Annotated in this window: 38 protein-coding genes, 1 other RNA gene and 1 pseudogene (1 of these 40 running past the window's edge); 20 read left to right on the forward strand and 20 right to left on the reverse strand. The window is 35.6% G+C overall.

The window, feature by feature from the left end:
- A partial coding sequence (locus tag ACHRV3_RS17460; protein WP_395442783.1) for a choice-of-anchor L domain-containing protein occupies positions 1–12,488 on the reverse strand: 12,488 nt, incomplete at its 3' end.
- A gap of 624 nt (positions 12,489–13,112) precedes the next feature.
- Here ACHRV3_RS17460 and ACHRV3_RS17465 point away from each other — a divergent pair.
- The 7 genes from ACHRV3_RS17465 (at position 13,113) to ACHRV3_RS17495 (ending at position 19,979) form a co-directional block, all read left to right on the forward strand.
- On the forward strand, positions 13,113–13,604 hold the full coding sequence (locus ACHRV3_RS17465) for a histidine phosphatase family protein (RefSeq protein ID WP_047779003.1): 492 nt from the start codon (positions 13,113–13,115) through the stop codon (positions 13,602–13,604).
- Entirely contained in the window at positions 13,604–15,685 is a 2,082-nt protein-coding gene (gene ppk1, locus ACHRV3_RS17470) for a polyphosphate kinase 1 (RefSeq protein WP_395436004.1), read from the forward strand. Before ACHRV3_RS17465 ends, ppk1 begins: the two co-directional genes overlap by 1 nt.
- Positions 15,686–15,723: 38 nt before the next feature.
- Positions 15,724–16,614: a Ppx/GppA phosphatase family protein gene (locus ACHRV3_RS17475; protein WP_047779005.1), complete on the forward strand. Its 891-nt coding sequence runs from the start codon at positions 15,724–15,726 to the stop codon at positions 16,612–16,614.
- A 184-nt stretch (positions 16,615–16,798) separates the two neighbouring features.
- On the forward strand, positions 16,799–17,395 hold the full coding sequence (locus tag ACHRV3_RS17480; RefSeq protein WP_395436005.1) for a TMEM175 family protein: 597 nt from the start codon (positions 16,799–16,801) through the stop codon (positions 17,393–17,395).
- A 347-nt stretch (positions 17,396–17,742) separates the two neighbouring features.
- Complete coding sequence (locus ACHRV3_RS17485; RefSeq protein WP_395436006.1) at positions 17,743–18,303, forward strand: Crp/Fnr family transcriptional regulator; 561 nt, start codon at positions 17,743–17,745, stop codon at positions 18,301–18,303.
- Between the two features lie 59 nt (positions 18,304–18,362).
- A complete protein-coding gene (locus ACHRV3_RS17490) occupies positions 18,363–19,394 on the forward strand; it encodes a saccharopine dehydrogenase (protein ID WP_395436007.1) in 1,032 nt (343 codons plus the stop codon).
- Between the two features lie 6 nt (positions 19,395–19,400).
- Positions 19,401–19,979, forward strand: a complete 579-nt coding sequence (locus ACHRV3_RS17495; RefSeq protein ID WP_395436008.1) for an NAD(P)H-dependent oxidoreductase — start codon at positions 19,401–19,403, stop codon at positions 19,977–19,979.
- A 415-nt stretch (positions 19,980–20,394) separates the two neighbouring features.
- On the opposite strand, the gene ACHRV3_RS17500 is transcribed toward ACHRV3_RS17495, so the two are convergent.
- Positions 20,395–20,811, reverse strand: coding sequence for a hypothetical protein (locus tag ACHRV3_RS17500; RefSeq protein WP_047779010.1), 417 nt, complete (start codon positions 20,809–20,811; stop codon positions 20,395–20,397).
- Between the two features lie 10 nt (positions 20,812–20,821).
- On the opposite strand from ACHRV3_RS17500, the gene ACHRV3_RS17505 reads away from it, so the two are divergent.
- On the forward strand, positions 20,822–21,034 hold the full coding sequence (locus ACHRV3_RS17505) for a hypothetical protein (RefSeq protein ID WP_047779011.1): 213 nt from the start codon (positions 20,822–20,824) through the stop codon (positions 21,032–21,034).
- Positions 21,035–21,062: 28 nt separating this feature from the next.
- Here ACHRV3_RS17505 and dnaX read toward each other — a convergent pair whose 3' ends face one another.
- Positions 21,063–22,148 (reverse strand): DNA polymerase III subunit gamma/tau, encoded by a 1,086-nt coding sequence (dnaX, locus tag ACHRV3_RS17510; protein ID WP_395436009.1) that lies wholly within the window; start codon positions 22,146–22,148, stop codon positions 21,063–21,065.
- A 411-nt stretch (positions 22,149–22,559) separates the two neighbouring features.
- Between dnaX and ACHRV3_RS17515 the strand changes: the two genes are divergently transcribed.
- The 4 genes from ACHRV3_RS17515 (at position 22,560) to ACHRV3_RS17530 (ending at position 24,760) form a co-directional block, all read left to right on the forward strand.
- Positions 22,560–22,955, forward strand: a complete 396-nt coding sequence (locus tag ACHRV3_RS17515; RefSeq protein WP_395436010.1) for an NIPSNAP family protein — start codon at positions 22,560–22,562, stop codon at positions 22,953–22,955.
- A gap of 9 nt (positions 22,956–22,964) precedes the next feature.
- Entirely contained in the window at positions 22,965–23,408 is a 444-nt protein-coding gene (locus ACHRV3_RS17520; protein ID WP_395436011.1) for a GNAT family N-acetyltransferase, read from the forward strand.
- A 13-nt stretch (positions 23,409–23,421) separates the two neighbouring features.
- Positions 23,422–24,135 carry an endonuclease/exonuclease/phosphatase family protein gene (locus tag ACHRV3_RS17525; protein ID WP_395436012.1) on the forward strand — a complete coding sequence of 238 codons (714 nt, stop codon included), beginning with the start codon at positions 23,422–23,424 and terminating at the stop codon, positions 24,133–24,135.
- A 115-nt stretch (positions 24,136–24,250) separates the two neighbouring features.
- A complete protein-coding gene (locus ACHRV3_RS17530; protein WP_395436013.1) occupies positions 24,251–24,760 on the forward strand; it encodes a hypothetical protein in 510 nt (169 codons plus the stop codon).
- Between the two features lie 558 nt (positions 24,761–25,318).
- Here ACHRV3_RS17530 and ACHRV3_RS17535 read toward each other — a convergent pair.
- Positions 25,319–25,612, reverse strand: coding sequence for a hypothetical protein (locus ACHRV3_RS17535; RefSeq protein ID WP_047779017.1), 294 nt, complete (start codon positions 25,610–25,612; stop codon positions 25,319–25,321).
- A gap of 124 nt (positions 25,613–25,736) precedes the next feature.
- Here ACHRV3_RS17535 and rnpB point away from each other — a divergent pair.
- The 3 genes from rnpB (at position 25,737) to ACHRV3_RS17550 (ending at position 28,432) form a co-directional block, all read left to right on the forward strand.
- An RNA gene (rnpB, locus tag ACHRV3_RS17540) (RNase P RNA component class A) lies at positions 25,737–26,052 on the forward strand.
- Positions 26,053–26,083: 31 nt separating this feature from the next.
- Positions 26,084–27,334, forward strand: a complete 1,251-nt coding sequence (locus ACHRV3_RS17545; RefSeq protein ID WP_395436014.1) for a cation:dicarboxylate symporter family transporter — start codon at positions 26,084–26,086, stop codon at positions 27,332–27,334.
- A 168-nt stretch (positions 27,335–27,502) separates the two neighbouring features.
- Positions 27,503–28,432 (forward strand): ketopantoate reductase family protein, encoded by a 930-nt coding sequence (locus ACHRV3_RS17550; RefSeq protein WP_047779019.1) that lies wholly within the window; start codon positions 27,503–27,505, stop codon positions 28,430–28,432.
- A gap of 57 nt (positions 28,433–28,489) precedes the next feature.
- Here the strand turns inward: ACHRV3_RS17550 and ACHRV3_RS17555 are convergent, their stop codons facing one another.
- Together ACHRV3_RS17555 and ACHRV3_RS17560 are read right to left on the reverse strand one after the other, a co-directional pair.
- A complete protein-coding gene (locus tag ACHRV3_RS17555; RefSeq protein ID WP_230002404.1) occupies positions 28,490–29,179 on the reverse strand; it encodes a response regulator transcription factor in 690 nt (229 codons plus the stop codon).
- A gap of 10 nt (positions 29,180–29,189) precedes the next feature.
- Positions 29,190–30,548, reverse strand: coding sequence for a sensor histidine kinase (locus ACHRV3_RS17560; protein ID WP_395427644.1), 1,359 nt, complete (start codon positions 30,546–30,548; stop codon positions 29,190–29,192).
- Between the two features lie 137 nt (positions 30,549–30,685).
- Between ACHRV3_RS17560 and ACHRV3_RS17565 the strand changes: the two genes are divergently transcribed.
- Positions 30,686–32,800: a TonB-dependent receptor domain-containing protein gene (locus ACHRV3_RS17565; RefSeq protein WP_395436015.1), complete on the forward strand. Its 2,115-nt coding sequence runs from the start codon at positions 30,686–30,688 to the stop codon at positions 32,798–32,800.
- 234 nt (positions 32,801–33,034) lie between these two features.
- Here ACHRV3_RS17565 and ACHRV3_RS17570 read toward each other — a convergent pair whose 3' ends face one another.
- Both ACHRV3_RS17570 and ACHRV3_RS17575 read right to left on the reverse strand, forming a co-directional pair.
- Complete coding sequence (locus ACHRV3_RS17570) at positions 33,035–33,640, reverse strand: RsmD family RNA methyltransferase (protein WP_230002401.1); 606 nt, start codon at positions 33,638–33,640, stop codon at positions 33,035–33,037.
- Positions 33,637–34,458, reverse strand: coding sequence for a DUF3822 family protein (locus ACHRV3_RS17575; protein ID WP_047779024.1), 822 nt, complete (start codon positions 34,456–34,458; stop codon positions 33,637–33,639). Before ACHRV3_RS17575 ends, ACHRV3_RS17570 begins: the two co-directional genes overlap by 4 nt.
- Before the next feature lie 253 nt (positions 34,459–34,711).
- Between ACHRV3_RS17575 and ACHRV3_RS17580 the strand changes: the two genes are divergently transcribed.
- A complete protein-coding gene (locus tag ACHRV3_RS17580; protein WP_230002400.1) occupies positions 34,712–36,136 on the forward strand; it encodes an ATP-dependent RecD-like DNA helicase in 1,425 nt (474 codons plus the stop codon).
- Positions 36,137–36,211: 75 nt separating this feature from the next.
- On the opposite strand, the gene ACHRV3_RS17585 is transcribed toward ACHRV3_RS17580, so the two are convergent.
- Entirely contained in the window at positions 36,212–37,564 is a 1,353-nt protein-coding gene (locus tag ACHRV3_RS17585; protein WP_395442784.1) for a PQQ-binding-like beta-propeller repeat protein, read from the reverse strand.
- Between the two features lie 172 nt (positions 37,565–37,736).
- Between ACHRV3_RS17585 and kdsB the strand changes: the two genes are divergently transcribed.
- Both kdsB and ACHRV3_RS17595 read left to right on the forward strand, forming a co-directional pair.
- Positions 37,737–38,471, forward strand: a complete 735-nt coding sequence (kdsB, locus tag ACHRV3_RS17590) for a 3-deoxy-manno-octulosonate cytidylyltransferase (RefSeq protein ID WP_047779026.1) — start codon at positions 37,737–37,739, stop codon at positions 38,469–38,471.
- Between the two features lie 347 nt (positions 38,472–38,818).
- Positions 38,819–39,592: a carbonic anhydrase family protein gene (locus ACHRV3_RS17595; RefSeq protein ID WP_395436017.1), complete on the forward strand. Its 774-nt coding sequence runs from the start codon at positions 38,819–38,821 to the stop codon at positions 39,590–39,592.
- Between the two features lie 186 nt (positions 39,593–39,778).
- Here the strand turns inward: ACHRV3_RS17595 and ACHRV3_RS17600 are convergent, their stop codons facing one another.
- The 8 genes from ACHRV3_RS17600 to ACHRV3_RS17635 all read right to left on the reverse strand — a co-directional run bounded on the left by ACHRV3_RS17600 (position 39,779) and on the right by ACHRV3_RS17635 (position 54,584).
- A complete protein-coding gene (locus tag ACHRV3_RS17600) occupies positions 39,779–42,190 on the reverse strand; it encodes a thiamine pyrophosphate-dependent enzyme (protein WP_047779029.1) in 2,412 nt (803 codons plus the stop codon).
- A gap of 188 nt (positions 42,191–42,378) precedes the next feature.
- Entirely contained in the window at positions 42,379–45,129 is a 2,751-nt protein-coding gene (locus ACHRV3_RS17605) for an aminopeptidase (protein ID WP_395427659.1), read from the reverse strand.
- 306 nt (positions 45,130–45,435) lie between these two features.
- Complete coding sequence (locus ACHRV3_RS17610; RefSeq protein WP_047779031.1) at positions 45,436–46,164, reverse strand: TIGR00730 family Rossman fold protein; 729 nt, start codon at positions 46,162–46,164, stop codon at positions 45,436–45,438.
- Between the two features lie 346 nt (positions 46,165–46,510).
- Positions 46,511–49,342 carry an excinuclease ABC subunit UvrA gene (gene uvrA, locus ACHRV3_RS17615; protein ID WP_230002396.1) on the reverse strand — a complete coding sequence of 944 codons (2,832 nt, stop codon included), beginning with the start codon at positions 49,340–49,342 and terminating at the stop codon, positions 46,511–46,513.
- Between the two features lie 101 nt (positions 49,343–49,443).
- Positions 49,444–50,397: a Fic family protein gene (locus ACHRV3_RS17620; RefSeq protein ID WP_395436018.1), complete on the reverse strand. Its 954-nt coding sequence runs from the start codon at positions 50,395–50,397 to the stop codon at positions 49,444–49,446.
- A 61-nt stretch (positions 50,398–50,458) separates the two neighbouring features.
- Entirely contained in the window at positions 50,459–52,243 is a 1,785-nt protein-coding gene (locus ACHRV3_RS17625) for a chloride channel protein (RefSeq protein WP_230002394.1), read from the reverse strand.
- Positions 52,244–52,317: 74 nt separating this feature from the next.
- Positions 52,318–54,003 (reverse strand): gamma-glutamyltransferase, encoded by a 1,686-nt coding sequence (gene ggt / locus ACHRV3_RS17630; protein WP_395436019.1) that lies wholly within the window; start codon positions 54,001–54,003, stop codon positions 52,318–52,320.
- A complete protein-coding gene (locus ACHRV3_RS17635) occupies positions 54,000–54,584 on the reverse strand; it encodes an ACP phosphodiesterase (RefSeq protein ID WP_230002392.1) in 585 nt (194 codons plus the stop codon). The genes ggt and ACHRV3_RS17635 overlap by 4 nt, the downstream gene beginning before the upstream one ends.
- 207 nt (positions 54,585–54,791) lie before the next feature.
- Between ACHRV3_RS17635 and glmM the strand changes: the two genes are divergently transcribed.
- Positions 54,792–56,180 carry a phosphoglucosamine mutase gene (gene glmM, locus ACHRV3_RS17640; RefSeq protein ID WP_395436020.1) on the forward strand — a complete coding sequence of 463 codons (1,389 nt, stop codon included), beginning with the start codon at positions 54,792–54,794 and terminating at the stop codon, positions 56,178–56,180.
- A gap of 172 nt (positions 56,181–56,352) precedes the next feature.
- Here the strand turns inward: glmM and ACHRV3_RS17645 are convergent.
- From ACHRV3_RS17645 to ACHRV3_RS17655, 3 genes and pseudogenes are all read right to left on the reverse strand, one after another.
- Positions 56,353–56,448 (reverse strand): annotated as a pseudogene (locus tag ACHRV3_RS17645) (transcriptional regulator); the annotation flags it as partial.
- A gap of 95 nt (positions 56,449–56,543) precedes the next feature.
- Positions 56,544–57,281, reverse strand: a complete 738-nt coding sequence (locus tag ACHRV3_RS17650; protein WP_395436021.1) for a hypothetical protein — start codon at positions 57,279–57,281, stop codon at positions 56,544–56,546.
- A gap of 298 nt (positions 57,282–57,579) precedes the next feature.
- Positions 57,580–57,671, reverse strand: the end of a protein-coding gene (locus tag ACHRV3_RS17655) for a lysophospholipid acyltransferase family protein (protein WP_395427635.1). The gene runs 784 nt beyond the window's last position; 92 of the gene's 876 nt are visible here — the last part of the coding sequence; the start codon falls outside the window, past its right edge — the gene reads right to left on this strand; the stop codon is at positions 57,580–57,582.

Consider the following 57,671-nt stretch of genomic DNA (forward strand, 5'->3'; position numbering starts at 1 on the left):
GTTCTGGTTAAGATATAAGCATTTCCATCACAACCACTTCCTCCGTTATTGGTATCAGTTACGGTGATTGTTACATTTGAATCACAATTATCAGAAACATTCGTTACATCTTGTGGTGTACCGGCAGGAATAACAGCTATGCTCTCTAAACCGGTAACATCTGTAGGAACAGTTCCCGTTGGAGCTGTTGTATCTCTCACGGTTATAATTTGAACATAAGATGTAGTGTTACCAGAGCAATCCGTTGCTGTCCAGGTACGTGTTAAGGTATAATTAGAATCACATTGATTTTGAATATCACTTTTTGTTTCAGTGAAAACAATTGGTAAATCTGATGTGCAACTGTCTGAAACTACTAGTTGAGCAGGGGCAGGAACAGCGTCACAAGAAACAGTACTATCTTTTGGAAGATCTCCGGTAAATATTGGTTTACTGGTATCTTCAATTGTAATCACTTGCGTGAAAGTATCAGAAGTATTACCACAATCGTCTTTAACAGTCCAAGTGTTAGTGTAAGTTCCGGCATTAGCACAACCTTCAGAAGCTACAAAAGCACCACTTGTTTTCACGATATTAGAAACATCACCATCACAAGAATCAGTAGCAACCGGGAATTGTGTTTGAGCAGTTGTCAAAGCTGTTGCATCGCTACATTGAACAGTTACGTTTAATGTTCCGGCCTCAGTTGTCCAAGTTGGAGCAGTGGTATCTTCAATAGTAATCACTTGAGTGTAAACATCAGAAGTGTTACCACAATCATCTTTTACAGTCCAGGTATTGGTATAAGTTCCGGCATTAGTACAACCTTCAGAGGCTACAAAAGCACCGCTTGTTTTTACGATATTTGAAACATCACCATCACAAGAATCAGTAGCAACCGGGAATTGTGTTTGAGCAGTTGTCAAAGCTGTTGCATCACTACATTGAACAGTAACGTTTAATGTTCCGGCCTCAGTTGTCCATGTTGGAGCAGTGGTATCTTCAATAGTAATCACTTGAGTGTAAACATCTGAAGTGTTACCACAATCATCTTTAACAGTCCAGGTATTGGTATAAGTTCCAGCGTTAGCGCAACCTTCAGAGGCTACAAAAGCACCGCTGGTTTTTACGATATTCGAAACATCACCATCACAAGAATCAGTCGCAACCGGGAATTGTGTTTGAGCGGTAGTCAAAGCTGTTGCATCACTACACTGAACAGTTACGTTTAATGTTCCAGGCTGAGTTGTCCAAGTTGGAGCAGTGGTATCTTCGATTGTAATCACTTGCGTGAAAGTATCAGAAGTATTACCACAATCATCTTTTACAGTCCAAGTGTTAGTATAAGTTCCTGCATTAGTACAACCTTCAGAAGCTACAAAAGCACCGCTTGTTTTCACAATATTAGAAACATCACCATCGCAAGAATCAGTCGCAACCGGGAATTGTGTCTGAGCAGTAGTCAAAGCTGTTGCATCACTACATTGAACAGTTACGTTTAATGTTCCCCCTTGAGTTGACCAAGTTGGAGCAGTGGTATCTTCAATAGTAATCACTTGAGTATAAACATCTGAAGTATTACCACAATCATCTTTAACAGTCCAAGTGTTAGTATAAGTTCCAGCGTTAGTACAACCTTGAGAAGCTACAAAAGCACCGCTGGTTTTTACGATATTCGAAACATCACCATCACAAGAATCAGTAGCAACCGGGAATTGTGTTTGAGCAGTAGTCAAAGCTGCCATATCACTACATTGAACAGTTACGTTTAATGTTCCAGGCTGAGTTGTCCAAGTTGGAGCAGTGGTATCTTCGATTGTAATTACTTGAGTGAAAGCATCTGTAACGTTTCCACAATCATCTTTTGCAATCCAAGAGTTGGTATACGTTCCAGCGTTAGCACAACCTTCAGAGGCAACAAAAGTGCCACTTGTTTTGGTGTAAGTTACAACTGAACAATTGGCTGTAGCTGCGGGAGCTTGATTTTGAGCAGCAGTTAATCCGGTTGCATCACTACATTGCAAAGTAACGTTTAATGTTCCTGCTTGTGTAATCCAAGTTGGTACTGCGGTATCCTGAACGGTAATTACCTGAGTAAAGACAGTTGAGGTATTATTGCAAGTATCGGTTGCAGTCCAGGTGTTGGTGTAAGTACCAGTACTTCCACAACTTCCTTTTTGTAATTGACCGGTTACTTTAGTATAAGTTATAGTTCCATCGCAATTATCTGTTGCAATTGGAGCTTGGTTTTGAGCGGTTGTCAATCCGTCATTATCGCTACATTGTAAAGTAACATCTAGTGTTCCGGCTTGAGTTGTCCATGTTGGAGCAGAAGTATCTTCGATTGTAATTACTTGAGTGAAAGTATCAGAAGTATTTCCACAATCATCTTTTACAGTCCAAGTATTAGTATATGTTCCTGCATTTGCACAAGTTTCAGAGGCTACAAAAGCACCACTTGTTTTCACGATATTAGAAACATCACCATCACAAGAGTCAGTAGCAACCGGGAATTGTGTTTGAGCAGTAGTCAAAGCTGTTGCATCACTACATTGAACAGTTACGTTTAATGTTCCGGCCTCAGTTGTCCAAGTTGGAGCAGTGGTATCTTCGATTGTAATCACTTGAGTGTAAATATCAGAAGTATTTCCACAATCATCTTTAACGGTCCAAGTGTTAGTATAAGTTCCAGCGTTAGCGCAACCTTCAGAAGCTACAAAAGCACCACTTGTTTTCACGATATTAGAAACATCACCATCACAAGAGTCAGTAGCAACTGGGAATTGTGTTTGAGCAGTAGTTAAAGCCGTTGCATCGCTACATTGAACAGTAACGTTTAATGTTCCAGGTTGAGTTGTCCATGTTGGAGCAGTGGTATCTTCAATAGTAATCACTTGAGTGTAAACATCTGAAGTATTACCACAATCGTCTTTAACAGTCCAAGTGTTAGTATAAGTTCCAGCGTTAGCGCAACCTTCAGAGGCTACAAAAGCACCGCTTGTTTTTACGATATTAGAAACATCACCATCACAAGAGTCAGTAGCAACTGGGAATTGTGTTTGAGCAGTAGTCAAAGCTGTTGCATCACTACATTGAACAGTTACGTTTAATGTTCCAGGCTGAGTTGTCCAAGTTGGAGCAGTGGTATCTTCGATAGTAATAATTTGTGTGAAAACATCAGAAGTATTTCCACAATCATCTTTAACAGTCCAAGTGTTAGTATAAGTTCCAGCGTTAGCGCAACCTTCAGAGGCTACAAAAGCACCGCTTGTTTTTACGATATTTGAAACATCAGTATCACAAGCATCAGCTGCAATAGGGAACTGCGCTTGAGCAGCATTTAAAGCTGTTGCATCACTACATTGAACAGTAGCGTTTAATGTTCCGGCTTGAGTTGACCAAGTTGGAGCAGTGGAATCTTCGATAGTAATTACTTGAGTGAAAGCGTCAGTGACATTTCCGCAGTCATCTTTTGCAATCCAAGAGTTGGTATAAGTTCCAGCATTTGCACAACCTTCAGAGGCAATAAAAGAACCACTTGTTTTGGTGTAAGTTACAATTGAACAATTGGCTGTAGCTGCAGGAGCTTGATTTTGAGCAGCAGTTAATGCTGCAGCATCACTGCATTGAACAGTTACGTTTAATGTCCCAGCCTGAGTAATCCAAGTTGGAATTGCAGTATCCTGAACGGTAATTACCTGAGTAAAGACAGTTGAGGTATTATTGCAAGTATCAGTTGCAGTCCAAGTGTTAGTGTAGGTACCAGTACTTCCACAGCTACCTTTTTGTAATACACCGGTTACTTTAGTATAAGTTATAGTTCCATCACAATTATCTGTTGCAATTGGAGCTTGGTTTTGAGCGGTTGTCAATCCGTCATTATCACTACATTGTAAAGTAACATCTAATGTTCCGGCTTGAGTTGACCAAGTAGGAGCAGTAGTATCTTCGATGGTAATGATTTGCGTGAAAACATCAGAAGTATTTCCACAATCATCATTAACAGTCCAAGTGTTAGTGTATGTTCCGGCGTTAGCGCAACCTTGAGAAGCTACAAAAGCACCGCTTACTTTTACAATGTTTGTCACATCCGTATCACAAGCGTCAGTAGCTACTGGGAATTGTGCTTGAGCATTAGCTAAAGCTGCTGCATCACTACATTGAACCGTTGTATTTAATGTTCCGGCTTGAGTTGACCAAGTTGGAGCAGTAGTATCTTCGATGGTAATGATTTGCGTGAAAATAGCAGAAGTATTTCCGCAATCATCATTAACAGTCCAAGTATTAGTATATGTTCCGGCGTTAGCGCAACCTTGAGAAGCTACAAAAGCACCGCTTACTTTTACAATGTTGGTCACATCCGTATCACAAGCATCAGTTGCAACTGGGAATTGAGCTTGAGCATTAGCCAAAGCTGTTGCATCACTACATTGAACAGTAGTATTTAATGTTCCGGCTTGAGTAGACCAAGTAGGAGCAGTAGTATCTTCGATTGTAATGATTTGCGTGAAAACATCAGAAGTATTTCCACAATCATCATTAACAGTCCAGGTATTAGTATATGTTCCGGCGTTAGCACAACCTTGAGAAGCTACAAAAGCACCACTTACTTTTATAATGTTTGTCACATCAGTATCACAAGCATCAGTAGCTACTGGGAATTGAGCTTGAGCATTAGCCAAAGCTGTTGCATCGCTACATTGAACCGTAGTATTTAATGTTCCGGCTTGAGTTGACCAAGTTGGAGCAGTAGTATCTTCGATAGTAATGATTTGCGTGAAAATAGCAGAAGTATTTCCACAATCGTCATTAACCGTCCAAGTATTAGTGTAAGTTCCGGCATTAGCACAACCTTGAGAAGCTACAAAAGCACCGCTTACTTTTACAATGTTTGTCACATCCGTATCACAAGCGTCAGTAGCTACTGGGAATTGAGCTTGAGCATTAACTAAAGCTGTTGCATCACTACATTGAACAGTAGTATTTAATGTTCCGGCTTGAGTTGACCAAGTTGGAGCAGTAGTGTCTTCGATAGTAATGATTTGTGTGAAAATAGCAGAAGTATTTCCGCAATCATCATTAACCGTCCAAGTATTAGTGTAAGTTCCGGCGTTAGCACAACCTTGAGAAGCTACAAAAGCACCACTTACTTTTACAATGTTTGTCACATCAGTATCACAAGCGTCAGTAGCTACTGGGAATTGAGCTTGAGCATTAGCCAAAGCTGCTGCATCGCTACATTGAACAGTAGTATTTAATGTTCCGGCTTGAGTAGACCAAGTTGGAGCAGTAGTATCTTCGATAGTAATGATTTGAGTGAAAATAGCAGAAGTATTTCCGCAATCATCATTAACCGTCCAAGTATTAGTATATGTTCCAGCGTTAGCACAACCTTGAGAAGCTACAAAAGCACCGCTTACTTTTACAATGTTTGTCACATCCGTATCACAAGCGTCAGTTGCAATCGGGAATTGAGCTTGAGCATTAGCTAAAGCTGCTGCATCGCTACATTGAACAGTAGTATTTAATGTTCCCCCTTGAGTTGACCAAGTTGGAGCAGTAGTATCTTCGATGGTAATGATTTGAGTGAAAACAGCAGAAGTATTTCCGCAATCATCATTAACCGTCCAAGTATTAGTATATGTTCCGGCGTTAGCACAACCTTGAGAAGCTACAAAAGCACCGCTTACTTTTACAATGTTTGTCACATCCGTATCACAAGCGTCAGTAGCTACAGGGAATTGAGCTTGAGCATTAGCCAAAGCTGCCATATCGCTACATTGAATCGTAGTATTTAATGTTCCCCCTTGAGTTGACCAAGTTGGAGCAGTAGTATCTTCGATAGTAATTACTTGCGTGAAAATAGCAGAAGTATTTCCGCAATCATCATTAACAGTCCAAGTATTAGTATATGTTCCAGCGTTAGCACAACCTTGAGAAGCTACAAAAGCACCACTTACTTTTACAATGTTGGTCACATCAGTATCACAGCTATCCGTTGCAACCGGGAATTGCGCTTGAGCATTAGCCAAAGCTGTTGCATCGCTACATTGAACAGTAGTATTTAATGTTCCCTCTTGAGTTGACCAAGTTGGCGCAGTAGTATCTTCGATAGTAATTACTTGCGTGAAAATAGCAGAAGTATTTCCACAGTCATCATTAACAGTCCAAGTATTAGTATATGTTCCGGCGTTAGCACAACCTTGAGAAGCTACAAAAGCACCGCTTACTTTTACAATGTTTGTCACATCCGTATCACAAGCGTCAGTAGCTACTGGGAATTGAGCTTGAGCATTAGCCAAAGCTGTTGCATCGCTACATTGAACCGTAGTATTTAATGTTCCGGCTTGAGTTGACCAAGTAGGAGCAGTAGTATCTTCGATGGTAATGATCTGGGTGAAAATAGCAGAAGTATTTCCGCAATCATCATTAACCGTCCAAGTATTAGTATATGTTCCGGCATTAGCGCAACCTTGAGAAGCTACAAAAGCACCGCTTACTTTTACAATGTTGGTCACATCTGTATCACAAGCGTCAGTAGCTACTGGGAATTGCGCTTGAGCATTAGCCAAAGCTGTTGCGTCGCTACATTGAACAGTAGTATTTAATGTTCCGGCTTGAGTGGACCAAGTAGGAGCAGTGTTATCCTGAACAATAATTGTTTGACTAACAGGAAGAGAAGTATTTCCACAAGCATCTATAGCGGTCCAAGTTCTGGTTTTTGTATAGGAACCGGTACAATTGCCTGGTACTGTTGTGTCCTGGAAGGTTAAAGAAGAAACAGTTCCACTATCATCTGTTGCGGTAGCTTGTGCAAAGACAGGCACTTCCGGACAGTTGATTGTTGTAGTTGAAGGTAAAGGATCAATTACCGGTTTTACAGAATCTCCATCAAGAATTACAAAAGATTCGCTGATTGTACAACCTTTAGCATCTGTGATTGTTACGCTATAATTTCCTGCTAAAAGAGCAGTAGCAGTATCCGAAGTTTGTGCTGGAGTTGTATTCCATAAGTAAGTATAAGGTGTTGTTCCTCCTGATACCGTTACAGTCGCAGAACCAGTTGCATCACCTCCACAAACAACATCAATTTGTGTTTTTGTAGCGCTTAGCGCTTTTTGTGGTTGTCCGATTGTTACGGAGCAAGTAGTAGTGTAACCTAATTTGTCGGTTACGGTTACAGTATGTTGACCTGCAGTTAAAGAAACTGCTTGTGAAGTTGTTTCATTATTATCCCATAAATAAGTATAATCACCATTTCCTCCTATAGCAGTTACAGTCGCTTTTCCATTACTGTCACCAAAACATTTGGCAGGATCATCTTGAGAAATACTACAAGACAATACATTTGGTTCAGAGATGGTGATGGTACAAGTTGTAGTACAACCTTTTGCGTCTGTTACGGTTACAGAGTGTAAACCTGCATTTAGTAATACCGCTTTTTGTGTTGTTTCATTATTATCCCATAAGTAGGTATAACTTCCGTTTCCACCAAGTGGAGTTACAGTAGCTTCACCATTACTTAAACCATTAGCAGTAACTGCTTTGTTTTGTATTATTGAACAGCTTAAAGCCGCGCTAGGTTGACCAATTGTAACCGAATTAGATTGAGATGAACAAGAATCCGTAACGGTTAAAGTATAAGTTCCCGCAGGAAGATTGGATACTGTTGCTGTAGTTCCAACTACGGTGTTAGAGCTGTTTTTCCAAGAGTATGTTACCGTTCCAATAGCGTTTGTAACTGTACCAGCGATAACTGTTCCGTTACTATTTCCAAAACAAGCTGCATCCGTTTCAGAAGAAGCTGCTAAAGCTAGTGCTGCACTCGGTTGTCCGATAGTAACAGAATTAGTTTGAGAAGAACAAGAATCTGTAACAGTTAAAGTATATGTTCCGGCAGGCAGGTTTGCTACTGTTGCTGTGGTTCCTACTACAGCATTAGAGCTGTTTTCCCAAGAGTATGTTACCGTTCCAACAGCGTTTGTAACAGTACCCGCAGTTACTGTTCCGGTGCTGGCGCCAAAACAAGCCGCATCGGTTTTTGATGAAGCTGCTAAAGCTAGTGCTGCACTCGGTTGTCCGATTGTAACAGAATTAGTTTGAGAAGAGCAAGAATCTGTAACGGTTAAGGTATAAGTTCCGGCAGGAAGATTTGACACTGTGGCCGTAGTTCCTACTACTGTATTAGAACTGTTTTTCCAAGAGAAGGTTACTGTTCCAATAGCGTTTGTAACAGTACCCGCAGTTACTGTTCCGGTGCTGGCGCCAAAACAAGCCGCATCTGTTTTTGATGAAGCCGCTAAAGCTAGTGCTGCACTCGGTTGTCCGATAGTAACAGAATTAGTTTGAGAAGAACAAGAATCTGTAACAGTTAAGGTATAAGTTCCGGCAGGAAGATTCGAAACCGTTGCTGTGGTTCCTACTACTGTATTAGAACTGTTTTTCCAAGAGAAAGTTATTGTTCCAACTGAGTTTGTCACGGCACCTGCAGTTACTGTTCCGGTGCTGGCACCAAAACAAACCACATCTGTTTTAGAGGAAGCCGCTAATGCCAAAGCTGCACTTGGTTGCCCGATGGTAACAGAATTAGTTTGAGAAGAACAAGAATCTGTAACAGTTAAGGTATAAGTTCCGGCAGGAAGATTCGAAACTGTTGCTGTTGTTCCTACTACTGTATTTGAGCTGTTTTTCCAAGAAAAAGTTACTGTTCCAACTGCGTTTGTTACTGTACCTGCGGTTATAGTTCCAGTACTTGCACCAAAACAAACCACATCTGTTTTAGATGAAGCTGCTAATGCTAAAGCCGCACTAGGTTGTCCGATAGTAACAGAATTAGTTTGAGAAGAACAAGAATCTGTAACAGTTAAGGTATAAGTTCCGGCAGGAAGATTTGAAACTGTTACTGTTGTTCCTACTACTGTATTAGAACTGTTTTTCCAAGAAAAAGTCACAGTTCCAACTGCGTTTGTCACGGCACCTGCGGTTATAGTTCCAGTGCTGGCACCAAAACAAACCACGTCTGTTTTAGATGAAGCCGCTAATGCTAAAGCTGCACTCGGTTGCCCGATAGTAACAGAATTAGTTTGAGAAGAGCAAGAATCTGTAACAGTTAAGGTATAAGTTCCCGCAGGAAGATTTGAAACCGTTGCTGTCGTTCCTACTACTGTATTAGAACTGTTTTTCCAAGAGAAAGTTACTGTTCCGACCGCGTTTGTCACGGCACCTGCAGTTATTGTTCCGGTGCTGGCACCAAAACAAACCACATCTGTTTTAGATGAAGCCGCTAATGCCAAAGCTGCACTCGGTTGCCCGATTGTAACAGAATTAGTTTGAGAAGAGCAAGAATCTGTAACAGTTAAGGTATAAGTTCCGGCAGGCAAATTTGATACTGTTGCTGTTGTTCCTACTACTGTATTTGAGCTATTTTTCCAAGAGAAAGTTACTGTCCCGACCGCATTTGTCACTGCACCTGCAGTTACTGTTCCGGTGCTGGCACCAAAACAAGCCGCATCTGTTTTAGAAGAAGCTGCTAAAGCTAGTGCTGCACTTGGTTGCCCGATGGTAACAGAATTAGTTTTAGAAGAACAAGAATCTGTAACAGTTAAGGTATAAGTTCCGGCAGGAAGATTTGAAACTGTTGCTGTCGTTCCTACTACTGTATTAGAGCTGTTTTTCCAAGAGAATGTTACAGTTCCAACGGAGTTTGTCACGGCACCAGCAGTTACTGTTCCGGTGTTGCCACCAAAACAAGCTGCATCAGTTTTAGAAGAAGCTGCTAATGCCAAAGCTGCACTCGGTTGTCCGATAGTAACAGAATTAGTTTGAGAAGAACAAGAATCTGTAACGGTTAAAGTATAAGTTCCAGCAGGAAGATTTGATACTGTTGCTGTTGTTCCTACTACTGTATTAGAGCTGTTTTTCCAAGAGAAAGTTACTGTTCCAACGGAGTTTGTCACCGCACCCGCAGTTATTGTTCCCGTACTCGCTCCGAAACAAACGACATCAGTTTTGGAGGAAGCTGCTAATGCCAAAGCTGCACTCGGTTGTCCGATAGTAACAGAATTAGTTTTAGAAGAGCAAGAATCTGTAACAGTTAAGGTATAAGTTCCAGCAGGAAGATTCGAAACTGTTACTGTCGTTCCTACTACTGTATTAGAGCTGTTTTTCCAAGAGAAAGTTACCGTTCCAACGGAATTTGTAACCGCACCCGCAGTTATAGTTCCGGTACTGGCACCAAAACAAGTAACATCTGTTTTAGAAGAAGCTGCTAAAGCCAAAGCCGCACTCGGTTGTCCGATGGTAACGGAATTGGTTTGAGAAGAACAAGAATCTGTAACAGTTAAAGTATAAGTTCCCGCAGGAAGATTGGATATCGTTGCTGTTGTTCCTACTACCGTATTAGAGCTGTTTTTCCAAGAGAAAGTTACAGTTCCAACGGAGTTTGTCACGGCACCCGCAGTAACTGTTCCGGTGCTTGCGCCAAAACATGCTGCATCCGTTTTAGATGAAGCTGCTAAAGCCAAAGCTGCACTCGGTTGTCCGATGGTAACTGTATTGGTTTTAGAAGAACAAGAATCCGTTACGGTTAAAGTGTAAGTTCCGGCAGGAAGATTGGACACTGTCGCTGTTGTTCCTACTACTGTATTAGAACTGTTTTTCCACGAGTACGTTACAGTTCCAACGGAGTTTGTAACCGCACCTGCAGTTATAGTTCCGGTGCTGGCACCAAAACAAGCTGCATCCGTTTTAGATGAAGCTGCCAAAGTCAGAGCGGCGGTCGGTTGCCCGATTGTAACGGAATTGGATTGAGACGAACAAGTATCTGTAACGGTTAAAGTATAAGTTCCCGCAGGAAGATTTGAAACTGTTGCTGTTGTTCCTACTACCGTATTAGAGCTGTTTTTCCAAGAGTACGTAACAGTTCCAACTGCGTTTGTCACGGCGCCTGCAGTTACGGTTCCGGTGCTTGCACCAAAACAAGTAACATCTGTTTTAGAAGAAACTCCCAAAGCCAGAGCGGCATTTGGCTGCGTTATAACTACAGAAATAACACCTTTACATCCGCTTGCATCTGTTACAGTTGCTTCGTATGTTCCAACTCCTAAGTTGGTTATGGTTTGAGTTGTTCCTGCAAACGCAGCTCCATTTTTTTTCCATGAATAAGTATAAGGAGCAACACCACCGGTAGGATTGTTAAGTGTAATAGCCCCCGTACTTTGCCCAAAACATTTTACATCAACATGTGAAGCAACGTTTTCTGTTACAACAATATTACTAACAGTTACCACTACAGGTTTAATGTCTGAACAACCTGATATAAGGTTTTGTCCTTTAATATAATAAGTTCCTGCAGTTGCTGCAGTAGGAGTAGTGTAAGGAATTGTTGCAGCTGCATCTCTCCAATACGTATAGGTTAGTCCGGCAGTGCTTCCTGCAGTTACTGCCGCAGCAGTAATATTTACGGTGTTTGGAGAACATACACCTGCAGGATTTGTAATTACTAAAGTATTTGTGGCAAAACTTCTTGCTTTTAGAAATACACCTGCATCATATAATTGATCTGATGCATCGGCGATAGCCATTTTAATTTTATAAGTTTGACCAGGTGTAACCGGATATGTTGCGGTAAGAACAGTTGTAGATCCATCATACTCCATTACTAGTGAAGCAGGTGGATTGTTTAGGTAATAAGCGACATTTTTATCAGGGAAAGCAACACCGTTCACATTAACTCCGGAAGAGTGAATGTTGTTGATCGTAACGGTATCACCATTTGGTAATTGAGAAAGGTTTACAGCATTATTGGTGTAAGTTCCGGCTATTCCGGGTCCGCTTAAGAAAAAACCAAAAGCATCGTTAAATTGCGTATTAACATATTCCAGATATTCCTCTGAGGCAAAAACAAATTTGAACTCAACCAAATTTCCATCAGGAACAAAATTAAATTCCAATATAGCAGCATCACGCATGGTCTGACCTGATATATTAGTTAAATCAGGATCGCTGGCCTCGCTAACCATTGAATCTGATTTATTTGTAAACGTATTAGGCCCCATAGCGGAGCTTATTTTTCCTGTTGCAATTAAAAGACCTTCATCAATAGGAAATGTCGAAGTAGATTTATTAAAGTATCCCAATTGTCGGTCACCGGCGGTTGAAGACCACGTATGATTAGTCCAATCCCAATTGTTTCCATTTTTTTTATAATAACCGAATCGGACATTGCTAATGCTTAAACAGCCAGACGTTAGTATGTTACGCACTAATCCGTCTGCAGTATAACCATTATTTCCGGCAGCGGGATTTGCTACATCTATAGATCCGACTGCAGCCAGTGCCGCCAACGCATTAGCAGTCGCACTACTTTTTGCAGTTACATTACTCTTAGCAGCAGATTTATTTTTGGTAATAGTATTTCCGATTCTGATAGGAACATTTATTTCTTGGGCAGATAGCTCTGTAAAGAAAAATAGTAATCCCAAAATAGTGGTTAAAGTAATTTTTTTCATAGTCTTTAATCTTTAATTTCAAAAATTGTTTGTTCCTCTACAGTACTATTTTTAGTAAAATTTTATTTCGGCTCTTTTATAAGTATAATTTGCTATCTCTATTACCTACGATTTTTGAGCCTCCATAGATTTGACTTCGTATTTTGTGAAATTTTTATAGTTTTAACAGAATCAAAGTTATATAGTCTCTTTTTAATAGATTTTTTTTCTCTGTAACTAACCTAAAAACTCGTTGAAATGTCTTTTTTTGGTCAGAATTTGTGAAAATAGGGGGTGTTTTTTGTAGTTTTTGGCAAAAATTAATGTACGATTTATTTGCTTTTTTGGTTAAAAACATAAAAAAATAACCTTTAAAAATATTCAATAATCAATTAATTGGCTGATTTTATGTGATATGTATAATATCGACTAAGTGACAGTTTTGACGGATGAAGTGCACTTTTTGTTAAAGGGAAAAAGAAGCATGTTTTTTCTATGATGGATTTAACTGATTTTTTTTCGTGTTAAAATTTTCTTCAAATGTTAACAGAATTAAAAAAAAGTTAGTGTTTAGAATTTCTTTTGTAAATTAGAACTTCAATAAAAATGAATCTCTTTTTATGATGTTTGTAAATCCTTCCGCTTATGAAAAATTTAATTTTGATACGACATGCAAAATCCAGTTGGGAAGCTCCTTTAAAAGATTTTGACAGACCTTTAATGAAAAGAGGAATTTTAGATGCTCATGAAGTATCTGGAATTATTTCAAATTTTTTGCCCAAGACTTATATTATTTGGAGTAGTACAGCCGCTCGTGCTTCTGAAACAGCGCTCATTTTTGCTCAAAACATCTCCTATCCCATAGAAAGTATCGTGTACAAGGACGATCTTTATACTTTTGATGATAAACAACTTGAAAAAGTGATCAAATTGTGCGATAATAGTTTCGAAAGTGTTATTCTTTTCGGACATAACGAGGCTATTACAAATTTTGTTAATAAATTTGGGGATGTTTTTATAGAAAATGTTCCCACCTCAGGATTTGTATCGCTAAAGTTTGATTCAGAAAGCTGGGATACGATCAATAAAGGCAGAACACATAAAACAATTTTCCCCAAAGATTTAAAAAAAATATAGTGTACGAACAGAAATATATCGATAGAGAAAAAAGTTGGTTAGCGTTTAATGCAAGAGTACTTCAGGAAGCAGGAGATAATACCGTTCCACTTTTAGACAGGTTGCGTTTTGTTGGAATTTTTTCGAACAATTTAGATGAATTTTTTCGAGTTCGTTATGCCGCAATCAGAAGACTAAGTCTTTCGGGTATTTCTGGTGAAAAATATCTAGGCGGAGTCTCTGCCCATCAGTTAATTAAGGATATCACTGAAATTGTAATTCAACAACAATCAGAAAGTTTACGCATTTTAGGAAATATTGAAGCCGAACTGGAAGCCGAAAATATCTTTATTATCAACGAAAATCAGATTACAGAAGCACAGGAGCATTTTCTGCGAGACTTTTTTACTCAAAAATTAAGCCCCGAATTAGTTACTATTATCCTGAATGACTTAGCGGAGTTTCCGGTTTTGAAAGATACTTTAGGATATTTGGCCATTCGTTTAGAGATGAACACCAATGATGAAGTTCGATATGCGGTTGTTGAAATTCCTAAAACGATAAACAGATTTGTGGTATTACCTTCCAATGACGATAAACAATATGTGATCTTAATCGATGATGTAATCCGTCATAACCTGAGTAATATTTTCAATATTTTCGATTATAAAAGTGTCTCTGCCCACATGATCAAAATTACGCGTGACGCGCAATTGGACATCGATAGTGATTTGAGCAAAAGTATGCTCGAAAAAATTGCTACATCGGTAAAAGACAGAAGAATAGGAGAGCCGGTTCGTTTTATTTACGATAGTTTAATCGAAGACGATACCTTGCGTTTCTTCTTAGATAAAATGAAAATTGTAGAAACGGACAGTATAATTCCCGGTGGAAGATATCATAATCGCCGTGATTATATGAGTTTTCCAAATCTCGGAAGATATGATTTGTTGTATAAAACCAATGATCCTTTACCTATTCCGGGATTGAGTCTTGAAGGAAGTATACTGCAGAAGATCGGTAAAAAAGACTATCTGTTGCATGCGCCTTATCAATCCTTTTCGTATCTGACTAAATTTTTGCGTGAAGCGGCATTAGATCCAAAAGTAACAAGTATAAAAATTACGTTATATCGTCTGGCTAAGAATTCGCAGATTATTAGTTCCTTGATCAATGCGGCAAAAAACGGTAAGAGAGTAGTCGTACAGATTGAACTTCAGGCTCGTTTTGATGAGGCAAGTAATATTTCTTATGCCGAACAAATGCAGACAGAAGGCATCGAACTTATTTTCGGTATCAAAAGCCTTAAAGTGCACAGTAAAATATGCGTGATCGAAAGAGTTGAAGAAGGTAAAACCCGTCGTTACGGATTTATTTCTACCGGAAATTTCAACGAATCGACGGCAAAAATTTATACCGATGTAACGTTGTTTACCTGTCATCCCGGTATTTTGAAAGACATTTCAAAAATATTCGAATTTTTTGATATCAATTACAGAGTGCACCGATACAAACATTTAATTGTATCACCACATTATACAAGGACAAAATTTATAAAATTGATAGACCGTGAAATTTTGCATGCGTTAGCCGGTAGAAAAACACATATCAAGTTGAAAATGAATAGTTTATCGGACTTTAAAATGATCGATAAATTATACGAAGCAAGTAATGCAGGTGTGAAAATTCAGCTTCAGGTAAGAGGAATTTGCTCATTAATACCGGGGATTCCGGGAATGAGTGAGAATATCGAAGCAATCAGTATTGTAGATAATTATTTAGAACATTCAAGAGTTTATATTTTTGGAAATGCAGGATTAACAGAGGTTTACATTTCATCAGCAGATTTTATGACTAGAAACCTCGATGGACGAGTAGAAGTAACTTGTCCGATTTATGATCTTGAAATCAAAAAAGAACTAATTGATAATTTTAATATTGCCTGGAAAGGAAATGTAAAAGTGAGATATCATTCCTATAAACTAGACAATAAGTATAAAGCTCGTAATCACCATGCTCCATTCAGAGCACAGCTTGAAACCTATAAATATTACCAGCACAAAATTGAGAAAATCGAAAAAATTCCGCAAAAAATTAGTTAACACAAAACACAAAAACAATTTCAAATCATAAAGGGAGCATGATTAGTATAAAAAAATACGCAGCGATTGATATTGGATCGAATGCCATGAGGCTTCTGATATCGAATGTTGTAGAACAAGATGGCAAAGAACCACAATTTAATAAAAGTTCGCTTGTTCGTGTTCCGATTCGTTTGGGACAGGATGCTTTTACAGTTGGAGAAATTTCAGAACAGAATATAGATCGAATGGTAGATGCTATGAAAGCATTTAGTCTTTTGATGAAAGTACATAAAGTAGAACGCTATATGGCGTTTGCAACTTCGGCAATGCGTGAGGCCTATAATGCCAAAGAAGTTGTGGCTTTGATTAAGAAAAAAGCTGATATAAAAATCGAGATTATAGACGGTAAAAAAGAAGCAGCCATAATTGCTTCAACAGATTTGCACCATTTATTAAAAACAGATGAAACCTATCTTTTTGTAGATGTGGGCGGTGGTAGTACAGAATTTACATTATTTTCTGATGGAAAAATGATTAATTCAAGATCATTCAAAGCAGGAACCGTTCGTTTGCTGAATAATATGGTTTGCGATGTCGTTTGGGATGAAATTGAAAAATGGATCAAAACCAATACTGAAGGTTACGAAGAAGTTACACTTATCGGATCCGGAGGAAACATCAATAAATTGTTTAAAATGTCCGGAAAGCAACAGGAAAAACCGCTTTCGTACATTTACATCAATTCACAATACGCCTTTTTAAATTCATTAACGTACGAACAGAGAATTGCAGAATTAGGATTAAACTCCGATCGTGCCGACGTAATTATTCCCGCAACAAGAATTTATCTGAATGCAATGAAATGGAGCGGTGCCCGTCAAATCTATGTCCCAAAAATCGGACTTTCTGACGGAATCGTAAAAGCAATGTACTACGGTAAAATTTAGTGCGTAATAGGTTAGTTTTAAAAAAAAGACCCAAGTATAAACAAGTAACAGTCTAATTTAGAAAATGCCAATTTGTAAAAATTGGCATTTTAAATGAAACAAAAAATTAGTGAAAATTCGCGAAATTCGTGGCAAACTTTTTAAAAACATCAGTAAAACAAGATAATCCAAAACCTATATAGCAATGAATAAAACAAGACTGGAGGCTTTTAGTGATGGTGTGCTGGCCATTATTATAACGATTATGATTTTGGAAATTAAAGTTCCCGCTGGCCACGAGTTTGCAGATTTAAAACCACTTATTCCAAAGTTTTTAAGTTATGTTTTAAGTTTTATATATGTCGGAATTTATTGGAACAATCATCATTATTTAGTGCATGGATTGTCGAAAGTGAATGGAAAAGTGCTTTGGAGCAACCTGCATTTACTTTTCTGGTTGTCATTGATTCCCGTGTCAACGGGTTGGATGGGAGAACATAATTTTGCAAAAGCTTCCTTAGCATTATACGGAGTCATCTTGATGCTTTGCGCGATAGCGTATAACATACTTCAAAATAACATCATTCAGGTAGAAGGAAAAGATTCTTCGTTAAGTAAAGCACTGGGAAAAGATTTAAAAGGGAAAGCTTCTATAGTCTTATACTTCGTCGGCATAGTTTCTTCGTTTTATAGCGAATGGATTTCCGGAGGATGTTATCTGACGGTAGCTTTTTTATGGTTGATTCCGGACAGAAGAATTGAGAATGTTTTTAACTCAGCCGAAAAAACAATAGACTCATAACGCGAGTTTAAATTTTATTAGAAAGAACTTTAAACCCGCTTTAATCCTTGTCTTCGCGATAACGAATCTGTTTAATCCGTGTATAAAATTAAGTGGCAACAGCTGTGTGAATTGGACGCGGATTATGCTGATTTGCAGTGGCAAAAACGCTGATAAAAACGGATTTTTTGTATTTTAAAAAAGATAGAGCTTATTTTGTAAAATAAAATAGATGCCATTGCTTACCTGAAGAAAATCTGTTTAATTTTGATCAAAATCAGCTGTAGCTTTTCTGTAATTTGAAACTTAAACAGACTAGTAAGCGTTGATTGTTTTTTAGGAAAATCTTTTACTCACAATTCGATACCATGAAATCAACATTTCAATCTCTTCAGATTTTACCGCTATACGAATTGGACAAACTGGACGATTTAATTACCAAAAAAAGATTAAAAAAAGGAGACTTTTTAATTCAGGAAAATCAAATTGCTAAAGAAATTGTTCTTATAAAATCAGGGGCTTTACGCTCTTTTTATATCAATACAGAAGGTGAAGAAATCACCAATTGCATTACATTCGAGAATGAATTTATGACTGCTTTTACCAGTCTTATTACGCAGCAACCAACAGAAGAAAATATTCAGGCCTTATTTGATACTGAACTCGAAGTGATAAGTCACGATACTATAGAACAACTCTATGAAAATAGTATTCATTGGCAAAAAGTCGGACGGATTATTGCCCAAATGCAGTATATAAGTTTAGAACAACGCATTTTATCTTTTCAAAAACTTACCGGAAAAGAGCGTTACGAAACACTTTCTAAAAACCATCCCAATTATATCAAGTTAATTCCATTACAGTATTTAGCTTCTTTTTTAGGAGTTACGCCAAGGCATTTAAGTCGCATCCGGAAAGCGGTTTTATAGGACATTTGTCCAGTAGATGAGGTATAGTTCGCCATTATTTTTGTTCAAAACAATAAGTAATGATGAGAAAAAACATTTTAGTAATTGGTGGAACAGGATTGGTAGGCAAAGTTATACTGCGCATTCTTCAAAAGAGAAACCCTGACTATAACTTGTTTGTAGGAAGCCGCCAATTAGGAAATACCACGCAGGATTTGGTTATTGATGTGACCAATCCAAAAACTTTTAAATGTGTTCTGGATAATAAAATCGATTTAATTGTATTGTGTACAAAAGATCGTAACAATGAAATTTTAAAGTTTGCAATAGCAAACAAACTGGATTACATTGATATTACAAAACCAACTCCGGATTTAATTGTGGCGCATGATTTAGCCCAAGACAATAATCAAAATACAAATAGCCATATTGTTTTTAGTTCCGGCTGGATGAGTGGAATTGTGGGGAGTTTAGTCGATTTTATAGCGCCGGATAAGCGTGAAATCACAGAAGCAAATTTGTATATTTATTATTCCATAAAAGATTTAGCTGGGAAAAGCTCTGCCCATTTTTTGGCTGAAAATGTATGTAAACCATTTACGTCTTATAAAAATAATGAACCTCAAAAAGTCAAGCATTTTCTGGATGCTGAAAAATTTAATTTCTCATTCGGATTAGGAAAACGGCAGGTTTATAATCTGGACGTTCCGGATTTGTTTATCTTAAATCAAATCGAAAAAATACCAACGATTTCCGTAAAAATGACTTACAGTTCTAAGTTTGTTACCAGTTTAATGGGGTATTTTCAATCGCTAAAGATTTTTAATATTCTGTCTTTAAAAGAAAGACAATTGCTGTTTGGATCTAGTGGTAACGGAGATCAAACTGTTTTTGAAATCAATGTCAGAACGAATACCGGAACAAAAAAAGTCAGTTTGCAAAGTGTTAAAGGTCAGGCCGAGTTGACTGCATTTTCTACCGTCTTACATGTCGAAAAGATGTTGAGTACCAATTTGGCCAATGGAATTTACTTTAGTCATCAAATACATTCGCCGCAAGAAGTTTATGAGGCATTACATAATTACAGTACAATTAATATAAAAATAAGCTAATCAAAGATGAAAAATATACTTATTATCAACGGACACCCCAATTCAAAGAGTTTTAATTTTGCAATCGCCGATGCTTACGAAAAAGGAGCGTTACAATCTAAAGCTTCGGTAGAAACCATTACAATTGCCGATTTAAAGTTTAATCCAAATCTGCAATTCGGTTATCAGAAAAGAACCGAATTAGAACCGGATTTACTCGAAGCCTGGAAGAAAATTCAAAAAGCGGATCATCTGGTTTGGGTACATCCTGTTTGGTGGGGAGGTTTGCCTGCGATCACAAAAGGATTTATTGACCGATTGTTTTTGCCCGGAATGGCTTTTCAATACAAAGAGAATTCCGTTTGGTGGGATAAACTCCTAAAAGGGAAAACGGCACATATCATCACGACTCTGGATCAGCCAGGCTGGTATTACCGCTTGTTTTACGGAAGACCAAGTGTCAATCAATTAAAAAAATCAACACTGGAATTCTGCGGAGTAAAACCGGTAAAAGTTACTTATATAGGAATAGTAAAATCTGCTAATGAACTTCAAAGAGCAAAATGGCTCCAAAAAGTTTATGATTTAGGAGTTAAGAATAGATGATTTGGGTTGAGAGGAAAAAGGTTTGACACGAATTTTACGAATTTGCACTAATTTTTTGGCTTATGAAAATTACACGAATTTGCGCTAATCTTTTACTCGAAAAGAGGAAGAAACAATTCGCGAAAATTGGTGTAATTCGTGGCGAAAAAGTCTAACAGATTTTTATATTAAACATATCTAATGAGTTTGACGCGAATTTCACGAATTTGCAATAATTTTTATGCGCAAAGATAAAAAAAAACAATTCGCGGAAATTGGTGTAATTCGTGGCGAAGAAAGCCTAACAGATTTTTACGTTAAATTGATCTACTAAGTTTGTCGCGAATTTCACGAATTAGCACTAATTCTTATGCGCAAAGATTAAAAAAAACAATTCGTGAAAATTCGTGTAATTCGTGTTCAAAAAAAAAATATACTAAGTGTGTAAATCCAATCCAAATGTAGAACGTAAGAGTTCTATGTTTGGGTTTATTTCTAATAAACGATTGTATCGATCCTGATCGTTAAAACTACGTTTACTTTCGATCGTTTCGTTTACTACAACTTCAATTGTAATATCGTGATTGTGTAGATGTCCTTTTAAATGCCCTAAAAGCCCATGAATCTGACCTTCAAAATCTAATTTTGAACCTTCGTTAGGCAATTCAAGCGTAATGACAGTTCCGTTTAAAGTCGGATCGTTAATTAACAATAACGATTCCATAATTTTAAGACCTTTACTGCCCAAACGTTCTGCATATTTGTTCCAATGCAATAACATTTCGGTTTCTGTGAATTCTTCTGTCGGTAAGGTTGTAGAAGGTTTTACATAAGATTTACTGCTTTCTTCCATTTCCTTTTTCTTGCGAATACTGGATAATGAAAAAGCAGAAACTTTAACTTCAGTGTTGGCCTCCGTTTTCGGAACTACAGGAGGTGTGTTGGCGGTATTGCCTTCAGCTTTAGGAGTTTCGATACCAACAGTGCCAGTACCAATTTTCTCCTCAGAATTTGGAATTTGGGATTTATTATTTGGAATTTCAGCCTTAGCTGATGGAACTTCAACAATAGAATAACCTCCGTTTTTAAAGTAAACGGGTGGGATTATGAATTGCTCAGCTTTTTTTTTTCTCCATCAAAGTTGATAGAGGCCAATTGCATCAAGCATAATTCAACTAAAAGACGTTGATTCTGACTTAGTTTGTATTTTAAATCACAGTCATTTGCAATGTCAATTCCTTTTAATAAAAAGTCCTGAGAACATTTTTGAGATTGTACGCCATACATTTGTTGCGCCTGTTCACCCACTTCAAGTAAAGCGATGGTAGCCGGAGTTTTACTTACCAGTAAATCTCTGAAATGCGAAGCCAATCCGGCAATAAAATGATGTCCATCAAAACCTTTTGCAAGGATGTCGTTGTAAGCTAATAAAAGTTCCGGAATCTGATTCTCTAAAAGTAAATCGGTAATCGAAATATACGTTTCGTAATCTAAAACGTTTAGGTTTTCGGTTACAGCCTGACGCGTTAAATTGGTTCCGCAAAAAGAAACCACACGGTCAAATATAGATAAAGCGTCACGCATTGCACCATCTGCCTTTTGAGCAATAATGTGCAAAGCATCATCTTCAAAATTGATTCCTTGGCTTGCCGCTACGTCTGCTAAATGTTCTTTGGCGTCTTTAACGGTAATTCTTTTGAAATCAAAAATTTGACAACGCGATAAAATCGTTGGAATGATTTTATGTTTTTCAGTTGTTGCTAAAATAAAAATAGCATGTTTTGGCGGTTCTTCTAATGTTTTCAGGAAAGCATTAAAAGCTGCCGAAGACAACATATGAACCTCGTCAATGATATAGACTTTGTATTGTCCGGTTTGTGGCGGGATTCGAACCTGATCAATCAGACTACGAATATCGTCAACCGAGTTGTTTGAAGCCGCATCTAACTCAAAAACGTTAAAAGCAAAATCTTCGTTAGGATCATCATATCCGGGCTGATTGATTTTTCGGGCCAAGATACGGGCGCAGGTTGTTTTACCAACTCCACGTGGTCCGGTAAACAATAAAGCAGAAGCAAGGTGATTGCTTTCTATGGCATTCAGCAAAGTGTTGGTAATGGCTTTCTGTCCCACAACATCCTTAAATGTCTGTGGACGGTATTTACGAGCCGATACTACAAATTGTTCCATATTCCTTTATTATTCGATAGCAAATATAGGGTATAATTTAATGATTTAAAAATTTAAAAATTGAAAGATTTTAAGTGTTTGAACGACTGTAGGTTTTATCATTTGTCAGTAAGCGAATTAGATAAATTCAAGTTTGTTTTTAGAAGTAAATTCAGTTTTACAAGATTAAAAGCAATGTTTTTTTGAATAGCCGTTGGTTTTAACCAACGGAAAGGTGATGAAAGGATTCTTGGCTTTAGCCAAATTTTAGAAAGCGAGATTTAGCAAAAGTTTGAGCAACTTTATTTCTAAATCAGTTGATTATGGTGGGCAGTAATTCAAATTTGGATTTGTTATTGTAATGAAAAAAGGATTAATTTTATTGTCTAATAGCCCGGGTTGTTTTAGAAACTAAATTTTAATAAAAACGAAATGAAACTACATCTTTTGATTTTAGTATTCCTTTTCTCTTTTGGAATAAAAGCGCAAAAAGCAAATGCAAGTCCAATTTACCAATTGCGTGTTTATGAAATTTTCGAAAAAAATAAGAAAGATTTTCACGATCGTTTCAGAGATCACGCCATGGTGATTATGAAGAAGTATAATTTTAAGATCAATTCAATCTGGGAATCGAAATCGGATAGTAAAACTGAATTTGTTTATCTTTTGGAATGGCCGGATGAAGCTACAATGAAAAAAGCTTGGGAAGGTTTTAAAGCCGATAAAGAATGGATTGAGATAAAAAAACAAACCAGTGCCAAGTTTGGAGATTTGCTCGGAAATATTGAAGACCGGACGATGGTAAAAACAAGTTACTCGCCCAATTAATGTTTTTTTATGACAGATAGATTGAATATTATCGAATTCAGGAATGGGGATTTAGACGCATTACGCCAATTATTTTTGAAAGTGCGTCAGGAAACTTTTATTTGGGCCGATCCCGAAACATTCGATTTATTGGATTTTGATGTGCAGACGAAAGGAGAATATATTTTGACTGCCTTGTACGACGAAAAAGTAATCGGATTTATTTCGGTTTGGATGCGGGACAATTTTATTCACCATTTATATATCGATGAGGCGTTTCATAAACTTGGAATCGGAAAAAGACTTTTGAACGAAGTGATAAAGAGAGCCAAATTTCCGCTTGTATTAAAGTGTCTGGAGAAAAATACCGAGGCAATTTCGTTTTATAAAAAAGTTGGGTTTGTTGAAAAGGCAAGGAATGAGAACGAAAACGGTCCTTATATTTTATTTGAACTGAATCAAAAAATAGAATGAAAACAAAGCTGAAATGAAAATCATAACCTGGAATTGTAATATGGCTTTCAGAAAAAAAGCGGAATTTATTTTGGTTCATCAACCGGATATTCTGGTAATTCCCGAATGTGAAAATATCGAAAGATTAAAATTTCCCAAAGACGTTCCGATTCCGACTGATATACTCTGGTACGGTACAAATCAACATAAGGGACTTGGCGTTTTTTCGTATAGTGCGTATAGATTTGAATTGATGGATTGTCATAATCCTGATTTCAAAAATGTGTTGCCTATTGCAGTTACCAAAGGAAAAGTAGATTTTGTTTTATTTGCTGTTTGGGCAAATAATCCCCAAGATAAAGACGGGCAATATGTAACTCAGGTTTGGAAAGCGATTAATTATTATGAAAAACTATTGTCTGGAACCAAAACGATGTTAGTCGGAGATTTTAACAGCAATACTATTTGGGATAAACCGAGAAGAGAAGGGAATCACTCAGCAGTGGTAAGTAAATTGGCTTCCAAAAATATATTTAGCGTATATCATAAATTCTTTAATCAGGAACAGGGAAAAGAAATACATCCGACTTTGTTTTTGTATCGTCATGAAAATAAACCGTATCATTTGGACTACTGTTTTGCTTCGAATGATTTTATAGAAGTTTTAGAAAGCGTTCAAGTAGGAAGTTATGAAGATTGGAGAATGCATAGCGATCATAAACCTTTGATTGTGGAGTTTGGGGTATGAGGTGTTTTTTAAGAGATGTAGTATTTGTAGCTGGACAAAAAAGTAAATGTAGTTGTCATGCTGAGCGAAGTCGAAGCATGGGTTACCATAAATTAACTAAAAAAAATATTTTTAAATGAAAGTTGTATTAGAGCGTAATTTAGATTTCAAGCAATTTCAAAATTTGATTATTCTAACTTTTTGTTGTGTAATGGTTTTGCTTGTAATGCTTAATTCATTGCAGTTGGGGAGTTACGTTTATGGAAAAGTAGCTTTGTTTCTTTTAATTGTTCTATTTTTTGTCCTGTTGTTTACAAGGAAAGGCTTGTACATAAAAAATAATAATTTGTATACAGCGATCTTTTTGTTTGGGTTGGTTTTAAAGGGAGAGTTATTGCAAACAGCGGAAGACGATAGATTATCAGTAAGAGAAGGAAAGCTTTCAACGAGCTATAATTATTCGTATAGAAGAAGGGGATTAAATAATTGGGAGCCAAACTTAAATTATTCCGTCGCTTGTTTTACGATTAATATGACAGATGAAAATGGAGATTTTAAAAAGAAAATTATAAGGCTGACGAAACCAGAAAAAGTTAAAATTGCAATTGATTTTATTGTTGAAAATTTAAGTTTGAAGTATAATTGAGTTAAATAGAAATTTTGGTTTCATGAGCCTTCGACTTCGCTCAGGGTGACATTCGCGTAGTAGCTTAGTTGTGGTGAAGAGAAAAAAGATTTTATTTTTGAATCTTTATATTTTACATTTTACTTCAGACATTTCATCGTATATATTAAAGAACTCAAAGCCTGTTTTGGATTTCATAAACCTTCGACTTCGCTCAGGGTGACACTTGTGAAGTGGTGTAGTTGGAGTTAAAAGAAAAAAGATTTTATTGCTGATTTTTACATTTCGAATTTTACTCTTGATCTTCAACTTTTGATTTTTTGCATTTCACTTTTTTACATTACCACATTCTCGCATTGCATATTCTCATATTACCACATTGACTCATTCTCACATTGACACATTAACACATTTCACGCCCCTTGCGGTTAAATAACTCCATACAAAAAACTTTTCTTTTGAAAACAAGAAGCCCTAGCCCTGATGGGAGCGGCATCCTTTTGTGGCGGGGTTCGACACAAAAGATACAGCAGACAGCGGGAATAGCTTCTGAAAATTATAATAATGGTTCTTTTAAAATCACCTGCCTTTTATGCTTAAATCGAGTAAGATCTGTACGGTTTCGGAATCGGAATCCGCCGAAAACCCGGATACATATACTCCTTTTTTGCCTGAATTTGATTTTATTCCGTAAACAACTGCCTCATCGCCCGGGTCAGATTCCCCTTCGTATCGATACACATGTACAATTTCAAATTTTTCAGGATTTTTTTTAATTGCGTCTGAGTTTAGATTAAAATCAAAGGTGAATCCTTTTTCATTCAATTGATCTAAAGCTTTTGAAACAGTTGCGTAATGATACATTCTAATCATGATAACTGAATTTAAAAATTATGGATTTTAAAGATAACCAATTTAAAATTAAAACATTGTGAATTTAGTGTGAAAATCTAAATTTTAAAAGCGGGATTCTTCGATTATAAATCGCTACTTTTGCCCCGCAGACCGCCTTATCGTCGCTCGCTTAGGTGAGGGGAGGAAAGTCCGGACACCACAGAGAAGCATAGCGGGTAACACCCGTCGGCGTTAGTAATAACGTTAGGACAAGTGCAGCAGAAAGTATGTACAGGTAATGCTGTAGTGAAAACAGGTAAACTCTATGCGGTGAAATACCAAGTATATCAGCATTTAAGGGCTTCTCGTCCGTTGTTGAAGGGTAGGTAGCTCGAGCTTATGAGTAATTGTAAGTCTAGATAAATGATAAGGCTCTGATTTATCAGAGACAGAATCCGGCTTATAGGTCTGCATTTTTTATATATTTGTGAAACTATCTAACTAAACTTCATGAATATAATTACTCCGAATCTCCCAAATAAACCTAAAAAAAGTACTTTTTTTGCCATTGTAACCAATCTGACCTTTTGGGTTTTGATTGCCATTATTGCCGGAGTTTTACTCGGTCATTTTTCACCGCAAAACGGAATGAAAATGGAAATCGTCGGCAAGACTTTTGTCGATATTATCAAACTTTTTATAGGTCCGATTATATTTTTGACGATTGTTTTGGGGATTTCCGGAATGGGGAATCTTAAAAAAGTCGGTCGGATTGGTGTGAAAGCATTAGCTTATTTTGAAGTAGTTTCAACTGTTGCTTTGGCCATTGGCGTTGCGATTGCTTATATTTTTAAACCGGGTAAAATTGATAAAACCGGATTGGCTTTGCAAGATGCAAGTCAGTATACCAATCATGCTGCGGAAAACTTTTCATGGTTAAAATTTTTCCTTTCAAATTTCACACTTCAGGTTTTGGTAGCCGCCATTGTTTGTGGTATCGCTTTGAATTTTTACCAAAAACGCGAACAGACCATTTTGGTTTTAGAACGATTTTCAAAAGTAGTTTTTACCGGTTTGAAATATGTGATGTACCTCGCTCCATTGGGAGCTTTTGGAGGGATGGCATATACAATTGGTAAATTTGGACTGCAGACGCTTATCCCGCTTGGGAAGTTGATGTTGTGTGTTTATACGACTATGTTTTTATTTGTGTTTTTGATTTTGGGGAGTATATTGAAATATTATAAAATCAGTATTTTATCAATTTTAAAATACATTAAAGAGGAACTTTTATTGGTTCTTGGAACTTCGTCTTCGGAGGCTGCTTTGCCTAGTATTATGGTTAAACTGGAACGAATGGGTTGCAGTAAATCGGTGGTAGGATTGGTGATTCCAACAGGGTATTCTTTTAATCTGGATGGGACTTCGATTTATTTGTCAATGTCTGTGATTTTTTTGGCGCAGTTGTACGATGTTCATTTGAGTTTCTTTGAGATTCTGAGCGTTATCGGCATCCTGATGATTACGTCTAAAGGCGCAGCCGGAGTGACCGGAAGTGGTTTTATCGTTTTGGCATCGACGTTGACAGCGATTCATAAAATTCCGGTGGAAGGACTGGCTTTTTTACTTGGAGTTGATAAATTTATGAGTGAAGCCAGAGCGATTACAAACTTGATAGGGAATACGGTGGCTACAATAATGATTTCTAAAAGCGAACGTGATTTTACGGAGCTGAATTTGGAGCCTGTTTTGGAGGAATGATGATGGGACGCGGATGAGGCTGATTCGCTGGTGCGAAAACGCGGATTTAGTACGGATTTTTTTTTGCTCTCTTAATTTTGACAATGAAAAGTCCATAGGAAACGCAAAGTGTTATTTGATATTTAATTCGTTTAATTAGTGCAATTCGTGGCATAAAAACAAACAATAATGAAAACAAGAATTGGAATTTTAGGACTGGGTGGTGTAGGAGGTTATTTCGGCGGACTTTTAGCGAAAGCGTATCAGGACTCTGAAGAAATAGAAATAGTATTTATTGCCCGTGGAGAAACACTTAGAGTAGTGGCGGAATCGGGATTGAAAATTATTACGAAGGAATCTGAAACGGTTGTTTTTCCGAAAGTGGTCTCCAATGACCCTGAGCTTATTGGCAAACTGGATTATTTAATTTGCGCCACAAAGACTTATGATATTGAAGAAAGTCTTCTGGCTTTAAAAAAGTGTATTACTAAAAATACCGTTATTCTTCCCTTGTATAATGGCGTTGATGCTCCGGAACGCATTAGTGCTCTTTTTCCGGACAATGAAGTTTTGGAAGGCTGTGTTTATATTTTTTCGATGATTGTTTCACCTGGTGTTGTTCAGAATGTGGGTTCTCTGCAAAGATTGTTTTTTGGTTCTTACAGCGTTTCTGTTTCTAAAATGAAGGCTTTACAGACGATCTTTAAAAACGCGTCGATAGACAGTCATTTGGTTGAAAATATTGAAGATGCCGTTTGGGAGAAGTTTGTGTTTATTTCGGTATTGGCTTCGGCAACCTGTTATTTAGATTACAATATTGGACAGATTTTAGAAAACCGCGAGGCCAGAAATATATATGTCTCCCTGATGAATGAAATTACAATGATAGCAGCGGTAAAAGGATTAAATCTGCCGGATGACATTATCATGCAAACCATTCTGAAACTTGAAAAAACACCTCCCGACACAACGTCATCGATGCATCGTGATTTGCTTGCCGGAAGAAATATAGAATTAGCTTCATTGACCCAATTTGTAGTAGATGAGGGTTTGAAATATGAAGTTGAAACACCAACCTACCAATTGGTTTTAGATAAATTATCCAATCTAATGAATTAAAAAAAGAAGCAGAATTAACTTTTATTTTGGTGCAAATTGACTTAAATAGCGTTTAAATTAAGACTTTTCTATTTTAAATTCCAAACCAATATTACGAACACTTTCAATTTTGATTTTTGGATCTGAATTAAAATATTTTCTTAGTCTGCTAATAAAAACATCCATGCTTCGACCGGAGAAATAATCGTCTTTTTTCCATACAGACATTAAAATTTGATCTCTCTTTAATAACTGATTGTGGTTTAGATATAAATATTCAATAAGAGACGCTTCTTTCTCTGTAAGCTGTTGAACATGATTTTTATTATTGAGAGTTAACCGTTCGTTATCAAAAATATACGAGCCAATTTCAATAACATTATTTCCGTCCAGGCTTCTCTTTTGTTCGATCCTCTTCAATATATTCTGCAAACGCAAGATCAATTCGTCTACTTCGAAAGGTTTCGCGATGTAGTCGTCTGCGCCTAGTTTCAATCCAATAATTTTGTCTTCTGTTAACTTTCTTGCAGTTAAAAAAATAAATGGAGTTTCGGGATTGATTGTAACTATTTTTTCTGCCAGAGAAAATCCGTCCAATTTTGGCATCATTACATCCAGAATACAAATATCAAAAGTTTGGTTTTTAAAATAGTTTAATGCTATTTCGCCATTTTCTGCCCAGGTTACTTCAAATTGATGCAGTTCTAAATATTGTTTTAGAATCGCAGCAAAATCAAAATCGTCTTCAGCTAAAAGTAGTTTTTTCAAAATATGGTAATTAAGCTTTTAATAAAATAGTAAACACAGCGCCTTTTCCTAAATCGCTAATAACGTTAACAGAGCCCTGATGTGCTTTTATAATCTGATCTACATAATACAAACCCAATCCGAGGCCTTTTGCGTTGTGCAAATTTCCTTGTTCGACTCTGTAAAACTTCTCAAAAAGCAACGCTTGTTTGTTTTTGGAAATCCCGATTCCGTCATCTTGAATACTTAACGAAAACTCATTTTCTATATTTCCGGTTTTTACCAAAATATGGCTGGAACCGTATTTTACAGCATTTTCTAAAACATTTAAAATTGCGGTTGTCAAATGAAATTTATCTAAAACTAAAACTGTTTTTTGCGTTTGAAAATCAGTTTCGATCGTAATTTTGGGATATCCTATTTTAAAATCTTCTATAATCGAAAGCAGAAATTCTTCGGTATTTATTTTTTCTTTTTGCAATTCGATTTCATTTTCTGCCAGAGAATTTGCCAAAACCTGATCAATCAAACTTTGCAAACGATTGTTCTGACGCGAAATCGTATTGACAATTGCATTGAAATTCTCATCGTTTTCCCGAATGTTTTTCTGTTCTAAAATTTTGGTCGAAATACTCAAAGTCGCCAAAGGAGTTTTGAGTTCGTGTGTAATATTATTGATAAAATCAGTTTTAACTTCGTTTACTTTTTTTTGTTTAATTAAAGCTTTAATGGCAATGACAAAAAGGGTAATCAGGGTAAGAATAGAAAACAACGACAATAGTAACACACCGATCATTCGTTTTAAAATAATCATTTCCCAGTCGATTACCGAAATGTACATCGAATCTTCGGTCAGTAATTTATAATCCTGATTTTTGTACAATCCGTTTGTTGTTCCGACATAACTCCGAACTAAAAAAGCATGGTTTAACGAAGCCAGATTACCGTATAATTTGTTTTGGATAAAAGGCTTTTCAGAGAAAATAGTATCCGCTTTTTTGGTGTTCTGATACAATATAAATTTATTGAGTACAATCGCAAAATCAATTTTTAAATTGGGTAATTCTCTTTCGAATTTGCGTTGAATTTTCTGTGTTAAGGCGTCTTGATATTCATTTCCAAGAATACCGTTTTTGATTTCAAATTTGGTTTTTTTTCCTTGAATATAATTTTGAGCTAATCCTTTGTAAAGGGCTTCTTTTTTACTGACAATAACGGAATCAATATCACTGTAATTATTTGAAATCCGAGCAATCTCATTCTTGATTTCGGTGTGAAACTGCGCTACTTTAAAATCGTAAGTGGTTTTGACCAAATAACATTGTACCGCCGATAAAACGAGCAGGGCGACAACAGAAAGTGTGATTAATAAATTGATTCTTTGTTTCATACAGAAAGGAATTCGAATCAAAAATAAAGCTTTTGTGCTACAATTTCAGCATTAACGCCGCATTAACCTCCAATTAACTTTCAGAACGGCATATTAGAATCACTTTTGTAGCTCTTAAACCAAAATCTTGTTAACGAATGAAAATGTACCTGTTCTTAAAAATTATTTTATTGCTATTGCTTTTTTGCCTTTCGATGGCCGGATATGCGCAAACGGAAACTCCGAAGGATAGTATCTCTAACAAATTAGATGAGGTTGTTATCGCTCAAAACAAAAAAACGTTTACTAATGCAAACGGAAATATAAAAGTAGACGTTGCCAATTCGGTTTACAATTCGATTCCAAATCCTGTTGATTTGCTTTCAAAACTTCCAACAGTTCAAGTAAGTGCTGATCGCGAAAGTATTTCGATTGTTGGTAAAGGAACGCCGCTTATTTATATTGACAATCAAAGAGTAGGAATGAATGATTTGAATGCTTTGGCTGTCGACGATATCAAAACAATTGAAATTATTAAAAATCCTTCTTCGAAGTATGAAGCTGAGGGGCGCGCCGTAATTTTAATTACTCGTAAACTAAGCAGAAAAGAGGGTTTTAAAACGGATATTTCTGAAACAGCTTCTTTTAAAAAGAACTATAATAATTATATCGGTTTTAATTCCAGTTTCAAAAAGAATAAGTTAGAATGGAAAGCCAACTTCAATTACAACCGACGAAATCCGTGGGAGAATCATAGTATTGCTTATCAAATTCCGCAGGCAGCTATTGTTTCTAATTATGATGTTACAGCAATTTCTCGTGTGAAAGAATATATTTTTGGTACCGGTTTGTTTTATAAAATAAATGAAGAGGATTATTTCTCAATGAATATAAATGGAAAAATGAAAGCAGATGCTTTTGATATCAATACGTTTACTTTTAACCAAAATCTAGATCAGCAAAATAATGTTTTTACACTTAGTGATAATTCCAGCGAAAAGAATTTTATTAACTCATTTATGAATTATTCAAAAAGACTTAAAGCGATTGATACAAAGTTATTTGTTGGTATTCAGGGCTCCAATTTTAATCAACATTTATGGAGTTTAGTCGAAAATAATTTTAATGATTCGGAGCTGGAATTATCACAAAATAGGAATCAGAGATTTAATGTTGATGTTTTTTCGGGGCGTATTAATTTAGAGAAAAAGTTTAAAAATGAAATGACTTGGGAATACGGTGGACTTTATTCTGCAGCAAAATCGAAATCTAATTATGATGTATTTGATTATGATGAAAATAAAACGACGACTTTCGATTATAATTTTAATGAAATCAATTCAGGTGCTTATTCACAGCTTTCAGGAAAAATTAAAAAAATCGATTTTTCGATTGGATTGCGAATGGAAAACACAAATGTCAAAAGTAAATACAGCACAGACAATTCATCGTTAATAAATAAAAACTACACAAATTTTTTCCCGAAAGCGCTGTTTTCTTTTTCAATAGATAGTACAAAAAGTATAAGTGTAGATTATTCTAAAAGTATTTCGAGACCCAATTATTCTTCTTTGAGTATGATTGCAACCTATATTAACCCGTATTTTATTTATAGCAATAATATCAATTTAGGACCAACTTTTATCGATGTAATTTCGACGGTTTTTCAGTATCATGATAAATCTGTAAAATTGACTTTGTACCAAAACAAAAACCCAATTTATGCTGATTTTATTTTTGATAATCAAAACAATGTTTTGACTTTTACGGAGAAAAATTTTCAAAAAGAATCAGGTTATACTATTGAATTTACAGTACCATTTACCTATAAAATTTGGACAAATACAAATTCTTTAATTTTCGCGACAAATAAAATAGAAGACCCTGCGGCAGTGTTTAATTCTACAAAAACCTATTTGTATTATTACTCGAATAATACTTTTAAACTTCCAAAAGATTTTACATTCGTTCTGTCCTTTTGGGGTGCAACAAAACAAAAAGAGGGCGTTTTTGAGCGAGGGGCAAATTTAATTTTTGATATGTCACTCGCAAAAGCGTTTGGTAAAAACTGGAATTGTACTTTAAATTATAATGATATTTTTAGAAACACGATTTATACAGAAAGATTTACGATTAATAATATAAGTTCGAGAGCACGGTATTTAGTTGATGCTAATGAAGTTTCGATTACACTTAAATATTCTTTTGGAAAAATAAAAGAATCAGAATTCAAGGAAAAAATCGTTAATGAAAATTCAGATAGGATTAGATAAAAGAAAAAGCCCTTGTGAGTCAAGGGCTTTTTTATGTTTAAAAAGTTGAATGTGAAATGTGAAACTTGATAAAAATCAACAATCAATTCTTTTTTTGTCGTACTTACTCAAAATTAAATTATTCCACGAGTGTCACCCTGAGCGAAGTCGAAGGCTTATGAAACTAAAATGAGCTTGAATTTCTTCTATAAAATGTAAAATGTAAAAAACAAAAATCAAATGTTTTGTTCTCGATTATCCTTCGTCTTCTTCTGTAATTTTATTGGAGGAATCATCAACGAGTTCTTCGTCATCATCCGTAGAATTCAATTCGAAGAAGGTGAAAAAAGAACCTCCGTAACTTTTCTGAAAAGAGAAATTGCTCAAATGCTCTAATTTGGTATACTTAGAATGTTCAATAATCATCATTCCGTCGTCGTGAAGCAAATCTCTTTCGAAAACCGTTAGTACTATTTTTTCAAAAGTAGCCTGATCTAAACCGTAAGGAGGATCAGCAAAAATAATATCGTAAGAGGTTTTGCAGTTTTCAAGGAATTTAAAAACATCACTTTTTGTTGCTGCAATTTCAAAATCGTATTCCGATGAAACTTGTTTGATGAATTTTACACAACCAAAATCTCCGTCAACAGAGGTAATTGGAGCACTTCCGCGTGAAGCGAACTCGAAACTGATATTGCCGGTTCCTGAAAATAAATCCAGCACCTTTAAGCCCTCAAAACTAAAATGATTGTTCAAAACATTAAATAATGCTTCTTTACTCATGTCAGTTGTAGGTCTTACCGGAAGGTTTTTTGGTGGAAAAATGCGGCGTCCTTTGTATTTTCCTGATATGATTCTCATGATTGAAATAGAATATAATGTTTTTGATTCTGAGTGGTAGAAAAGCTGTTTCTCTCTTGTAATGTGCTTACATCTAAAAAGGCAACATTACGAATGTATTTATACGCAATGGTATAAAAAGGATCATTTTTAGTTATCGTTCCTAATAATTCAAGGTGAAAACTTTCGGGATTTAAGCTCAATTGTTCTGCTGTAAAAAGCAAATAGTATATAAAATCTTCCGGAGTCTGATACTCGAAAGAATTGAATAATAGTAATCTCTGGTTTTGTACCACGATCAGTTCGAAGTGATCGGGATTAAAATTAACGATCATTTTTTTATCGTCGTTATTTTTAGAAGCTTCCAGTATTTTTTCGATTAGAATGCTGTTCGAATGTTTGTAATCAAAAGAACCAATCTGATCGATCAAAAAGTTATTGATGTTGACATACGGGATATAAATGGTATTCATCTCGTAATTTGAAATCTGATCATAGGTAAAAAAATCAGTTTCAAAAACCTTGGTGTTGTATTGCAAATAACTGCCCAGATAATTTTCGTCAAACAAAGCAGTAGGCACAAAAGTAGAAAGATTGTTGTTGTGTATCACCACAATATCATCATAGGCGTCTTTTAGTTCCGTGTGTTTCTTAAAAGCATCGCCATACAATTCTTCTATTTTGGATCCTTTTTGTGTAGGCGTAAATTCGACTTCATTAAACGAAGTAATGGTATTATTAAGCGTATCAAAACAACAAAATGAAAATCCGTTCAGGGAAACCTGAATAGAAAGTTTTTTGTATTTTTTTGATGTTATATTAGTGTTTTGAAATGGCATAATCTGATTTACAATTCGTTACCAGTTGTAGTGTCAAGAAAGAATTTAATTAAAAGACAAACTTACAAATTAAAAAGCAACAATAATAATTGCAATTTCAAAAAACAACATTTTGTTAAAGTTACGGCCTTGTTATATTTTAATTAAGCCTTGTTTTTTGTTTTGCTCTTTTTGAAAACTTTATGACCGAAATCGAGTTTAGACATTGGCATTGACGGTAAAAAAACCGTACTTTGTAGTTCAAATTTTTCCTATGAATTCAGCACAGTTTTACGGTGTTTTGCAAAAAAGATTTCCGTTTGCTCCAACTTATAAACAAGATATATTTTTTCAAAAAATCGCTATTTTCCTAACAGAACCGGCCAATGATACCATTTTTGTATTAAAAGGATATGCCGGAACAGGAAAGACAACCGTGATCTCAACAATTGTAAACAATCTGGGGGATATCAATAAAAAATATGTTTTATTGGCACCAACTGGGCGTGCGGCAAAGGTTATTGCAAATTATTCGAATACACCTGCTTTTACGATTCATAAAAAAATCTATTTCCCTAAAAAGGCTTCAGGTGGGGGAGTAGCATTCACAAAACAAATCAACAAGCATAAAAATACTATTTTTATTGTCGATGAGGCCTCGATGATCTCAGACAGCAATTCGGATTCGAAATTGTATGATAATGGATCGTTATTAGACGATTTAATCTCTTATGTATATTCGGGAACCAATTGCAAAATGATTCTTCTTGGAGATACCGCTCAGTTGCCTCCGGTAAACTTAGATATTAGTCCGGCACTTGATATACATACTTTGGGTGCTCATTACGACAAAGAAATTGAACATATCGAACTTGATGAAGTGATGCGTCAGGAAGAAAGTTCAGGGATTTTATACAATGCTACCGAATTACGTGAATTATTAAAAGAGTCGTTTTTGACCGAATTTAAATTCAACGTAAAAAAATTCAAAGATATCGTCAGACTTACGGATGGTTACGATATTCAGGATGCTATAAATACGGCGTACAGTAATTATAGTATTGAGGATACGGCCTTTATAGTGCGTTCCAATAAAAGGGCGAATCAGTACAATGAACAGATTAGAACCCGGATTTTGTTTAAAGAAAGCGAACTTTCGGTTGGAGATTTCCTGATGGTGGTAAAGAACAATTACTTCTGGCTCAAAGAAACCGATGAAGCCGGTTTTATTGCCAATGGTGATATTATTGAAGTGCTGGAGCTTTTTGGAATCCGAGAGTTATACGGATTCAATTTTGCGAAAGTAAAAATCAGAATGGTCGATTATCCGGATCAAAAGCCTTTTGAAACCGTTTTGATTTTGGATACTATTAAAAGTGAATCTCCTTCATTAACCTATGAAGATTCAAATCGTTTGTACGAAGAGGTGATGAAAGATTATGAGGAAGAAACCACCAAGTACAAGAAATTTCAAAAGGTAAAAAATAACGAATATTTTAATGGTTTGCAGGTGAAATTCTCGTACGCCATTACTTGTCATAAATCACAAGGAGGGCAGTGGGATACGGTTTTTATAGAGCAGCCCTATTTGCCAAACGGAATTGATCGCGATTATATCAGATGGTTGTATACTGCTATGACACGTGCTAAAAATAAACTCTATTTAATTGGTTTTAAAGACGAGAGTTTTGTAGAATAGTTTAATTTATTTTTCAAAATCATACCTGACAGGTTTTTAAAACCTGTCAGGTATATAATTATAATTATTTAAAATTTATTTACTTTTCTGTAAATGATACGCATATAAATAACCATCAGCACTGCCAAAGTAAACGGTTTTATTACTTATAAACGGGGATGAAACTATGGAGCCAAGTTTGTAAAATTCATCCATTACTTTTTTGTTTTCGCTGTAAAGTGATAAATCGGCACCCTTAGCGGCATAGACAGCATCTAATTTATCGTCTTTTAAAATTTTGGCAGCGTTTTCTTTTCTGCTTTCGGTACTTATGGAGCTGAATTCTTTTCCGGAAGAAAGTAGGTTAAGCGCAAAGAAATTCCCTGTAAAATCCCCGAAATAGGCCGTGTTGCCCGCTATTGCAGGTGTTCCATACACATACCCTTTGGTTTCAAAACGTGATAATTCTTTTCCTGTTTTTGAGTCTAAAGCCAGCAAAGCATAGGTGTCAGACGTTCCTACGTAAAGAATGTTGTTTAGAATCACAGCGGTACTTAATATCCAGGAGTTTTCCGCGTCATATTTCCATTCTAATTTTCCGGTTTCGGCATCTACGGCAAAAATGTAAGGGTCTCTGGCGCTAAGATAAACCATGCCATTGGCAACAGCAACAGAAGATTGGATGCCTTTGAAACCTACTTTTTTTTGTGTTTCGAATTTCCATTTTTCTTTTCCGGTATCACAATTTAGGGCATACAAATCGGCGTCCCAACTCCCAATATATAAAGTGTTTTTGTTTATAACCGGTGTACTGTGAACAGCAGCATTGGTTTTGAATTTCCAGTTTAGATTTCCTTTTTTGGCATCAACGGCATAGACATTTCCGTCGCTGCTTCCGAATATAACCAAAGTTGATTTATTGTTTTTGTAGACAACCGGAGATGACAAATAAAAATCCCATAATTCATCCATTACCATATCGTGTGGTTTCAAACCCAAGATTCCCGCTTCCTGGTACCAATGTTCACCTCCTGTTTTAAATTTCCAAAGTTGTTTTCCGGTTGTTAGGTTTACGGCATAATAATAACCGTCAAAACTTCCAAAGTAGATCGTATTTTCATAAATACTTGGTGAACTGTGAACAGCGCCATTGGTTTTAAACTTCCATTTTTCTTTTCCGGTTTTTTCATCAAGCGCATAAAAATAGCCATCTTCACTACCGATGTATACAGTTCCGTTTTTTGTAATTGGAGAAGAGAAAATTTTGCCTTCCGTTTTAAATTTCCATTTGAGATCACCAATGGGCTGATAACCTTCGCCTTTAAAGACACGATCTGAAAATGAATTTAAGATTGGAGAGTTTGTTTTTTGTGAAAAAACACTGGTGCTAATCAGAAAGAAAGAAAATAAAAGAAAACGGAATGTTTGTGACATAATTTTTTTTTGCATAAAAATAATTATTTTTTGCATGCGAAAGAATGTTTTGTAAAATATTAAACGATAGTGGTTTAAGGGATTTGTTATATTTTTTTGAGCAATATGTTATAAATATATTTTTAAAACCTGCTGTCGAATAGGTATATTTGTTTTTGAGATTTCAACCTAAATTACACGATCAAAAATGAAAATAATAGCAGTTATTCCGGCACGTTACGCTTCTACACGATTTCCAGCCAAACTAATGCAGGATTTGGGAGGTAAAACCGTTATTTTAAGAACTTATGAAGCCGCAGTTGCCACTCAATTATTTGAAGATGTTTTTGTGGTGACCGATTCGGATTTGATCTTTGATGAAATTGTTTCTAATGGTGGGAAAGCTATTATGAGCATCAAAGAACACGAATCAGGAAGCGACCGAATTGCAGAAGCGGTAGCCAATCTGGATGTAGATATTGTGGTGAATGTGCAAGGGGATGAACCTTTTACGGAAGCAGGGCCTTTAGAGCAGGTCTTGAATGCTTTTAAAAATGATCCGGATCGTAAAGTTGATTTGGCTTCATTAATGCGTGAAATCACAAATGAAGAAGAGATCAATAACCCGAATAATGTAAAAGTGGTGGTAGATCAATCGCAATTTGCCTTGTATTTTTCGCGTTCTGTGATTCCGTATCCAAGAGATAAAGATGTTGGAGTACGTTATTTTCAGCATATCGGAATTTATGCGTTTAGAAAGCAGGCTCTGTTGGATTTTTACAGTCTGCCAATGAAATCTTTAGAAGCTTCTGAAAAATTAGAACAACTCCGTTATCTGGAATTCGGAAAACGAATCAAAATGGTAGAGACGACTCATGTTGGTATTGGAATCGATACAGCCGAAGATTTAGAAAAAGCCAGAGCTATTTTGAGTGCCAAATAGTTTTTTGTTGTAAGAAACTAAATTAAAAATAAGGAAAGCTGAAAATGAAGTTTTGAGTGTAATACTCATTCTATCATACAGCAATAAATATTCAGAAGGTAAAGTAGAAGAATCGCAAGACTTTTTCTGCTTTTACTAACTTCTGCAATTCTGTACCTCTTCAGTTTTGCCTCCTCAATCTTAAGAATATCTCTCTCATAAGCTTTTTGAAATTTAAAATCTTAAAGAATAGAAATATAAAAAACATAAAGACAGCTGTTAATTAGATATAAACAGTTGTATATTTTTGTTAAGCTTAATGAAGCATTTTGTTTTTTTTCGTATCAAATAAATACAAATATTTAGATATGAAAAAAATAGCCTTACTTTTATTAGTAACAATTACTTTTGTTTCTTGTAGCAAGAGTGACGATCATTTGGAGAATTCTGTTAAAGAGTTTCCGGAGAGTTTAGTAAATCAGGATAAGCCATTAGGTACAGTTAATATCGATGGACAAACTCCCATTAATATAAATGCATCTTTTACCGAGAAGATAAGTACATTAGATCCTATTATTCATTATGGCGCAATAACTTTAAGTAATATAGAGAATACAGAAGATAATTTAAAAGTAAATTTATCGCAGGCAGATAAGACAGATAATTTTATAACCATTAAGGGGAATAAATATGAACTGCAGCAATTTCACTTTCATTATCATAGCGAACACAGTATTAATGGAGAATATGGTGTAATGGAAATTCATTTTGTTCACAAATCTTCAAAAGGTGCTTACGCAGTTTTAGGAGTGCTTGTTAAAAACGGAAAAGCAAATACTTCGCTTCAAACTTTATTTGATGGCTCTCCGAAACTTAAAGGGACTAATGCGTTGTCTAATCTGTTAAATTTGAATACGCTATTGCCTGTTGATACGAATAAATATTATGCTTACAGTGGTTCATTGACAACTCCTCATTTAGATTTTACTTTAAACGAAGGCCCTTTAACTTGGTTTGTGTTTAAAAACCAGATTGAAATGACAAATGATCAATTTAAGAACTATCAGGGAAATTACAGTAAAGAAAATTTCCGTGTCATACAGCCATTAAATAACAGAAAAATATTTGAAAATATAAGGTAATATTTTCATTGAAAAAGAATGTAGAGGAAATAATGCGTTTTTAGTTACTGGTAAAAAGTAGACCTATTCTTGACTGATTGAGCTTTTGGTAAGCAGTAGATAGGAGAGTAAAATGCTCAGAAAAAGATAAAAAAATACCCGACTGGTTTTTTAAAACTTGTCGGGTATTTTTTTTTAATATTGGTCCTAGTATAAATTAGGATATTTAGAAGGATTAACTTCATTCATCATCGTATATACCTTTTCGAAAATATCTTCGGCAGAAGGTTTAGAGAAATAATCCCCATCTGTTCCATAAGCAGGTCTGTGCGCTTTTGAAGCTAAGGTCTGTGGCTTGCTGTCCAGATATTTGTAGGCATCCTGTTCTTCCAGAATTTGTTGTAAAATAAATGCTGAAGCACCACCTGGAACATCTTCGTCGATTACTAAAAGACGATTTGTTTTAGCAATACTTTTTACAATATCTTTATTAATATCAAACGGAAGTAAAGACTGAATATCGATTACTTCACAATCAATACCTAATTCTAATAATTCAATTGCTGCTTGCTCTACCAATCTCAAGGTAGATCCGTAAGAAACCAAAGTAATATCAGCCCCTTCTTTTAGTGTTTCAACTACTCCGATTGGTGTTTTGAATTCTCCAAAATTAAGTGGTGTTTTTTCTTTTAAACGGTATCCGTTCAAACATTCAATCACTAAAGCTGGTTCATCACATTCTAAAAGAGCGTTATAGAAACCGGCTGCCTGAGTCATGTTTCTTGGAACCAAAACGTGAATTCCACGAATTGCGTTGATAATCATTCCCATTGGAGAACCAGAGTGCCAGATACCTTCTAAACGGTGTCCACGAGTTCTGATAATTAATGGTGCTTTTTGTTTTCCAACCGTTCTGTATTGTAAAGTTGCCAAATCATCACTCATGATCTGAATAGCGTACAATAAATAATCTAAATATTGAATCTCAGCAATCGGACGTAAACCTCTTAAGGCCATTCCAATTCCCTGACCAATAATGGTTGCTTCTCTGATACCAACATCGGCAACACGAAGTTCACCGTATTTTTCCTGCATACCTTCTAAACCTTGGTTTACGTCACCAATGTTTCCAACATCTTCACCAAATATCAATGTTTCCGGATATTTACTGAATATAGCATCGAAGTTATCACGAAGAATCATTCGGCCATCTAAGTCCGCTTTTGAATTCTCATCATATTCAGGAAGTACTTTCTGTACTGAAAATACATTTTCGGCAGAATCAGAATGTAAGTTACTGCTGAATTTTACTTGTGTAGTTTTGATATAATTGGTAATCCAGTCAGATAATAAAACTTTACTGTTTGGAATCTCAATAAAACGCAGAATTTTTCTGGCGATTACCAGCATTTCCTTTTTCAAAGGAGATTTTATAGCGCTTAATTCAGAGATGTATTTCTGAATTTTATCTTTATGATTGATACTGGCACTTGAAATTTGTTCCAATAAAACCAAAAGATTTTTTTGATCTTCAATAATTGGATTAATAAAAGAATTCCAAGCGTCTTTTTTAGCATCAAGGATTTCTTTTTTAATTTCAAAATCAATTTCAGCTAATTCTTCAGGAGAAGCAACATTGACAGCAATCATCCATAAACGCATTTGACGAATACAATCGAAATCTCTTTCCCAAGCCAGTCTTTCGGCATTTTTGTAACGCTCGTGTGATCCTGAAGTAGAGTGTCCTTGAGGTTGTGTTAATTCATTTACGTGAATTAAAACCGGTACATGTTCTTCACGTGCAATTGCTGCAGCTCTTTCATATGTCGAAACCAGTTCGGCATAATCCCAGCCTTTTACTCTGAAAATTTCATATCCTTTTGCATCTTCATCACGTTGGTATCCTTTTAAGATCTCAGAGATGTTTTCTTTAGTGGTTTGATGTCTTGCGTGAACCGAAATTCCGTATTCATCATCCCAAACACTCATTACCATAGGAACTTGTAAAACTCCGGCAGCATTTATAGTTTCAAAAAATAAACCTTCAGAAGTACTTGCATTTCCAATTGTTCCCCAAGCTACTTCATTACCATTAACAGAGAATTTGTCTTTGACAGTGATTCCGTCAACGTTTCTGTAAATTTTTGATGCTTGTGCCAAACCAAGTAATCTTGGCATTTGCCCTGCAGTAGGAGATATATCTGAACTTGAATTTTTTTGTTTTGTTAAATCTTTCCAAGAGCCGTCTTCGTTTAAACTGTGTGTTACAAAGTGACCACCCATTTGCCTGCCCGCAGACATTGGATCAAAATCTATATCAGTATGACCGTATAAACCGGCAAAAAATTGTTTTGGAGTTAATTCTCCAATAGCCATCATAAAGGTTTGATCGCGATAGTATCCGGAACGGAAATCACCGTTTTTAAAAGCTTTGGCCATAGCAAGCTGTGGAACCTCTTTTCCGTCACCAAATATTCCGAATTTGGCCTTTCCTGTCAATACTTCTTTACGCCCTAAAAGACTACATTCGCGGCTGGTTACAGCAATTTTGTAATCGTTTAACACCTCAGTTTTGAAATCTTCGAAAGTCAATGTAGAATTGTTTTTTTCTTTAATCATAATCTGGAATGGGTCATGTTAGGCGACAAAATTACTTAAAAAGTATCAATAATCATAATTCATTAAAGTAAATATAATTTAATTATTAACAATTAAATTGCTAAAACACTAGGGTTTTTTTATTGAATGTTTAATGATTTTGTGATTTAAGTGGTAATAATTTATGTTTTTATTTAAAATTTATTCAATTAAAACCATTTTCGGGTAAAAAGATTGACTAATGTTTTGGGAGAAAAAGTAACAACAAATCGTATTTTTTCATCATAATTTTTTTGCGCAACCTCCCAACCATTATTAGAATAGATCGGAAAATACAATTCGAAGTAATCCGGAACCAGATTTAAGCGGATTCCACTATCATAAGCAAAGTCTGTGGTTTGATGTTTGTTTTGCATGAAACCGATGTCACCGTAAGCCTCAATCCAATTCCAAATCGAATAACTTGCATTTAGCGTCGCCATCCATTGATTTGCGTATCGCGGTTCTATTTTAGATTTAAAACCACCTTCGGCTATTACGTATTGTTGGCTGAAAATTCCGGTACTTTCAGAACGGCCTAAAAAATTATAATCAAACATATAATCGGTTGGTCGGTCTAATCCAAAACTAAAATAATCAGAATCAGTCCTGTTGTATAAGAAGCTTCCGGCATATACACGTAAGTTTAGCTTTCGATTATTTTCAAATAATCTTCTGTATTCGATTTCTCCGGCCAGTTTTCCGAATCCGCTTGAAAATTGAACATCAGTCATAAAACTAAAATGATCGACCAATTCTGTTTTGGTATTCATATAACGAGCGTTAAAAACAGAATAATTCGGATTTGAATTATCAGTAATGTATTTACTTGCTTCGCGATTTACAATAACCTGACGAACCAGGATAAGTTGTTTTCGGTTGTCTCTGAAATTTTCTTCACGAATTCTAAGTTGCACCATCGGATTTAATCTGAAATAAGTGGCATCCGGAGCGTAATGAAAATAATTTTGGCTAATGGAATATCGAACATTATAAAGCGTACTGTTTCGATAATAATGATTTAGCGAAAAAGCTGAAGAACCGGATATAGTACCGGCATTAATAGAATAAGCCGGATTAATGTCGAAGGTAAACGGTTTGTCTAAAATGGTTTTGTTGTGAAAACGCATTCCAGGCGTAAGACCGTCATAATAATTATAGGTAAGCGTTGGAACATATAAAATCTGATTGTAATACGGATCTTCAAGATCTTTTGCGAAATTAAATTTTATTGGACGGTTGGTGATCACCAGACTTTTTAGAGATTTCCAGTTGTTTCTTAAGTTGTATTCTGGAACCTCATTGTCATAATTCAAAACTATTTTGTCGGCTTTGTTTCTGTTAAAATGATAAATAGAGTCGTTACTTGAAGGCTCAATCCATTTTTTGAAAACAACTTCGTTTTTTTTAATTCCATAAACCGGAATTGGGACAAAGTTGCCAGTTCGGTTTCTTATCGAAAATTGTATGCTGTCTTTGGTTCTGGTGACATTCGAAAATTTGTAATCTATAATATCACGGGAATCAATAATGGTTTTGAAAAACCAATCGATTTTTTTGGGACTGTTTTGAGTTAGTATTTTTTCGAAATCAAATCTGTTAACTTGTTGGTTTTTATTTAAATCATAAAATTCCTGAACACTTTTAGGGACAATGTCGTGATTTAGATAGTTGTCTAAATAACTTAAACTTAAACCCGCTCGATATTTACTGGCAATCTGCTCGTTGAATTTTATCAATGTATTTTTTGGGTCTCCAAGTGGCTGATCCAGATTTTTACGAGCCATCAGCATATAATAATAGCTGTATTGCTCGTTAAAAGTCAGATTAGCAATATTGTAACTCTTAAAAAGTCTCATGTTCGAAAGACTTCCAAGCATTTTTTGATCCAGATGGTTTTCGTCCATGTATTTCATCATGGCATAGATCTGGATACCGTCCTGAATCCAGTTGTCTTTTCTGGAGTCTAAACGGAGGCTATTCTTAAGATAATTGTTCAAATAAGTCTTTAAGAAGGTGATCTCGAAGATAAATTCATCTGAAAATGGACTGATAAAAGACGGCAACTGATTTAACCCGTAAAAAGGATTTCGGTCATAATCGGTTTGAGAAACGGTGATTTTTTGATGTGGATAGGTGCCAATAAAGTTGTTTGCAAAAGTGACTACCTTGTTTATGACAATCGCTTTTTGGATATCGTTAAGTTTTTTGTTTTTTAGATTAGAAAGAATTTCAATGGAGCCATTCTCATAGCTTTTGAAACTATTTTGCTTTTCGATAAACAAATTAAAATCAGTTCTGTTGGTTCCGGAAAAAGTATAGGTAGTCGATTGTGGATTTGTAAGATCTGTAGTAATCGAATTTAGATCGGTTGTAATCGAATACGTATTCGGAATTTTTATTGCAATTTCATAAGCACTGGCAGCATTTACAATATCATCCAGATTAAAATTATTGTATTTTATAAAAGTGTGATTTTCATATCGGGCGGGACTCAAAAACCAGTTTTTTAGGTTCATTCCACCATTTTGATCAAAACCATAATGAGTGAATTTATCGCTTGGAACCTTAGAAATATAGCTAATATGAAGCTCAACTTTTTGATTCGGGAGAAGTTTTTGCTTTAGTTTCACCACGATAAAGTCAGGATTTCTCTCGGTTCTTTCCCATTCAAAAGCCATGTCATTTGCATCGAGTAAATTCAGAATTGTAGTATTTCCTCTTTCTTGGTCGTTGGCCAGATGAAAACCACGATAAAATTCATCAGAAAATCGTCTGGCAAGTGGCGTGTTTTTATTAGAAAAAGCATTATTCCAATCATTTAAAACAATTGAATCTAAAGTGTCATTAGAAGTATTGTAAAAAACAATATCCTGTTTTACATTTAAAGTTTTTAGTTCAAGGTTTACGGCCACTTCCATCTTAGATTGATGTTGCGCATATTGTTTTACTGAATTGAATAAAACTAAAACGAAGAAAATTCTTTTATAAAATGATCTCAAGTTGGCTTAAATTTTTTTAGCTGTTTCTTTAATTTACGAGCGTAGATTTTTTTTTGACTTTTGTAAAAATAGTATAAAAAAAAGCTGTTTAAGAAAACAGCTTCATTTTTTTTGCATTTCGTAATAAATTTTAACCATAAAAGCGATGTAAATTCATAATAAATTAATCTTTGTTAAGCTTGTTTCTCAAATGCGCTTACATTACTTATGTGGTTAAGAAAAAGTTTAGAAATTCGGACTCAAATCATATTTCTTATAGAATTTGTCCAGAACATCTACTACTTCGTCTTCAGTATCTACAATTTTGAATAAGTTCAAATCTTCCGGGCTTACTGTTTGCATTTTTTCTACAAGTACCGTTTTTACCCATTCGATCAATCCTGACCAGAATTCAACTCCAACTAATATAATTGGAAATTTTCCAATTTTTTTAGTTTGTATTAAGGTGATAGCTTCAAACATTTCGTCTAAAGTTCCAAAACCTCCAGGCATTACTACGAAACCTTGAGAATATTTTACAAACATTACCTTTCTAACAAAAAAGTAGTCGAAATTAAGGTTTTTGTCGTGATCAATATAAGGGTTAAAGTGTTGCTCAAAAGGCAATTCGATATTCAGACCAACTGAAGTTCCTCCGCCCAAATGTGCGCCTTTGTTTCCAGCTTCCATTATTCCGGGACCACCTCCTGTGATTACACCATAACCTGCTTTACTAATTTTAAAAGCAATTTTTTCTGCCAGTAAATAATATTTATCATCCGGCTTTGTTCTTGCAGATCCAAAAATCGATACACACGGACCAATACGTCCCATGCTTTCATATCCATTTACAAATTCAGCCATGATTTTAAAAATCGCCCAGCTGTCGTTTGTTCTGATTTCATTCCACGTTTTTTGCTTCAAACGATCTTGGATAATTTTATCCTCATCGTTGTCAAAATCTTCTAATCTCATTTTTTGTGTATTATTAATTTATTTTTCAGGAGCTCGTTCCTGCTGTACATTCTAATCTTTTGTGGTCCCCAATAGTTATAGGGATCAAAGCAATAAGATTTCCTCTTTCACTGGAGCTAAGGCATCAGTTTTTGATTCAGCTTTATCTTTTTATCGATTAAAGTTGATTTTTTTTGATTAAAAAGGGATACTAAATTAACTCTTTTTTCGAGAGTTGGTGCAAAAAAGCTTATTTATTAACCAAAATATAGCGATGGAAACAAGTTTTTTAAATTTTGTTTCTCATTATCAATTAATTAAAGTAATCGTTATTGTGGGGTGCGTACTATAATTTTAATTTAGAATGTTAGATAAGTTCTTTTTTCAAAAACTTAGCCGTAAAGCTTTTTTTACTTTTCACTACTTCTTCAGGTGTCCCTTTTGCGATAAGTTCTCCACCACCTTTTCCGCCTTCGGGGCCAATGTCTATAATATAATCCGCCAGTTTAATAACGTCCATATTATGTTCGATTACCAGTATGGTGTTTCCTTTATCAACCAGTTTATTGATTACATCCATCAAAACTCTGATGTCTTCAAAATGTAAACCTGTTGTAGGCTCGTCCAGTATATAAAAAGTATTTCCGGTATCTTTTTTAGACAATTCACCGGCTAGCTTTATACGTTGCGCCTCACCACCTGAAAGCGTTGTACTTTGTTGCCCAAGTGTAATATAACCTAAACCGACGTCCTGAATTGTTTTTACTTTTCGGTAAATCTTTGGAATGTTTTCAAAGAATGGTACCGCCTCATCCACTGTCATATTCAATACATCTGATATAGATTTTCCTTTGTATCGAATTTCTAAAGTTTCACGGTTAAAACGTTTTCCCTGACAGGTTTCGCATTCCACATAAACGTCCGGTAAAAAGTTCATCTCAATCGTTCTTACGCCTGAACCTTCACAGGTTTCGCAACGTCCGCCCTTTACATTAAAACTAAAACGCCCTGCTTTATAACCGCGAATCATACTTTCGGAAGTCATAGTAAACAGATTTCTGATTTCTGTAAAAACCTCGGTATAAGTCGCTGGATTCGAACGTGGTGTTCTCCCAATCGGACTCTGGTCAATATCAATTACTTTGTCAATATGCTCAAGACCTTCGATCTTTTTATAAGGTTGTGGTTTTTTTACGCCATTAAAATAATAAGCATTCAGAATCGGGTAGAGGGTTTCGTTTATCAAAGTCGATTTTCCACTTCCGGAAACTCCTGTAACACAAATTAGTTGACCTAAAGGGACTTCAATGGTCACATTTTTTAAATTATTTCCAGTCGCTCCCGAAAGTTTCAAAAACTTGCCGTTTCCTTTGCGTCTTTCTTTTGGAATCTCCAACTTCATTTTACCATTCAGATATTGAGCGGTAATCGTGTCAGATGCCAAAGTTTCTTTCGGAGTTCCGATACTGATAATTTCGCCACCGTATTTTCCGGCTTTAGGTCCAATATCAATTACATAATCAGCCGTTTCGATCATGTCTTTGTCATGTTCGACCACAATAACAGAATTTCCAATATCGCGTAATTGTTCTAATGAACGAATCAGTTTTTCGTTGTCTCTCTGATGAAGACCAATGCTTGGCTCGTCTAATATATACAAAACACCGACTAGTTGTGAACCAATTTGTGTTGCTAGTCGAATGCGTTGCGCTTCACCACCTGATAGTGATTTTGAACTTCGACTTAAAGCCAGATAGTTCAAACCAACATTCATTAAAAAATTCAGACGGTCTTTGATTTCTTTTACCACTTCAGAAGCAATCAACAGTTGTTTATCTGATAAATGGTTTTCTAAATCTAAGAACCAGGCTGTTAAATCAGAGATGTCCATATCACACAATTCGGTGATGTTTTTGGTATTGATTTTAAAGAATAAAGCTTCTTTTTTCAAACGTGAACCTTCACAAACCGGACAGTTTACTTCGTCCATGAAATCTTTGGCCCAACGTTTTATGGTTGTAGATGGACTCTCGTCATATTGATTTTTGATAAAATTTGAAATACCTTCAAAATCAATTTTATAATCGCGAGTAACACCTAAATCTTTTGAGTTTATGGTAAATTTATCTTTTCCGCCATGTAAAATCATGGTCATAGCCTCTTCCGGAATCTTTTCGATTGGATCTGTTATCTTAAAACTGAATTTTTCTCCAATGACTTCTAATTGCTTAAAAATCCAAGAGGATTTGTATTCTCCAAGTGGTGCAAAACCACCGGCTTTAATAGACAATTTAGGATTCGGAATAATCTTTTTGACATTGATTTCATGTACCGTTCCTAAACCATTACAATGTGGGCAAGCTCCTTTTGGAGAGTTAAAAGAAAATAAATTAGGCTCCGGATTTTGATAAGAGATACCTGTCGAGGGACACATCAGATTCCTACTGAAATAACGTACTTCATTGGTGTCTTGATCCAGGATCATCAATACATCTTCACCATGGTGCATTGCGGTATTAATGCTTTCTGCCAATCGCTTTTGATTGTCGGCAGTGTCTTCAATTAGCATTCGGTCTACTACAATTTCAATATCATGAGTTTTGTATCGATCTAATTTCATTCCCGAAACTAAATCCTGTACTTCGCCATTGACGCGAACTTTCAGAAAACCTTGTTTTGTAATTTGTTGGAACAATTCGGCATAGTGTCCTTTTCTGGCTTTAATAACCGGAGCAAGGATATTGATTCGTTTTCCTGTAAAATCCTGAATAATTAAATCCTTGATTTGTTCATCAGAATACGAAACCATTTTTTCGCCCGTATTGTAGCTGTAAGCATCTGCTCCACGTGCGAAAAGTAATCTTAAGAAATCGTATATTTCAGTGATGGTCCCAACAGTTGAACGAGGGCTTTTACTGGTTGTTTTTTGTTCAATCGCAATTACGGGAGAAAGTCCGTCGATTTTATCAACATCAGGACGTTCTAAACCGCCAAGAAATTGTCTCGCATAGGCAGAAAAAGTTTCTACATAACGACGCTGACCTTCGGCATAAATAGTGTCAAATGCCAAAGAAGATTTTCCCGAACCTGATAAACCGGTAATAACAACCAGTTTTTCACGCGGAATCGAAATATCTATATTTTTTAGATTATGAACTCTTGCACCAAGAACTTCAATAGTATTGTCTTTTTCTAACATATATTTTGAGCAAAAAGCAAAGTTACCATTTTGATTTATTCTTTTTATACTACGCTGCAGAAGTTTATGTTATAAATTGTAACAAAAAACGCTAATAAAAATTAGCGTTTTCTTTTTCGGGTAGCCATATATTCTTCTATAGCTTCTTTGGTAGTATACCAGTTTCGACCTTCTTTGTAAGCGTCTATTTTACCTGTTCTGGCAAGTAAACTTACATATTCCTGACCATAAGGTGTCTCTGGCTCGCTAACAATATCAGCTATTTTTTGAAAGTTGGTATCACTGTCCGGCATTGCATTTAGATAAATATTGAGCGTACGTTCTAAAGCCTGACACATCAAAAGTATTAGTTTTTGATAGTTTCCTGTATTAGCCTGATTTAAGGCTTCGTAATACTTTTTCCTGTCATTTTTAAGAATAATTGCAGGTGGAAACCCACAACGCATCAATAGTAAATTCATGCTTAAACGCACAGTACGCCCATTACCATCAAAGAAAGGATGAATCCAGACTAATTTATGATGGTAAATAGTAGCCAGTTCTATATCATTAAGCCCTAAAGGGTTTGTATTAATAAAATCAATTAGTTCGTCTAGATAGTCAGAAACCTTGTTTGCATTTGGAGGCATAAAATTGGCACCGGAAATACGGACCCCTCCATTGCGCAAACGTCCTGCAAAATCGTCTTCAATAGAGCGTAAAACCAAACCATGTATAGAGAGTATATCAATACTTCTAAGTTTGTAAGTATCATCAACAATAGAGTACAGATAATCAATAGCCTTGTCATGGTTATGAGTTTCAAAGTGTTCTCTTAAAGATTTGCCTTTTATGGTAATGCCTTCCTGAATAACCATTTGGGTTTCTCGCAAACTCATAGTATTTCCTTCTATACTATTGGAGTTATAGGTCCATTCTAAAGAAAGGCTTTCACGAATTTTATGCAAAGCGATGTTTGGCAAGGGTCTGCTGGTTTGCAAAACCTGCCTTTTCTGATACAATCGTTCAAAGGTTGATTGAAATTCGTTTCTATATATTAGGTCTATATTCCACATAACCACAAAGATACTTCTTATTATCGGATAATAAAATTTTTTAACTTATCCGATATTAAGCTTACTCGATAGTCATAGCTCTTAGCTTAGTTCGATAGGCTTCAAGTGCTATAGATTTGGAAATAAAGCCGTAATATTTTTCATTTCGTACGACTGGAATAAAAGCTGTTTTAGTTTTTTCAAATTTACTCATAACAATTTCCATGCTGTCATAAGAGGATATGGTAGCAAGTGGAGTTTTCATGACATCTTTAATTAAGGTGTATTTTACACGGTAACTATTAAAGATGATTTCTCGAATATCATTAAAGTGAACCACACCAACAAGATCTTTTTCGTTATTCACAACGGCAAAAACAACTTGATTAGAGTGGGAAATAAGATCGACGAGTTTGGTCAAATTCTCATCAGGATGGACGGTTAAGTAATCCGTCTGGATAATAGAATCAATATCAAGAGTCGATAATATGTTTGAATCTTTATTACTGGTAAAAGCATGTCCTTTTTTGGCTAATCCTTTTACATCGAGGGAATGTTTTTCGAAGCGCTTGGAGATAGCAAAACTAATGGAGGATATAATCATTAGTGGAATCATTAATCCGTAGCCTCCTGTTATTTCGGCGATTAAGAAAATGGCTGTTAGTGGCGCATGAAACAAACCGCTTAGGATTCCGGCCATTCCGACCATAGTAAAATTACTGACTGGTAAGTTTGTAAGCCCGGTCATATTAACTAACTTGGAGAAAAAATAACCAAGATAAGAACCTAAAAAGAGGGCAGGAGCAAAATTACCTCCATTTCCACCGCTTCCGATAGTTAAACCGGAGGCTAAAACTTTTATCATTAAGGTACATCCAACAAAGATGAGCAGTACCCAATTATTATCTCGATATTCACTAAAAAGGGTATTGTCTAATAATTTCCCGGGATCACTTTCTGATAGCGTTTTTATACTTTCATAACCTTCTCCAAAAAGAGTAGGGAAAATAAAAATCAGAACTGCCAACATAGAAGAACCTATTAAAGCTTTTTTATAGGGCCCCATTTCCAGTTTTGAAAAATAATGTTCAACTCTCTGAAAATTTCGGGAATAATAAATCGCAGCAAGACCGGTAAGTACTCCTAAAATTACATAAAAAGGAGTATTGTGATAATTAAATGTTTGTTGTTGTTTGAAAGACAATAAGATGCTTTCATCCAATAAAATAGCGGAAACAATTGCCCCTGTTGCAGCAGAAATCATAATAGGGGTAAAAGCAGAAATACTTACATCTACCAACAAGACTTCAATAGCAAAAAGAACTCCGGCAATAGGCGCATTAAATGCGGCCGAAATCCCGGCAGCTACACCGCAGCCAATAAGTAAGGTTCTGTCTTTATAAGGAAGTTTATAATTTTGAGCAAAATTAGATCCAAAAGCAGCACCTGTAATTACAATCGGACTCTCCAAACCTGCAGAACCTCCCAAACCAACAGTCAGGGAACTGGTTATAATTTGAGCGTACATTTGTTTCTTAGGGATAATACTTGCTTTTTTGGCAACTGCATAAAGGATTTGAGAAGTTCCTTTTTGTATGGTTCCGCTTAGAACTTTTTTGACAACCAAAACGGTTAACAAAATTCCAATAATAGGAAGTAAACTATTGATGAAACTTAATTTAAGAATCCCATTGATATAAGTAGCAAATGAAAATACGCTATGGGCAAATGTTTTTAAAACAATTACCGCAAGAGCACAAGAAATTCCAATTAAAACACTTGATAAAAAAATAAATTGCTTTGGTGTCATTAGCGATTGCCCCAAAGCAATTATGCTTTCTAGTCTTCTGAAATATTTTTTTAGCATTCTGTTTTAAAAATTATGGATACTACAAATTTAAGTTATAATCTTTAAAAAACCAGTAAAAAAAGGGAACTAAATTAAAACCCGGCTGCTTTATCGTCACCACGGAAGTCAGCGCCACCTTCTAAATTTTTATTTGGCAATACCAAAATAGCATCCACTTTTCCGATAATTGGAGTAGATTTTTCGTTGATCAGATAGTTTTTAGCTTTTAGTTTTTCGATGGTCTTAGTATCGAAAGTATCAGGTTCAAAAGTAATAAGATCAGGTAACCACTGATGATGAAAACGAGGTGCATTTACAGCTTCCTGCATGCTTAAGTTGTATTCGTAAACATTTAGAATGGTTTGTAAAACAGAAGTTATTATCGTAGACCCGCCTGGTGTACCTACTACCATAAATAGTTTACCGTCTTTCTCAACAATTGTTGGAGTCATAGAGCTTAACATACGCTTTTGAGGTGCAATACTGTTGGCTTCATTTCCCACCAAACCAAACATGTTCGGGGAACCTGGTTTAGCACTGAAATCATCCATTTCATTATTCAAAAAGAAACCTAATTCATCGCAATAGTATTTAGAACCATAGGCATCGTTAAGGGTTGTAGTCGCAGCAACAGCATTTCCAAATTGATCTACAATCGAATAATGTGTCGTTTCGGTACTTTCATTATAAGTAATTTTTCCCTCTTTTATTTCGGAAGATAAACTGGCTTTTTCCGGATTAAAAGTTGACATTCTGTCTTTTAAGTAAGAACTATCCATTAAAGCTTTTGTTGGAACTTTTACAAAATCCGGATCACCCAAGTATTGACTTCTGTCTGCATAAGCTCTTCTTTCGGCTTCAACAATGATTTGAATAGATGCATCAGAATTATGTCCTAATTTAGATAAATCATAAGGTTCGATCATTTTTAAAATTTGTGCCAGACAAATTCCGCCACTGCTGGGTGGTGCCATAGAAGTGATCTTTAAATCTTTATAAGTAAATTGAAGTGGTTTTCTCCATTTTGCTTCATATTTCGCCAAATCCTCAAGTGTGATTATTCCACCTTTTTTCTGAAGATAATCGACAAGAATTTTGGCAGTTTCTCCTTTATAGAATTCATTTCTTCCATTTTTTTGAATCCTTTTCAAAGTTTTCGCCAAAGCGGAATATTTAATAGTATCATTCTCCTTGAAATTTCCCGCGAGTAGTGTTTGCTCTCCGTTTATTTTGACAATACTTTCATGATAATTTTTTAAGTTTTTTTCTTGTTTTTGAGTTACAACTACGCCTTTTTCAGCAAGAGCAATTACGAGTTTTAGAATTTCGGACATAGGCAGTGTCCCTAGCTTTTTATGAACAGCAAAAACACCGGCAACCGTACCCGGTACTCCAATAGCAAGAGCAGTTTCCGTACTTTTTCCTTTAATTACATTTCCGTCTTTATCGAGAAACATATCTTTTGTGGCTGCTAATGGCGCTTTTTCACGATAATCTAACGATCCGACTTCGCCATTTGCTTTTCGGTAAACCATAAACCCGCCGCCGCCGATATTTCCGGCAAACGGAAAAGCAACGGCAAGCGCTAATTCTGTACCAACCATGGCATCAAAAGCATTACCGCCTTTTTTCATGATTTCAACACCTATTTTGGATGCTTCCTCACGGGCAGAAACCACCATTGCTTTGGTAACGACTAATCCGGTTGGTTTTGCCGGAGTCTGTTGTGCTGAGCAGCTAATATATAATAAGGTAAACAGTAGTGTAACTTTTCTCATAATAAGAGTAATTTTTGTTTTGAATGTTCTTTTATATCTTCAAAAAAGAGCGTAAATTCCTGCTCGAATTCAGTATAAAATTCTTTTAATTCGGCACTGGCATACTGCATTTTTGATTCATTTTTTGACCGTCGGTCCATTTGGGTTAAAATCTGATGGATTCCTTCAACCGTCTGATAACTTAAAAGCCAGTTTCTCTGAATCATATAAGGCATTAAATCCTGCGTTTTTTCAGTGAGAATAGCATAGTTTTCGTGTAACGATCGATAAAATCGGTTAATGAAAGTTTCCAGTTTTTCATCTGAATATTTCGTCCAGTTTTTGGCTAAAAAATGATCGTAAACAATGTCTACAATCACACCCGAGTAATGGTGGTATTTGTCATGTAACCTTTTGGTACTCTGTCTGAAAACAGTATGCGAATCGGTATAAGTATCAATCGATCGGTGCAGGATAATTCCTTTTTGGACGTCCTCCGGAAAATGTTCAAATTGTTTTCCACGAATTCCATCGGCCATAAAATTGCCGATTTTTATTAAATCATTGTCTCCTGACAGATAAATGTGTGCTAGGAAATTCATGTTTTTTGGAGTTAGTATCATTTCGATGTTTTGAAAGCGATACGTTTATTTTAGTAAATGTATAAAAACTTTTTAAATCATTTTGTTATAAAACTTAGTATGTAATAGTAAGGATACTTTAATATTATTTTAAAATCTTAGCACTTAAGCATCTTGGTTACTCGGCAACTTTTTTATATTTGTAATAAATAACCATATCTCAAAAAAATGACTTTAATAAAATCTATCTCAGGTATACGTGGAACCATTGGAGGAAAAGTGGGAGACAACCTGACTCCTGTTGATGCAGTAAAGTTTGCTTCGGCTTACGGAACCTTTCTTAAAAATAATACTTCAAAAGAAAAATTAACAGTTGTAATTGGTCGTGACGCCAGAATTTCTGGTCCAATGATTCATAATCTCGTAGTAAATACCTTAATTGGTTTAGGAATTAATGTAATTGACCTTGGACTTTCCACTACGCCAACTGTAGAAGTTGCTGTGCCTTTGGAAAAAGCAGACGGTGGGATTATCCTGACGGCTTCTCACAATCCAAAACAATGGAATGCCTTGAAATTATTGAATGAAAAAGGAGAATTCTTAAGCGGAGCAGAAGGAGCTAAAATTTTGGAAATTGCCGAGGCAGAAGCTTTCGATTTTTCAGATGTGGATAATCTGGGAGAAATTACGATCAATGATGCTTATATGGATATTCATATCGACGAGGTTTTAAATTTGCCTTTGGTTGATGTTGAAGCAGTAAAAGCGGCTAAATTTAAAGTAGTTGTTGATGGAGTAAATTCGTCAGGGGGAATTATTATTCCTAAATTATTAGAATTAATGGGCGTTGAAGTAGTAAAATTATACTGCGAACCAAACGGACATTTCCCTCATAATCCGGAACCTTTAAAAGAACATTTAACCGATATTTCAGAATTGGTTGTAAAAGAAAAAGCACATTTAGGAGTTGTAGTTGATCCAGATGTGGATCGTCTGGCATTTATTTGTGAGGACGGAGAAATGTTTGGAGAAGAATATACATTGGTAGCTTGTGCAGATTATGTATTGAGTAAAACTCCGGGAAATACAGTATCAAATATGTCTTCTTCACGTGCTTTGCGTGATGTAACAGTAGGACACAAAGGAAACTACGAAGCCAGCGCAGTAGGTGAGGTGAATGTAGTAGAATTAATGAAGAAAAACAATGCCATTATCGGTGGTGAAGGTAACGGTGGAATTATCTATCCGGAATCACATTACGGGCGTGACAGCTTGGTAGGTGTGGCTTTATTTTTAACGCATTTGGCAAATAAAAAGATGTCAGTTTCAGCATTGAGAGCGTCGTACCCTGAGTATTACATGAGTAAAAATAAAATCGAATTAACACCACAAATTGATGTTGATGCGATTTTAGTAGCCATGACAGAAAAATACAAAAGCGAAGATATTTCAACAATTGACGGTGTAAAAATTGATTTTGCGACCGAATGGGTACATTTAAGAAAATCAAATACAGAGCCTATCATTCGTATTTACACAGAAGCGCCGTCTCAGGAAAAAGCAGACGTTTTAGCCCTTCGAATTATTGATGAAATTAAGGCTATTGCAGGGATTTAATTTCTTTTTTTGAAGATTTAGAGATAAGATTTTGAAGACAATAAACGTGCATAAATCTGAAAAACCTTTGTGAATTTTGAGTTTTATCCTTGTGACAAAACCCAATAAAACAACAAAAAGGCTGTCCGAAAGGGCAGCCTTTTTAGTTTGAATTAATATCCCTTATAAGAGTTTATTTGGCTTTTAGTAATTTCTCTAAATATTCAACTTTATCTTTTTCCGCTTGAACTAAGCGTTCGTATAGTTTTTTATTTTCATCGATAGATTCATAAGTCCTTTTTTTTCAAAAAAAGAGAACAAATCTTTGCGCTCCTTGCGTAGTGCCTTGTGAACTTTACGTTTAAGCCTTTTAATCAGTAAGGCCTAATCTACCAATTCCATTAACATTTTTCTACCACCAAAATCAATTTCCTGTTTCAATATTTCTCTTGTCGATTTCTCGATATAATAGGTACTTATAGCAGTGTTATTTGAAATATCATCAGTGGTTTCAACTTTCCAGACCTGTTTTTTCTGTCCTTTAAAAGTGATAGTTGTCTCTTGGATATTTTTAATTGTTGCGGTAATAGCTCCAATTTTAGCTGCAGGATTATAATCAAAAATCGAAATGGTGTTTGAATAACCTTCTTTCAACGGAAGTAATCGTATCAATTGTGGATAGAAATTACTATCAAAAAAAGGCTTGTTTACTTCCTCAGAAATGTTTGTTTTAGTTCCTGTCTTTTTGTTTAAGTAATATCCCGTGATTTTGTCTCCAAATTTCAATACCATGTCTCTTTGTTGATTAAAGGAGGAATGATAGACCGGTTTAAAGTTTTGTGTTTCAACAATGGTGCTGTCAACCCATTTTGTAGTTGATTGTTTCATATCTACTGTTGTGATAATGTAGATTTTCTCTTTCTTTTTCTGAATTTGGGTTTGTACCCTTCCTATTTGTACTTTAAGAGTATCCTTAAGCATAAACCAATTCATTTCTGAAGTTTCAGACTTGAGAAGACTTTTGTCGGCGGGATTATTTAATGGACTTAGAGGCTTTTCTTGGCTATGAAGTTGAACAAAGGTTCCAACAATGGCTAGTAAAATGAACAGTGGTTTTTTCATGTGTTTAGAGTTTTTACTTCTATTAGTATTGAAAATCAAACTTTTGTTACTTTTTTTAGTGTTATGTGCAAAAGGTTCATGTAAAAATAGTGGAGATATCGAAACAATAAACTTTCCGTTGTTTAGGATGGACTAGCCAAAGAAAAAACTCAAATGTGCTTACATTACTTACATGGTGATTAAAATTATTGACCTAAGACTTCAATGTTTTTCCTAAATCTAAATTCTTCGCTATCAGTAAATTTTAAAAAAAAAATCCAAAAAACAAATGTCGTTTTTTGGATTTTTTTATAGGAGATTATTTTTCAACCTTATGTTTCCATCTTTTGTGTGTCCATAAATAATATTCCGGAGCTTCAAGAATTTGTTTTTCTACTTCTTCCAGATACA

Origin of the sequence: Flavobacterium sp. FlaQc-49 (genome assembly GCF_044005985.1) — a bacterium.
GTDB lineage: Bacteria > Bacteroidota > Bacteroidia > Flavobacteriales > Flavobacteriaceae > Flavobacterium > Flavobacterium cupriresistens.

Coding starts and splice junctions, on each gene's coding strand:
- ACHRV3_RS17565 (WP_395436015.1), top strand. CDS start 30,686: ATGAAAATGTACCTGTTCTTAAAAATTATTTTATTGCTATTGCTTTTT.
- ACHRV3_RS17595 (WP_395436017.1), top strand. CDS start 38,819: ATGAAAAAAATAGCCTTACTTTTATTAGTAACAATTACTTTTGTTTCT.
- ACHRV3_RS17465 (WP_047779003.1), top strand. CDS start 13,113: ATGAAAAATTTAATTTTGATACGACATGCAAAATCCAGTTGGGAAGCT.
- ACHRV3_RS17585 (WP_395442784.1), bottom strand. CDS start 37,564: ATGCAAAAAAAAATTATGTCACAAACATTCCGTTTTCTTTTATTTTCT.
- ACHRV3_RS17605 (WP_395427659.1), bottom strand. CDS start 45,129: ATGGAAGTGGCCGTAAACCTTGAACTAAAAACTTTAAATGTAAAACAG.
- ACHRV3_RS17495 (WP_395436008.1), top strand. CDS start 19,401: ATGAAAAATATACTTATTATCAACGGACACCCCAATTCAAAGAGTTTT.
- ggt (WP_395436019.1), bottom strand. CDS start 54,003: ATGAGAAAAGTTACACTACTGTTTACCTTATTATATATTAGCTGCTCA.
- kdsB (WP_047779026.1), top strand. CDS start 37,737: ATGAAAATAATAGCAGTTATTCCGGCACGTTACGCTTCTACACGATTT.
- ACHRV3_RS17475 (WP_047779005.1), top strand. CDS start 15,724: ATGATTAGTATAAAAAAATACGCAGCGATTGATATTGGATCGAATGCC.
- ACHRV3_RS17620 (WP_395436018.1), bottom strand. CDS start 50,397: ATGTGGAATATAGACCTAATATATAGAAACGAATTTCAATCAACCTTT.
- ACHRV3_RS17535 (WP_047779017.1), bottom strand. CDS start 25,612: ATGATTAGAATGTATCATTACGCAACTGTTTCAAAAGCTTTAGATCAA.
- ACHRV3_RS17570 (WP_230002401.1), bottom strand. CDS start 33,640: ATGAGAATCATATCAGGAAAATACAAAGGACGCCGCATTTTTCCACCA.
- ACHRV3_RS17490 (WP_395436007.1), top strand. CDS start 18,363: ATGATGAGAAAAAACATTTTAGTAATTGGTGGAACAGGATTGGTAGGC.
- ACHRV3_RS17580 (WP_230002400.1), top strand. CDS start 34,712: ATGAATTCAGCACAGTTTTACGGTGTTTTGCAAAAAAGATTTCCGTTT.
- ACHRV3_RS17575 (WP_047779024.1), bottom strand. CDS start 34,458: ATGCCATTTCAAAACACTAATATAACATCAAAAAAATACAAAAAACTT.
- glmM (WP_395436020.1), top strand. CDS start 54,792: ATGACTTTAATAAAATCTATCTCAGGTATACGTGGAACCATTGGAGGA.
- ACHRV3_RS17485 (WP_395436006.1), top strand. CDS start 17,743: ATGAAATCAACATTTCAATCTCTTCAGATTTTACCGCTATACGAATTG.
- ACHRV3_RS17650 (WP_395436021.1), bottom strand. CDS start 57,281: ATGAAAAAACCACTGTTCATTTTACTAGCCATTGTTGGAACCTTTGTT.
- ACHRV3_RS17600 (WP_047779029.1), bottom strand. CDS start 42,190: ATGATTAAAGAAAAAAACAATTCTACATTGACTTTCGAAGATTTCAAA.
- ACHRV3_RS17515 (WP_395436010.1), top strand. CDS start 22,560: ATGAAACTACATCTTTTGATTTTAGTATTCCTTTTCTCTTTTGGAATA.
- ACHRV3_RS17480 (WP_395436005.1), top strand. CDS start 16,799: ATGAATAAAACAAGACTGGAGGCTTTTAGTGATGGTGTGCTGGCCATT.
- ACHRV3_RS17560 (WP_395427644.1), bottom strand. CDS start 30,548: ATGAAACAAAGAATCAATTTATTAATCACACTTTCTGTTGTCGCCCTG.
- ACHRV3_RS17550 (WP_047779019.1), top strand. CDS start 27,503: ATGAAAACAAGAATTGGAATTTTAGGACTGGGTGGTGTAGGAGGTTAT.
- ACHRV3_RS17530 (WP_395436013.1), top strand. CDS start 24,251: ATGAAAGTTGTATTAGAGCGTAATTTAGATTTCAAGCAATTTCAAAAT.
- uvrA (WP_230002396.1), bottom strand. CDS start 49,342: ATGTTAGAAAAAGACAATACTATTGAAGTTCTTGGTGCAAGAGTTCAT.
- ACHRV3_RS17520 (WP_395436011.1), top strand. CDS start 22,965: ATGACAGATAGATTGAATATTATCGAATTCAGGAATGGGGATTTAGAC.
- ACHRV3_RS17635 (WP_230002392.1), bottom strand. CDS start 54,584: ATGAATTTCCTAGCACACATTTATCTGTCAGGAGACAATGATTTAATA.
- ACHRV3_RS17610 (WP_047779031.1), bottom strand. CDS start 46,164: ATGAGATTAGAAGATTTTGACAACGATGAGGATAAAATTATCCAAGAT.
- ACHRV3_RS17525 (WP_395436012.1), top strand. CDS start 23,422: ATGAAAATCATAACCTGGAATTGTAATATGGCTTTCAGAAAAAAAGCG.
- ACHRV3_RS17500 (WP_047779010.1), bottom strand. CDS start 20,811: ATGGAAGAAAGCAGTAAATCTTATGTAAAACCTTCTACAACCTTACCG.
- ACHRV3_RS17625 (WP_230002394.1), bottom strand. CDS start 52,243: ATGCTAAAAAAATATTTCAGAAGACTAGAAAGCATAATTGCTTTGGGG.
- dnaX (WP_395436009.1), bottom strand. CDS start 22,148: ATGGAACAATTTGTAGTATCGGCTCGTAAATACCGTCCACAGACATTT.
- ACHRV3_RS17545 (WP_395436014.1), top strand. CDS start 26,084: ATGAATATAATTACTCCGAATCTCCCAAATAAACCTAAAAAAAGTACT.